The sequence below is a fragment of the Salinimicrobium aquimaris genome, assembly GCF_035607535.1.
Classification (GTDB): domain Bacteria; phylum Bacteroidota; class Bacteroidia; order Flavobacteriales; family Flavobacteriaceae; genus Salinimicrobium.
Genome location: NZ_JAYDZX010000012.1, coordinates 115,343 through 171,209, shown reverse-complemented (window position 1 = coordinate 171,209; position 55,867 = coordinate 115,343). Strand labels below are relative to the sequence as shown.

Annotated in this window: 62 protein-coding genes, 1 tRNA gene and 1 pseudogene (2 of these 64 cut by a window edge); 39 read left to right on the top strand and 25 right to left on the bottom strand. The window is 42.0% G+C overall.

The window, feature by feature from the left end:
* The 5 genes from VR862_RS12440 to VR862_RS12420 all read left to right on the top strand — a co-directional run.
* Window positions 1–1,320 carry the 3' portion of an amidohydrolase family protein gene (locus VR862_RS12440; RefSeq protein WP_324721301.1) on the top strand. Its footprint begins 78 nt before the window's first position, so 1,320 of the gene's 1,398 nt are visible here — the last part of the coding sequence; the start codon falls outside the window, past its left edge; it ends in the stop codon at window positions 1,318–1,320.
* Window positions 1,321–1,433: 113 nt separating this feature from the next.
* A complete protein-coding gene (locus tag VR862_RS12435) occupies window positions 1,434–2,885 on the top strand; it encodes an SDR family oxidoreductase (RefSeq protein WP_324721300.1) in 1,452 nt (483 codons plus the stop codon).
* A 75-nt stretch (window positions 2,886–2,960) separates the two neighbouring features.
* Window positions 2,961–3,401, top strand: coding sequence for a carboxymuconolactone decarboxylase family protein (locus VR862_RS12430; RefSeq protein ID WP_324721299.1), 441 nt, complete (start codon window positions 2,961–2,963; stop codon window positions 3,399–3,401).
* A 111-nt stretch (window positions 3,402–3,512) separates the two neighbouring features.
* On the top strand, window positions 3,513–3,761 hold the full coding sequence (locus VR862_RS12425) for a YgaP family membrane protein (RefSeq protein ID WP_324721298.1): 249 nt from the start codon (window positions 3,513–3,515) through the stop codon (window positions 3,759–3,761).
* 42 nt (window positions 3,762–3,803) lie between these two features.
* The gene (locus VR862_RS12420) at window positions 3,804–4,982 is read left to right on the top strand and encodes an MFS transporter (protein ID WP_324721297.1); all 1,179 of its coding nucleotides are present in this window, start codon (window positions 3,804–3,806) and stop codon (window positions 4,980–4,982) included.
* Window positions 4,983–4,987: 5 nt separating this feature from the next.
* On the opposite strand, the gene VR862_RS12415 is transcribed toward VR862_RS12420, so the two are convergent.
* Entirely contained in the window at window positions 4,988–5,485 is a 498-nt protein-coding gene (locus VR862_RS12415) for a nuclear transport factor 2 family protein (protein WP_324721296.1), read from the bottom strand.
* 258 nt (window positions 5,486–5,743) lie between these two features.
* On the opposite strand from VR862_RS12415, the gene VR862_RS12410 reads away from it, so the two are divergent.
* The 9 genes from VR862_RS12410 (at window position 5,744) to VR862_RS12370 (ending at window position 11,800) form a co-directional block, all read left to right on the top strand.
* Window positions 5,744–7,333, top strand: a complete 1,590-nt coding sequence (locus VR862_RS12410; protein ID WP_324721295.1) for a GMC oxidoreductase — start codon at window positions 5,744–5,746, stop codon at window positions 7,331–7,333.
* 236 nt (window positions 7,334–7,569) lie between these two features.
* Entirely contained in the window at window positions 7,570–7,959 is a 390-nt protein-coding gene (locus tag VR862_RS12405; RefSeq protein ID WP_324721294.1) for a DUF302 domain-containing protein, read from the top strand.
* A gap of 238 nt (window positions 7,960–8,197) precedes the next feature.
* Complete coding sequence (locus tag VR862_RS12400) at window positions 8,198–8,482, top strand: rhodanese-like domain-containing protein (protein WP_324721293.1); 285 nt, start codon at window positions 8,198–8,200, stop codon at window positions 8,480–8,482.
* 2 nt (window positions 8,483–8,484) lie between these two features.
* Window positions 8,485–8,802, top strand: coding sequence for a rhodanese-like domain-containing protein (locus VR862_RS12395; protein ID WP_324721292.1), 318 nt, complete (start codon window positions 8,485–8,487; stop codon window positions 8,800–8,802).
* Window positions 8,799–9,023, top strand: a complete 225-nt coding sequence (locus VR862_RS12390; protein ID WP_324721291.1) for a hypothetical protein — start codon at window positions 8,799–8,801, stop codon at window positions 9,021–9,023. Before VR862_RS12395 ends, VR862_RS12390 begins: the two co-directional genes overlap by 4 nt.
* A gap of 31 nt (window positions 9,024–9,054) precedes the next feature.
* A complete protein-coding gene (locus VR862_RS12385; RefSeq protein ID WP_324721290.1) occupies window positions 9,055–9,504 on the top strand; it encodes an OsmC family protein in 450 nt (149 codons plus the stop codon).
* A 119-nt stretch (window positions 9,505–9,623) separates the two neighbouring features.
* On the top strand, window positions 9,624–10,205 hold the full coding sequence (sigZ, locus tag VR862_RS12380; protein WP_324721289.1) for an RNA polymerase sigma factor SigZ: 582 nt from the start codon (window positions 9,624–9,626) through the stop codon (window positions 10,203–10,205).
* A 62-nt stretch (window positions 10,206–10,267) separates the two neighbouring features.
* Window positions 10,268–10,810 carry a VOC family protein gene (locus VR862_RS12375; RefSeq protein WP_324721288.1) on the top strand — a complete coding sequence of 181 codons (543 nt, stop codon included), beginning with the start codon at window positions 10,268–10,270 and terminating at the stop codon, window positions 10,808–10,810.
* An 84-nt stretch (window positions 10,811–10,894) separates the two neighbouring features.
* On the top strand, window positions 10,895–11,800 hold the full coding sequence (locus tag VR862_RS12370) for an alpha/beta fold hydrolase (protein ID WP_324721287.1): 906 nt from the start codon (window positions 10,895–10,897) through the stop codon (window positions 11,798–11,800).
* A 59-nt stretch (window positions 11,801–11,859) separates the two neighbouring features.
* Here the strand turns inward: VR862_RS12370 and VR862_RS12365 are convergent, their stop codons facing one another.
* A complete protein-coding gene (locus VR862_RS12365; protein WP_324721286.1) occupies window positions 11,860–12,777 on the bottom strand; it encodes a L,D-transpeptidase in 918 nt (305 codons plus the stop codon).
* Window positions 12,778–13,102: 325 nt separating this feature from the next.
* On the opposite strand from VR862_RS12365, the gene VR862_RS12360 reads away from it, so the two are divergent.
* The 3 genes from VR862_RS12360 to VR862_RS12350 all read left to right on the top strand — a co-directional run bounded on the left by VR862_RS12360 (window position 13,103) and on the right by VR862_RS12350 (window position 15,472).
* Window positions 13,103–13,486, top strand: coding sequence for a hypothetical protein (locus tag VR862_RS12360; RefSeq protein ID WP_324721285.1), 384 nt, complete (start codon window positions 13,103–13,105; stop codon window positions 13,484–13,486).
* A 2-nt stretch (window positions 13,487–13,488) separates the two neighbouring features.
* Window positions 13,489–14,061, top strand: a complete 573-nt coding sequence (locus VR862_RS12355; protein WP_324721284.1) for a pentapeptide repeat-containing protein — start codon at window positions 13,489–13,491, stop codon at window positions 14,059–14,061.
* Between the two features lie 205 nt (window positions 14,062–14,266).
* Entirely contained in the window at window positions 14,267–15,472 is a 1,206-nt protein-coding gene (locus tag VR862_RS12350; RefSeq protein ID WP_324721283.1) for a DEAD/DEAH box helicase, read from the top strand.
* A 246-nt stretch (window positions 15,473–15,718) separates the two neighbouring features.
* Here VR862_RS12350 and VR862_RS12345 read toward each other — a convergent pair whose 3' ends face one another.
* Window positions 15,719–16,459, bottom strand: coding sequence for an SDR family NAD(P)-dependent oxidoreductase (locus VR862_RS12345; RefSeq protein WP_324721282.1), 741 nt, complete (start codon window positions 16,457–16,459; stop codon window positions 15,719–15,721).
* A gap of 107 nt (window positions 16,460–16,566) precedes the next feature.
* On the opposite strand from VR862_RS12345, the gene VR862_RS12340 reads away from it, so the two are divergent.
* A complete protein-coding gene (locus VR862_RS12340) occupies window positions 16,567–17,118 on the top strand; it encodes a macro domain-containing protein (RefSeq protein WP_324721281.1) in 552 nt (183 codons plus the stop codon).
* 127 nt (window positions 17,119–17,245) lie between these two features.
* Here the strand turns inward: VR862_RS12340 and VR862_RS12335 are convergent, their stop codons facing one another.
* The 4 genes from VR862_RS12335 to lon form a co-directional block, all read right to left on the bottom strand.
* A complete protein-coding gene (locus VR862_RS12335; protein ID WP_324721280.1) occupies window positions 17,246–18,241 on the bottom strand; it encodes an NADP-dependent oxidoreductase in 996 nt (331 codons plus the stop codon).
* 156 nt (window positions 18,242–18,397) lie between these two features.
* A complete protein-coding gene (rpsA, locus tag VR862_RS12330; protein ID WP_324721279.1) occupies window positions 18,398–20,257 on the bottom strand; it encodes a 30S ribosomal protein S1 in 1,860 nt (619 codons plus the stop codon).
* A gap of 546 nt (window positions 20,258–20,803) precedes the next feature.
* Window positions 20,804–21,496, bottom strand: a complete 693-nt coding sequence (gene cmk, locus VR862_RS12325; RefSeq protein WP_324721320.1) for a (d)CMP kinase — start codon at window positions 21,494–21,496, stop codon at window positions 20,804–20,806.
* A gap of 161 nt (window positions 21,497–21,657) precedes the next feature.
* Window positions 21,658–24,108, bottom strand: coding sequence for an endopeptidase La (gene lon, locus VR862_RS12320; RefSeq protein WP_324721278.1), 2,451 nt, complete (start codon window positions 24,106–24,108; stop codon window positions 21,658–21,660).
* 218 nt (window positions 24,109–24,326) lie between these two features.
* On the opposite strand from lon, the gene VR862_RS12315 reads away from it, so the two are divergent.
* Genes VR862_RS12315 through VR862_RS12300 form a run of 4 tightly spaced genes read left to right on the top strand, consistent with a single transcriptional unit; the run spans window position 24,327 to window position 27,284 of the window.
* Window positions 24,327–24,887: an RNA polymerase sigma factor gene (locus VR862_RS12315; RefSeq protein WP_324721277.1), complete on the top strand. Its 561-nt coding sequence runs from the start codon at window positions 24,327–24,329 to the stop codon at window positions 24,885–24,887.
* A complete protein-coding gene (locus VR862_RS12310; protein ID WP_324721276.1) occupies window positions 24,877–25,440 on the top strand; it encodes a DUF4179 domain-containing protein in 564 nt (187 codons plus the stop codon). The genes VR862_RS12315 and VR862_RS12310 overlap by 11 nt, the downstream gene beginning before the upstream one ends.
* Entirely contained in the window at window positions 25,421–26,515 is a 1,095-nt protein-coding gene (locus VR862_RS12305) for a hypothetical protein (RefSeq protein ID WP_324721275.1), read from the top strand. Before VR862_RS12310 ends, VR862_RS12305 begins: the two co-directional genes overlap by 20 nt.
* 34 nt (window positions 26,516–26,549) lie before the next feature.
* Complete coding sequence (locus tag VR862_RS12300; protein ID WP_324721274.1) at window positions 26,550–27,284, top strand: head GIN domain-containing protein; 735 nt, start codon at window positions 26,550–26,552, stop codon at window positions 27,282–27,284.
* 64 nt (window positions 27,285–27,348) lie between these two features.
* Here VR862_RS12300 and VR862_RS12295 read toward each other — a convergent pair whose 3' ends face one another.
* Together VR862_RS12295 and VR862_RS12290 are read right to left on the bottom strand one after the other, a co-directional pair.
* Entirely contained in the window at window positions 27,349–28,689 is a 1,341-nt protein-coding gene (locus VR862_RS12295) for an MFS transporter (RefSeq protein WP_324721273.1), read from the bottom strand.
* A 65-nt stretch (window positions 28,690–28,754) separates the two neighbouring features.
* On the bottom strand, window positions 28,755–29,579 hold the full coding sequence (locus VR862_RS12290) for a M48 family metallopeptidase (protein ID WP_324721272.1): 825 nt from the start codon (window positions 29,577–29,579) through the stop codon (window positions 28,755–28,757).
* Between the two features lie 150 nt (window positions 29,580–29,729).
* Here VR862_RS12290 and VR862_RS12285 point away from each other — a divergent pair, with 150 nt between their 5' ends.
* The 5 genes from VR862_RS12285 to lpdA all read left to right on the top strand — a co-directional run bounded on the left by VR862_RS12285 (window position 29,730) and on the right by lpdA (window position 33,656).
* Window positions 29,730–30,599 carry an alpha/beta hydrolase gene (locus VR862_RS12285; RefSeq protein WP_324721271.1) on the top strand — a complete coding sequence of 290 codons (870 nt, stop codon included), beginning with the start codon at window positions 29,730–29,732 and terminating at the stop codon, window positions 30,597–30,599.
* 27 nt (window positions 30,600–30,626) lie between these two features.
* Window positions 30,627–31,103: a peptide-methionine (R)-S-oxide reductase MsrB gene (gene msrB / locus VR862_RS12280; RefSeq protein ID WP_324721270.1), complete on the top strand. Its 477-nt coding sequence runs from the start codon at window positions 30,627–30,629 to the stop codon at window positions 31,101–31,103.
* 80 nt (window positions 31,104–31,183) lie between these two features.
* On the top strand, window positions 31,184–31,588 hold the full coding sequence (gene msrB, locus VR862_RS12275; protein ID WP_324721269.1) for a peptide-methionine (R)-S-oxide reductase MsrB: 405 nt from the start codon (window positions 31,184–31,186) through the stop codon (window positions 31,586–31,588).
* 2 nt (window positions 31,589–31,590) lie between these two features.
* The gene (locus VR862_RS12270; protein WP_324721268.1) at window positions 31,591–32,088 is read left to right on the top strand and encodes a collagen-like protein; all 498 of its coding nucleotides are present in this window, start codon (window positions 31,591–31,593) and stop codon (window positions 32,086–32,088) included.
* Between the two features lie 176 nt (window positions 32,089–32,264).
* Entirely contained in the window at window positions 32,265–33,656 is a 1,392-nt protein-coding gene (lpdA, locus tag VR862_RS12265) for a dihydrolipoyl dehydrogenase (RefSeq protein WP_324721267.1), read from the top strand.
* Between the two features lie 390 nt (window positions 33,657–34,046).
* Here the strand turns inward: lpdA and VR862_RS12260 are convergent, their stop codons facing one another.
* The 7 genes from VR862_RS12260 to VR862_RS12230 form a co-directional block, all read right to left on the bottom strand.
* Window positions 34,047–35,522 (bottom strand): AAA family ATPase, encoded by a 1,476-nt coding sequence (locus VR862_RS12260; protein WP_324721266.1) that lies wholly within the window; start codon window positions 35,520–35,522, stop codon window positions 34,047–34,049.
* A 55-nt stretch (window positions 35,523–35,577) separates the two neighbouring features.
* Window positions 35,578–36,696 carry a vWA domain-containing protein gene (locus VR862_RS12255; protein WP_324721265.1) on the bottom strand — a complete coding sequence of 373 codons (1,119 nt, stop codon included), beginning with the start codon at window positions 36,694–36,696 and terminating at the stop codon, window positions 35,578–35,580.
* A gap of 110 nt (window positions 36,697–36,806) precedes the next feature.
* A complete protein-coding gene (locus tag VR862_RS12250) occupies window positions 36,807–37,532 on the bottom strand; it encodes a Dph6-related ATP pyrophosphatase (RefSeq protein WP_324721264.1) in 726 nt (241 codons plus the stop codon).
* A 75-nt stretch (window positions 37,533–37,607) separates the two neighbouring features.
* On the bottom strand, window positions 37,608–37,937 hold the full coding sequence (locus VR862_RS12245) for a hypothetical protein (RefSeq protein WP_324721263.1): 330 nt from the start codon (window positions 37,935–37,937) through the stop codon (window positions 37,608–37,610).
* A 312-nt stretch (window positions 37,938–38,249) separates the two neighbouring features.
* A complete protein-coding gene (aroQ, locus tag VR862_RS12240; RefSeq protein ID WP_324721262.1) occupies window positions 38,250–38,660 on the bottom strand; it encodes a type II 3-dehydroquinate dehydratase in 411 nt (136 codons plus the stop codon).
* Window positions 38,661–38,738: 78 nt separating this feature from the next.
* Window positions 38,739–39,206 carry a hypothetical protein gene (locus VR862_RS12235; protein ID WP_324721261.1) on the bottom strand — a complete coding sequence of 156 codons (468 nt, stop codon included), beginning with the start codon at window positions 39,204–39,206 and terminating at the stop codon, window positions 38,739–38,741.
* A gap of 182 nt (window positions 39,207–39,388) precedes the next feature.
* On the bottom strand, window positions 39,389–39,985 hold the full coding sequence (locus VR862_RS12230; RefSeq protein ID WP_324721260.1) for a porin family protein: 597 nt from the start codon (window positions 39,983–39,985) through the stop codon (window positions 39,389–39,391).
* A 111-nt stretch (window positions 39,986–40,096) separates the two neighbouring features.
* Here VR862_RS12230 and xerD point away from each other — a divergent pair, with 111 nt between their 5' ends.
* The 4 genes from xerD to VR862_RS12210 all read left to right on the top strand — a co-directional run bounded on the left by xerD (window position 40,097) and on the right by VR862_RS12210 (window position 42,985).
* On the top strand, window positions 40,097–40,993 hold the full coding sequence (xerD, locus tag VR862_RS12225; protein ID WP_324721259.1) for a site-specific tyrosine recombinase XerD: 897 nt from the start codon (window positions 40,097–40,099) through the stop codon (window positions 40,991–40,993).
* 174 nt (window positions 40,994–41,167) lie between these two features.
* On the top strand, window positions 41,168–42,115 hold the full coding sequence (locus VR862_RS12220) for an aldo/keto reductase (RefSeq protein WP_324721258.1): 948 nt from the start codon (window positions 41,168–41,170) through the stop codon (window positions 42,113–42,115).
* A complete protein-coding gene (locus VR862_RS12215) occupies window positions 42,105–42,575 on the top strand; it encodes a hypothetical protein (RefSeq protein WP_324721257.1) in 471 nt (156 codons plus the stop codon). The genes VR862_RS12220 and VR862_RS12215 overlap by 11 nt, the downstream gene beginning before the upstream one ends.
* A 110-nt stretch (window positions 42,576–42,685) precedes the next feature.
* Complete coding sequence (locus VR862_RS12210) at window positions 42,686–42,985, top strand: HPF/RaiA family ribosome-associated protein (protein WP_324721256.1); 300 nt, start codon at window positions 42,686–42,688, stop codon at window positions 42,983–42,985.
* A 118-nt stretch (window positions 42,986–43,103) separates the two neighbouring features.
* Here VR862_RS12210 and murA read toward each other — a convergent pair whose 3' ends face one another.
* The 3 genes from murA to VR862_RS12195 form a co-directional block, all read right to left on the bottom strand.
* Entirely contained in the window at window positions 43,104–44,417 is a 1,314-nt protein-coding gene (murA, locus tag VR862_RS12205; RefSeq protein ID WP_324721255.1) for a UDP-N-acetylglucosamine 1-carboxyvinyltransferase, read from the bottom strand.
* Window positions 44,418–44,431: 14 nt separating this feature from the next.
* On the bottom strand, window positions 44,432–45,067 hold the full coding sequence (locus tag VR862_RS12200) for a DUF4290 domain-containing protein (protein ID WP_324721254.1): 636 nt from the start codon (window positions 45,065–45,067) through the stop codon (window positions 44,432–44,434).
* Between the two features lie 103 nt (window positions 45,068–45,170).
* Complete coding sequence (locus VR862_RS12195; RefSeq protein WP_324721253.1) at window positions 45,171–45,464, bottom strand: DUF493 family protein; 294 nt, start codon at window positions 45,462–45,464, stop codon at window positions 45,171–45,173.
* An 82-nt stretch (window positions 45,465–45,546) separates the two neighbouring features.
* On the opposite strand from VR862_RS12195, the gene VR862_RS12190 reads away from it, so the two are divergent.
* The 5 genes and pseudogenes from VR862_RS12190 (at window position 45,547) to VR862_RS12170 (ending at window position 50,074) form a co-directional block, all read left to right on the top strand.
* Complete coding sequence (locus VR862_RS12190; RefSeq protein WP_324721252.1) at window positions 45,547–46,083, top strand: AAA family ATPase; 537 nt, start codon at window positions 45,547–45,549, stop codon at window positions 46,081–46,083.
* A 13-nt stretch (window positions 46,084–46,096) separates the two neighbouring features.
* A complete protein-coding gene (locus tag VR862_RS12185) occupies window positions 46,097–47,980 on the top strand; it encodes a RecQ family ATP-dependent DNA helicase (RefSeq protein ID WP_324721251.1) in 1,884 nt (627 codons plus the stop codon).
* On the top strand, window positions 47,977–48,924 hold the full coding sequence (gene fmt, locus VR862_RS12180) for a methionyl-tRNA formyltransferase (RefSeq protein WP_324721250.1): 948 nt from the start codon (window positions 47,977–47,979) through the stop codon (window positions 48,922–48,924). Before VR862_RS12185 ends, fmt begins: the two co-directional genes overlap by 4 nt.
* 174 nt (window positions 48,925–49,098) lie before the next feature.
* A pseudogene (locus VR862_RS12175) lies at window positions 49,099–49,380 on the top strand (HU family DNA-binding protein); the annotation flags it as partial.
* 133 nt (window positions 49,381–49,513) lie between these two features.
* Window positions 49,514–50,074, top strand: a complete 561-nt coding sequence (locus VR862_RS12170) for a YqgE/AlgH family protein (RefSeq protein WP_324721249.1) — start codon at window positions 49,514–49,516, stop codon at window positions 50,072–50,074.
* Here VR862_RS12170 and VR862_RS12165 read toward each other — a convergent pair.
* Window positions 50,071–50,916, bottom strand: a complete 846-nt coding sequence (locus tag VR862_RS12165) for an aminotransferase class IV (protein WP_324721248.1) — start codon at window positions 50,914–50,916, stop codon at window positions 50,071–50,073. The genes VR862_RS12170 and VR862_RS12165 overlap by 4 nt on opposite strands.
* Window positions 50,917–50,965: 49 nt before the next feature.
* Entirely contained in the window at window positions 50,966–51,352 is a 387-nt protein-coding gene (locus VR862_RS12160) for an START-like domain-containing protein (protein WP_324721247.1), read from the bottom strand.
* A gap of 166 nt (window positions 51,353–51,518) precedes the next feature.
* Between VR862_RS12160 and VR862_RS12155 the strand changes: the two genes are divergently transcribed.
* Window positions 51,519–51,592: transfer RNA gene (locus VR862_RS12155), tRNA-Met, on the top strand.
* Between the two features lie 67 nt (window positions 51,593–51,659).
* Here the strand turns inward: VR862_RS12155 and VR862_RS12150 are convergent.
* The gene (locus tag VR862_RS12150; RefSeq protein WP_324721246.1) at window positions 51,660–52,718 is read right to left on the bottom strand and encodes an AI-2E family transporter; all 1,059 of its coding nucleotides are present in this window, start codon (window positions 52,716–52,718) and stop codon (window positions 51,660–51,662) included.
* Between the two features lie 483 nt (window positions 52,719–53,201).
* Between VR862_RS12150 and VR862_RS12145 the strand changes: the two genes are divergently transcribed.
* Complete coding sequence (locus tag VR862_RS12145) at window positions 53,202–53,588, top strand: hypothetical protein (RefSeq protein WP_324721245.1); 387 nt, start codon at window positions 53,202–53,204, stop codon at window positions 53,586–53,588.
* A 24-nt stretch (window positions 53,589–53,612) separates the two neighbouring features.
* Here the strand turns inward: VR862_RS12145 and VR862_RS12140 are convergent, their stop codons facing one another.
* Entirely contained in the window at window positions 53,613–53,951 is a 339-nt protein-coding gene (locus VR862_RS12140; protein ID WP_324721244.1) for a hypothetical protein, read from the bottom strand.
* A gap of 172 nt (window positions 53,952–54,123) precedes the next feature.
* On the opposite strand from VR862_RS12140, the gene VR862_RS12135 reads away from it, so the two are divergent.
* The gene (locus VR862_RS12135; protein WP_324721243.1) at window positions 54,124–55,059 is read left to right on the top strand and encodes an aldo/keto reductase; all 936 of its coding nucleotides are present in this window, start codon (window positions 54,124–54,126) and stop codon (window positions 55,057–55,059) included.
* A gap of 13 nt (window positions 55,060–55,072) precedes the next feature.
* Here VR862_RS12135 and VR862_RS12130 read toward each other — a convergent pair whose 3' ends face one another.
* Entirely contained in the window at window positions 55,073–55,708 is a 636-nt protein-coding gene (locus VR862_RS12130; RefSeq protein ID WP_324721242.1) for a hypothetical protein, read from the bottom strand.
* A gap of 87 nt (window positions 55,709–55,795) precedes the next feature.
* Window positions 55,796–55,867, bottom strand: partial view of a histidine--tRNA ligase gene (hisS, locus tag VR862_RS12125; RefSeq protein ID WP_324721241.1) — the final stretch only. 1,299 nt of this gene lie beyond the right edge of the window; the window shows 72 of its 1,371 coding nt (coding positions 1,300–1,371); its start codon lies off the right edge, out of view — the gene reads right to left on this strand; the stop codon is at window positions 55,796–55,798.

The window sequence follows — 55,867 nt, the reverse complement described above, 5'->3', positions numbered from 1 at the left end:
CTGCTCATTACCAATGCCACGATCCTGGATGTAGCGTCGGGTGAAGAAATTCCGGGGCAGATGATCGCCATTTCCGGTGATACTATAATGGCAGTGCGGGATATGGAGGAAAGCGATGATTTTTCAGCCTCAAAAACAATAGATGCAGAAAATCAATACGTCATGCCCGGACTTTGGGACATGCATGTACATTTTAGAGGAGGAGATACATTGGTCGCCGAAAACAGGAATTTACTTCCTCTTTTTCTTGCTCATGGAGTTACAACGGTAAGGGATGCCGGAGGGGATATCTCCATAAGTGTACTAGACTGGAGACAAAAAATAGAAGCCGGAGAACTTGAAGGCCCTTCAATTTTCACTTCGGGACCAAAACTGGATGGTCCAGATCCTGCCTGGCCCGGCTCCATTGAAGTTGCCGGACCTGGAGATATCCCAGCTGCACTGGATTCGCTGGAGCAGCTGGAAGTAGACTATGTGAAGATGTATGATGGCAGCCTTTCAAAAGAGGTCTTTTACGGCATCATCGCTGCAGCCGAAGAGCGTGGTTACAAAACTACCGGGCACATGCCAATGTCGGCTGACATTCTTAAAGGTGTAGACCTGGGGCTGGACGGCTCAGAACATCTATACTATGTAATGAAAGCCTGCTCTCCCAGGGCTGACAGTCTTACGAAGGTAAACCCCGGTTACGGTATGATGAACGATATCATTGCGACCTATGATACTGAATTAGCAGAAGAAGTATTTCAAAAGCTCAGTGAGAATCAGGTTTACATTACTCCTACCCTTCATATTGGAAAGACACTTTCAGAAATTCTCGATGTAGACCACAGCAAGGATTCGCTCTTACCCTATATTGGAAGTGGAATAAGGAAGACCTACCGCGGCAGGATTGAAGGCGCAAAAAGAGCCAAAGCTGCAGGGAGTACCATGCGCTCCAAAATGGAACAAAAGAGTATGGAAATGATAAAACCAATGTACGATCATGGAGTGCCACTTTTGGCAGGTTCAGATTGCGGCCCGTTTAATTCCTATGTCTATCCCGGAGGTTCTTTGCATAATGAGCTCGAAAGGTTTGTTTCTGCGGGATTGACTCCTCTTGAAGCCATAAGAACCTCTGTAATAAACGGACCCGCTTTTTTTGACCTGGAGGATTCCTACGGTAGTGTGGAACCGGGTAAAACGGCAGATATTCTCATCCTTCAAAAGAATCCATTTCAAAATATTCAAAACCTTCTTTCTGTCACTTCTGTGCTGGCAAAAGGAAAGGTCTATAGGCAGGAAGATCTCCGGCAGATGATGCAGGCAGTAAAACAGTAGAGCAATTCTCTTTTAGAACCAATTTGAGCAGCGACCATTTCCCAGTGGTTCATAATGATTTATTATCTTAGATAGCTACAGTAAAAAATGCCAGCAGATAATCTAAAAAGATCATGAAAATTCTTCTTACCGGAGCTACGGGTTATATAGGAAAACGATTACTTCCGGTTTTGCTGGATAAGGGACATGAAGTAGTATGTTGTGTACGTGATAAGAACAGGTTTCCTGCGGAAGGTGTTTATTCCAATCCCAGGATATCCTTGCTGGAAGTAGATTTTCTGAAAGACTTACCCTCTTCCGAAGCAATAAAAGATATCGACGCTGCTTATTACCTCATCCACTCCATGAGTGCAGGGACCGGGGACTTTGCTGAAATGGAGGCAGCCTCTGCTGAAAACTTCCTGAAACTTATCGAGCAAACTTCAGCTAAACAGATCATATATCTAACCGGAATCACCAATGAAAAAGAACTGTCAAAGCACCTCTCATCCCGCAAAAACGTCGAAGAGATTCTTGGGAATGGCAAAATTCCTTTAACAGCCCTAAAAGCGGGTATAATAGTGGGCTCCGGAAGTGCCTCTTTTGAAATAATAAGGGATCTCGTTGAAAAACTGCCTGTAATGATCACGCCCAAATGGGTGAATACTAAAAGCCAGCCAATAGCCATTAGGGATGTCCTTCAATTTCTCTCGGGCGTACTTTTAATGGAGGAAACCTATCATAATTCCTATGACATTGCAGGTCCCGATGTACTTACCTATAAAGAAATGATGCTGCAGTTTGCAGAAGTTCGGGGATTCAATCGTAAAATAGTGACCGTACCGGTAATGACACCACGGCTTTCCTCCTATTGGCTTTATTTCGTCACCTCTACCTCTTATAAACTTGCCGTGAACCTGGTAGATAGCATGAAGATAGAGGTAATAGCAAAACCGAATGAACTCGGCAAAAAACTGGGAATAAAGCCCATACCTTATAAACACGCAGTTGAACTGGCTTTTCAGAAAATTGAGCAGAACAGTGTGATCTCGAGCTGGAAGGACTCGCTGGCTTCCAGTTATTCCGATAATTCTCTTTTAGAACATATTAATGTTCCAACAGATGGATGTTTTAGTGACCGGCGGGAAAAGAAGATCACAGGAAATCCAGACGCTGTTTTGAAGAACATTTGGTCCATAGGCGGGAAACGCGGCTGGTATTACGGCAGCTGGTTGTGGAAGATCCGCGGATTTTTAGATAAGATGGCAGGAGGTGTTGGTCTTAGGCGCGGGCGCACCCATCCACACAACATTAATACTGGAGATACACTTGACTTCTGGCGGGTACTTGCCGCCGATAAAAAGAACCGGCGCTTGCTTCTTTATGCCGAAATGAAACTACCCGGAGAAGCCTGGCTGGAATTCAGGATCGCTCATAGAGATGGCGAAGAATTTTTGCAACAAACTGCCACTTTTCGCCCTAAAGGTCTCGCCGGCCGAATGTACTGGTACGCTGTATTACCATTTCACTTCTTTGTTTTTGAAGGAATGGCCGCAAACCTGACGCGGGATTATTCAGAAGCTTAAAATTTTTAAGGGAACGAATAGAAAAATTCTGAATGGACTTTTCTTCTCTGTACTTTTGCTGCCTTTAAACATGATATGAACACAAGAATAGAACTTTCTGAAGTTGGAGCTTCAGCTTTTGAAAAACTGCTGGGACATAATTCGGCGATCCTTGAAAACTGGAATCAGCTTGAAGTTGCGCTTTTCGAAAGTTCCGGGCTCGAAAGTGAATTGTTGGAACAAGTTCGTAGAACGCTGGCTTATGGCAATGCTTGTGAGTATTGTATGGCAAAAGCAGGACCGCCATCCTTTGATGCCCGGGATCAAAGAATATCACTTGCAACTGCCTTTGCCGAGTTGTTTGCCCTTGATCATAAGTCGATCGTGGCGGCTCATTTCTCTGCCTTAAAAGAGGTTTTTGATACCCGGGAGATCTCTGCTCTCTGCGCCTTTATTTCATTTCTTACTGCCTCTCAACGCTTTGGGAGGGTAATGAACCTGACCAGTGATCTGCAGAAAGTCACTCCCCAGGTTTAAAAAGAAAGTAACGCCTCGGGATTACAGTCTCCTGTAAGCTTGAATAAGAGGTTGATTTTTCTTAAATTAAAGGAACCGTACAACGGAATAATTAATTTAAAGAATCGACTAATGAAAGAAAATGTAGGCAAACAGGATCAGCTAATTAGAAGTATTGCAGGCCCCGCTTTAATGGGAGTTGGATATTTTACACTTGGTGGAAATAAGGGAAAACTTGTGGGAATTGCCTCTATAGTTGTGGGGACTCTAATTGCCGAAAGTGCCATCACCCGGGTGTGCCCTGTAAATGAATTCTTTGGAGTTGATACGAGGAAAAAGAAAAAGAGTCCGATCAAAAAGATCAAAGAAGCCCTGGTCTAGAAATTCCGGACTTTTTGTTTCTTAGCCGTAGATATCTTTTTAATGAGTCAATCTCGGCTAATCTTACCGGTCATCGTTTTTGCCCAATTCTGCTGCACCTCCCTCTGGTTTGCGGGGAATGGTGTCATGAACGACCTGATCCAAACCTTCAATTTTAATGTCTCTGCCATTGGCCATCTCACCTCTGCAGTACAATTTGGTTTTATCGCCGGCACGCTCATATTTGCTTTTCTGAATATTGCCGACAGGTTTTCTCCTTCAAAAGTTTTCTTCTATTCTGCCATTTTTGGAGCCTTATTCAATCTCGGAATGATCTGGACCGGTAATACCGCGGGCAGTTTAATTCTGCTAAGGTTCCTTACCGGGTTTAGCCTGGCGGGAATTTATCCTGTGGGAATGAAAATAGCTTCAGATTATTTTCAGAAAAGCTTAGGGACTTCCCTGGGCTTCCTTGTAGGAGCATTGGTCCTGGGGACAGCTTTCCCGCACCTTCTCAAAGCTTTTACAGGAGCCGAAAGCTTGCCCTGGAAGCTTGTTTTAATTATAACTTCCTTACTGGCTGTGGTAGGTGGAGTTCTTATTCTCCTTTTCGTACCCAATGGTCCTTACCGAAAACCGATGCTAAAGCAGGATTTTTCTGCATTTATCCAGGTGTTCAAAGTTCCCGATTTTAAAGCAGCTGCTTTTGGATATTTTGGACATATGTGGGAGCTATATGCTTTCTGGGCTTTTATTCCTGTTATTCTGGCCGGTTACGAATCCCTCCATCCCGGGGCAGAACTACATATTCCATTGCTTTCGTTCTTAATTATCGGTTCGGGTGCTGTCTCCTGTGTAGCGGGCGGATTTATTTCCCGCAGCTTCGGAGTGAGAAAAACAGCGGGTAGTGCGTTGTTTCTTTCCGGCGTATGTTGCCTTCTTTCTCCTCTTGTCTTCTTACAGAATGAAGAAAGCCTATTAGTAATATTTCTGATCGTTTGGGGAATGGCGGTAGTGGCCGATTCCCCTCTTTTTTCGACCCTGGTTGCCAACAACGCACCGGCTGCAGTTAGGGGCACCGGATTAACAATGGTGAACTGCGTAGGCTTTGCCATTACCATTTTAAGCATAGAATTGATCAATTCCCTTACAAACGTTTTGCCACCTGTTTACCTCTTTTTATTCCTGGCTCCGGGACCAATTACAGGCCTGATCCTGCTATTTAGAAAAGGAGAAAAATAAGTTTTTCACAAATCGTCCTCTTCGAGAGACCGCATTTTATGCATATAACCGGATAGCAGCCTACTGGATTCCTGCTGAATCCTGAGTTTCATCGATTTGGTCCACCCCAGAAAAAGTCCTCTAAAGCCCAGCGCCTGCCGGGACCATGACCACAGATCAAAATGATCTGTGTGTTGCAGGATCTTACCATTCTGAATGTAGAAGGTCCCCACCACTTCGTTAACAACTCTGCGCTTCGAAGGGCCATAGTAATACGTAGCAGTCCACCTGGCGCTTCCATTGTAATCATTGGCCTGAATTTCGCCGAAGCTTATCTTCAGCTCTCCCATGCCTTTTTCCAGTAACATATACCACATAGCCCTCACACGGTCCCCTTTTAAATGCCCAAAGACCGGATCATAAAAAACAATGTCTTTATGGTAACAGTCATTCATGGCTTTAGGGTTTCCATTCTGGAAAGCCTGGTAGAAATCCTCGATTATTTTTTCGTTGGGATGCTGCATGGTTTAAAGATACATTAAAAACCTGCGAATGCTGAAGGTTCCATTATAACTAAAGAAACCTGGAGATTCATGACATAATTATTTTCCAACTACCTGACTTTATCATAATAGGTCTACGAAAAAAAGATCCTTTAGCACCCTGCTTCACCTAAGACTCTTTACATGAAGTAAAATTTTTCCACCTGCACTACCTTTTAGCAAAAAAATGGCATAGAAATTTCCTATTTTGAAGCAGCTAATAACGCTACTTCTTGTTCAGTGGATTTTAACTATGACTATATCATTATTGGCAGCGGCTTCGGCGGATCGGTAAGTGCTTTACGCCTTTCAGAAAAGGGTTACAAAGTACTTGTGGTGGAAAAGGGAAAGTGGTTCAAAGCTGAAGATTTTCCAAAGACCAACTGGAACCTTAAAAAGTGGCTTTGGATGCCTGCTTTACGATTCTTCGGAATAATGAAGCTCAGCATCTTTCGGCATGTCGCGGTCATTTCGGGTACCGGGGTTGGCGGTGGTTCATTGGTTTACGCGAACACACTTCCGGTTCCAAAAAAGGCATTTTACACCAGCGGTAGCTGGAAAGAACTGGCCGATTGGGAAACAGAACTCCGGCCATATTATCGAAAAGCCCTGCAAATGTTGGGAGCTACACCAAATCCAAAGCTATTTGATGCAGATCTTGCACTCCAACAAATGGCTGAAAAATTGGATCTAAAGGAACATTTCAATCAGCCTGATGTCGCTGTCTACTTCGGAAAGCCCGGAGAAACCGTTAAAGATCCGTACTTCGATGGCAAAGGCCCGGACAGGACCGGATGCAATTTCTGTGGCGGCTGTATGACGGGATGCCGGTTCAACGCAAAGAACACGCTCGACAAAAATTATCTCTGGCTGGCTCAAAACCTGGATGCAGAAATACTTGCAGAGCATGAGGTGATCGATGTGATACCGTTGGCTTCGGAAGGATATGAACTTAAAATGCGATCCACTACTGCCTACTTCAGCAAGACCAAAAAGCTAAAAAGCAAAGGAGTAATTTTTTCCGGAGGTGTTCTGGGAACAGTGAAGCTGCTGCTAAAGCTGAAACAGAAAAGCCTTCCGGAGTTGTCGGATAAAGTGGGAGATGAAATCCGAACAAATAACGAAACCTTGATCAGCGTATCTACTGCCGATAAATCCAAAGATCTTTCCAAAGGAGTCGCAATTGGAAGCCTTTTACATACAGATAAAGATAGTCATCTTGAAGTAGTTCGCTATGCAGAGGGTTCGGGTTTCTGGAAATTACTGCACTTGCCAATGGCAGCGGGTAAGAATCCCGGGAGCAGAATTCTCAACATTTTTAGTCAATTACTCTCTTCTCCCATCTCCTGGTTCAAAACCTACTTCATCCACAGCTGGTCAAAAAGTACTGCAGTGCTCCTGTTTATGCAAAGCGTGGACAGTACATTGAAACTCAGAAGAAACGTTTTTGGAAGAATGTCGACCGGCGTGAGCAGCGGTGAGAAACCCACAAGTGATATCCCTGCATCAAGAGAATTGACCAGAAGATACAGTGAAGCAATTGATGGCAAGGCAACAAGCTTTGCGCTTGAAAGTTTGGCCGGAATTCCTACCACTGCTCACATCCTGGGAGGTGCGGTGATGGGAAAAGACAAAACTACCGGTGTGATCAACTACAAAAATGAGGTTTTTGGATATAAAAATATGCTCGTAATCGATGGGTCCATGATCTCTGCCAACCCCGGTGTAAACCCCAGCCTTTCCATCACAGCAATAGCAGAACGCGCCATGGATCTCATCCCGGAAAAAGAAAGGGCGCCAAAAATGACATTTTCAGAACCTTCTTTTTAGACTTCTCTAAACGCCCGTCACCGGCTCATAACCGGAACAACCTATTGGATGAAATAGAGAAAAATCCATTCTTTAAATTCCCGGTACCCGAGTAACATCAGGTCAGAAACTTGTGGTATTCACTTCCATCCTACAAGTCCTTGTTTCACCTTTTGTTCTGTAACAAAAGTAACGTTATAGTCCTTCTTAAAATGTCATTTTTGTAGTAACTTATAGTCGGACCAAAAACTAACAAAATGAGCTATTACTTCACTACCACCGTAAATGATGATTTTGAAACTGCGATTCAAAAAGTAACAGAAGAACTTAAAAAAGAAGGCTTTGGAATTCTAACCGAAATAGATGTAAAGGAAACCTTCAGGAAAAAACTGGATGTGGATTTCAGGAAGTACAGAATTCTTGGTGCATGCAATCCGCAAATGGCGCACCAGGCAATTTCTTCAGAAAGTAAAATAGGTACGATGTTACCATGCAATGTCATTGTGCAGGAAACAGAGGATGGTAAAACAGAGATCACTGCAGTTGATCCTGTTGCTTCCATGAAGGCTGTAAAAAATGACACTTTGGGAGGGGTAGCAGCACAGGTAAGAGAGAAATTAAAAAAGGTGATAGACGAGATCAAATAAATTGGTTGTCGCGTTTATTTCGGAATAACCAGAAAGTTTTCAGCTTCAATAATAAGCAGAGGCTGTCAAAAGAAATTATTGCGTCCAGCTGGCCGGAAACTTCGGGAGTTTCAGGTTTAATAAAGGATGGTGTAATTCAGCTTTTTTGACAGCCTTTTTTTACGGCTCTTGTGTAACATAAGTAACTGTGCATTCTTCCTCTCAGCTTTACTTTTGTGCCATATAAAAATGAAATCATATGCAGATTGAAGAAATATTAAGATCCCATCAAGGAACGGTGATCGATGTTCGAACAAGAGGAGAATTCAGTGGCGGGCATGTAGCAGGTTCCATAAATATTCCCTTAACAGAACTTCCAGATCATATGGAGCAGTTAAGGACTATGCAGTCACCATTGATATTGTGCTGCGCATCGGGAATGAGAAGCGCACAGGCAGAACATTACCTCAATAGGGAAGGTCTGGACTGTGTAAACGGAGGTTCCTGGCTGGAAGTAAATTACCTGCAATCTAAAGCTTCGTAAATATGATAGGCACTATAAAAAAGATCCTCGGGTTGGGCCCCAAAATCAACTTCGAACAATTGGTGCAACAAGGAGCCGTGATCATAGATGTGCGGACAAAAGCAGAATTTAATGGCGGACACATCAAAGGTTCTAAAAATATTCCGCTTAACGGTCTTGGCCAGAACTTCAAGAAAATCGGAAAGAAGGATGTGCCGGTGATCACCTGCTGTGCTTCGGGCATGAGAAGTGCTTCGGCTAAGAATATTCTGCTATCAGCAGGCTACACAGAAGTCTACAATGGCGGAGGCTGGAGAAACCTTCAGAATAAAATCAAATGAAAAACAGGATCTTAAATAACTGGTCGTGGTCAAGAGCAGCCTATTTGATCATTGGATTGCTGGTGAGCTTCCAGGCTGCAGATGCGGACCAGTGGTGGGGATTGGCTCTCGGGGCTTATGTCACTGCCATGGGTTTGTTTGGATTTGGATGTGCCGCGGGAAATTGCGCAGGAGGAAATTGCAGCGTACAACCTGATCGAGATCAGAAAATATCTGAATAACCAACTTTAACTTTACCAAATAAACAATAATATGGAAGAGCATATTTATACTGTAGACCTGCATTGGAAACAGGATCGCCGGGGAGAAATTTCCTCACCCGAACTAAACGAGAGCATTGAAGTCGCTACCCCGCCCGAATTTCCTAAAGGAGAAGCCGGCATCTGGTCTCCCGAGCACCTTTACACGGCTGCAGTGAACAGCTGCTTTATGACCACTTTTTTAGCTATTGCTGAAAATTCTAAACTGGAATTTAAAAGCCTTACCTGTCCTGCAAAAGGCAAACTAAGCAAGGAAGAAGGCAAATACGTCATGTCACAGGTCACTCTGGAACCTGTGCTTACTATTTATAAGGAAGAAGATAAAGAAAAGGCTGAAAAGATCCTTATCAAAGCTGAAAGAGCCTGTCTCATTACAAATTCTATAAAAGCTGAAGTTATTTTACATCCACAAATAGAATTGGCAGAATCTTTGGTATCATAATTATAACAGTCCCCTACACTGGAATCCCGTTTAGAAGATCTTTCTTCGGCGGGATTTTTTTATTTAACCTGTGAATTTATTCTCTACATTTAGACTGCTGTTATTTTAATATTTTTCAATTGGCAGAACGTAACCCGAATTGTGATGTCCCGGCATTATGGCTGGAGCATAAAACTGCTCTAAAAAATTACATTTTTAAGAGGGTAAAAGATGAGCAATTAACCAATGATATTCTTCAGGAAGTCTTACTGAAGGTTTACAGTTTTTGCCTTTCCAGATCGGGGGTGAGAAATGTGAGGAGCTGGCTATATCAAATCGCACATAATACAATGTTAGACCACTATAGAAAAGAATCTAAAAACAGAAGCCTCAAGGCTGAAGTGGAGTTCATTGAGGAGGATGAGAACCTGGCCTTTAAAGAAGCTCTCGATTATATTGAACCATTAATTGATTTTTTACCGCCGGAATATGCTGTGCCTCTACGAATGTCTGATCTTGAAGGAATAAAGCAAGCAGATATTGCTGAAAAATTAAATCTCAGCCTCACCGCAACGAAATCCCGCATCCAACGTGCGCGCGATCTTCTCAAAAAGGAATTTGTTACCTGTTGTCATTTTGAAACAGACGCCACCGGAGGCCTTCTTTCATTTTCCATCAAGGATTCCTGTATTCCTCTACAACAGGTTCAGGAAAAAAAATAAATTTTTTCTGCGTCTTTTTGATCCTCTTTACGTCTGGAATGTAAACAGTAAAATTTTTTATCATGAAAACATTTCACGTACACGTAAAAGTAAAAGACCTGGAAGAGAGTATATCCTTCTACAATGCATTATTCAATACTAAACCCACAGTTGTAAAAGCAGATTATGCAAAATGGATGCTGGAAGATCCCCGTATCAACTATGCTATATCAACAGGACATGCTGAGCTTGGAATAGAGCATCTGGGCTTACAGACTTCAAGTGAAACCGAGCTCAAGGAGATCTACTCCAACATGAAAAAAGCAAAAGGAACAGTGAGAGAAGAAGGAAATTCTACCTGTTGTTATTCTAAAAGTCAGAAAAGCTGGATCACAGATCCCCAGGGAGTAGATTGGGAAGCCTTTTACACTTATGGTACTGCCACAGTTTATGGAGAAGGAATTAATGCCAAACCTGCTCCCGAAGTTATGGAGCAATGGACCGGCAATGATGGAAAAGTGGGCGAAAAAGCCGGTCGCTTCAAGGAATCAGAAAAAATTTTGAAAAAAAGTTCCTCTTGTAGTACTTCTGTGTGTAACAAAACACCTTCCCGGGAGTCTCTATAAAAATTTTCTGAGGAGGAAGAAAGATGTAATTCATCGACCCAAGATCGGCCGTGTTCCATCTTAAATATTTAAACTAAAAAAGAAATGAAAAATATCCTGATCTTATTCGCACTTGTTACTTTTAATTTAAAGGTCTCTGCCCAGGAAAAGATCATCACCACGTCTGATGGTGTGGATCTTTACGTAAAAGTAGCAGGACAGGGTACTCCGCTTTTATACATTCATGGCGGTCCCGGCTCGGGGAGTTACTGGTTCGAGAAGTTAGTGGGTTCTTTTATGGAACAAAATTTTACAGTCGTGTATCTGGATCAGAGAGGGGTGGGAAGATCTACCAGTGCGTCCAATCAGGATTATTCTCTCGACCGGTTAACGCTTGACTTTGAAGAAGTGAGAAAGGCCTTAGGTTTTGAGAATTGGCTTACCCTCGGGCATTCTTTTGGAGGGATCCTTCAAATGGGTTATGCAGAAAAATTTCCTGCAGCTCAAAAAGGAATGATCATGCTCAACTGCACCATCAATTTACCCGAATCGGCCTGTGAAAGCTGGATCCCAAAAGCAGCCGAATTCGTTGGGGAAGAATATACCTGCGAAGGAGATACTGTTGCCATGCCGCAACGAATGGGTGAGTTTGGCGGAAAGCTTAGAGAGAAGGACATTTTTTGGAAAATGGGCTCCCGCAATCCGGGAACCTTTGCAAGGCTCGATGAGATTTCAGCTGAAATTGAAAATTTCAACTATGATTATAGTCGTTATGCCCTTAATTATTCGGAATACTGGGAAAACTTCAAACCTTTTGCCTCAGATATGAAGATGCCTGTTCTATACTTTTACGGAACCACAGATTTCATGGTGGGACCGGATCACTACCAGGGCTTACAATTTCCGAATTTAATGTTGTGGGAGAATAAAGGCGGACATGTACCGTTCATTGAAGACAAAGAAGATCTTAAAAAAGCCATCCTGGCCTATACAAAGAAATATAATTTTTAAAGATAATTGTTTGAGGGAACAGGTTGTCGGGAAATCATTTTCCGGCAACCTTTCTTATTTCATTGAATGGTCTCCAAGCCCTCCTTTGGTGGACCGGGGAGTTCATCAGCAGGAAAGAACATGGGATCAAAATTTCGTTTATCCTTTTTGTACTGTAGTACATAATCCTTAAGAATTGCCATTTCTGTAGCTTTCAGGAAGTTGGAATGAGGATTTTCTGCCAGGGCCAACCAGGGAACGGGACTGTCAAAGTCATAATCTCCATAGACCATAACCGGAGTTCCATTCCTCTCTACAATTTGTCTGGAAGCATCCAGTTTCCATTGATCGGCCCAATTATAGATAAATACTGCATCATCATGGCGCAATCTAACACAGGCATGACTGGCAGGATAACCGGGCATTGAATATTGATGTACCCCTACTCCTTCAAAGTTCATAAAATTGAAATAATATGGCATGATCCAATCCTGGTTCACAGTACTAACTTTGCTCCTTGCCTTATAGTTCGCATAAAAAAGACCTGCAGGAGTAGGCGTGGATTTTTTTCCCGAACTCACCGGACCCCACCTTATCAAATTTCCATGTTCATACAGGGCAAAGGCTTGCACCCGTCTTGAAATGAGTAAAGCTTTGGGTATAGAATCCAACATTTCAAATTCTAAGGGAAAAGGAGAATAATCTAAAAAATTGGTGGTGAGAGTATCCGGAATAACCAATTTGTCTCCGGCGTTTAGCCGGTACGCATCCATTCGGTTTATAGCAAAAATATACTCCTGCTCCAGTTCAGAAAATTGGGTCTTAAAACTGTCGATCTCAGCCGCAGTTTCAATACTGTCAAGATGGTAAGTAAAAATCACCGGAATTTCCTGCACTTCCTTACCTGGTTCTATAAGTCCTGAAGAAGGACCTTTGGGAGCATCGATTTGGGGGTGTTGTGCACCAGCAGTACGTTCACAGGATATCAGAGCGGTCATGGACAGCGAACAGACCAGAAATACCAACGAAATTTGTCTCAATACACTTTTCAAAACACTACAATTAAATGAAAAACTTCTAGCATCCAGAAAAATGCCAATAATGCACAAAATAAGCAGTTAATGCTTCCCCAAACCTTATCTAAATTTCCCCAATTTTTGACTTAAATCCTATCAAAATATGAAAATATATACCGCACAAAAAATGCCATTTTTGAAGGTATAGTTTGACCTTTTAAGAAGGAAAGTACTTCTAAAAAATGTCTTAAATTTTTTAAGATAATTAGCAGGAAATTAATATCTTGTATCCCTCAAAAAAATTGAAATGAAAGCTTTTATCGTATTTTTCTTCATGTTGGCAGGTACCGGGGTTTTTGCCCAGGAAGCGCCTGTAACCTTTGAGAGCAAAGGAGTTTTCTTCTCTGGGGATCAAAGTGTACAACGGCAGGATAACCAAATTGTGGAATTCACCGGCAACGTTCACTTTTCCACTTCTATAGTTGAGATAGATAAAGCTGAAAAGATCGTTTACGATAAGAAGAGTAAAACCTTTACTATTAGTGGTTTCAGTGAATTGGTCTTGAACGGAAAAAAACGTAAGGCTTCAGATTTTGGGTCCACCACTCTAAAAGTGGATCTTGGCGGAAGCATAGCGTATCTTGTGGCCGAGTCAAAGAATTGCAAAGACGGCAAGGGTAAAGGCTGTTAAAAATGGCTGATGCTTTTTTCCGGGACCAGATCTTTTCTTCCAAAGATTTTCCTGCAGGCACTCTTCCTTTTGGAGAGTATGAAAACTGCAAATTTACCGGGCTTAACCTGAGTGAAGCCGATCTGTCAAAAATGATATTTTCAGAATGTATTTTTGATGCCTGTGATCTGAGCAATGCGAATCTAAAAAACACAACCCTTAGAGAAGTAAATTTCACTCACTGTAAATTAATAGGTCTTTCCTTTGATCACTGCAATTCCTTTTTACTATCATTCAGGTTTAAAAATTGTCTCCTCAATTTTTCCTCATTCTTCAAGCTGAAGATAAAAAGTACATGTTTTGCAGGATGTAAGTTGGTACATGCAGATTTTTCTGATGCTGATCTTTCTTCAGCTGAATTTGCAAACTGCGACCTTAGCGGCGCAATTTTCTTCAACACCCGACTTGAAAATACAGACTTCAGTACTTCAGAAAATTTCAGCATTGATCCTGAAAACAATGTCATTACAGGGGCTAAGTTTTCTTCAGCTAATTTGCAGGGCCTACTGGAAAAGTACAAGATCAAGATCCTGTGACTTTTTAGGCTTCAGGTCAAAATATAGAAGTCCCAAAAGCGGTCCGATTGTTGCCAATGTTATACGGGCAGATAAAAAGCTTATCTTTGCCCTCTTCTTTACATGAAAGCACGGCAGGTTGTAAGCCGGTGGAGAATGAAAAAAAATTAGCAGCTGCTTCAAGAATATGCAACGTCTTTTCCAGCATTTCACATAAATACATTTAATGTCTTTTAAAAATTTAAATTTAGATGAGGTCTTACTAAAGGCGCTCGACCCCCAGGGATACTCTAATCCTACCCCAATCCAAAAACAAGCAATACCGGTAGTTCTCGAAGGAAAAGATCTACTTGGAGTAGCCCAGACGGGAACCGGAAAAACAGCCGCTTTTGGTCTACCTATTCTTCAATTGTTGAATGAAAAGAGGTTCTCAAATAAGGGAATAAAGGCTTTGATCCTTACTCCCACCCGCGAACTGGCAATCCAGATCGATGAGAGTCTGGCAGCCTATGGAAAACACACAAGGTTAAGTCACTCCGTCATTTTTGGTGGAGTTTCACAACACAGCCAGGTCCAAAAACTTAAACGTGGTGTGGATATTCTTGTCGCCACCCCGGGAAGATTACTGGACCTGATGAACCAGGGGTTTATCAACCTGAGGACCCTCGAGATATTTGTGCTTGACGAGGCCGACAGGATGCTCGACATGGGCTTTATTCACGATGTAAAAAAAGTGATCAAAAGCCTTCCCGAAAAGAGGCAGACATTGTTCTTTTCGGCCACGATGCCCGAAGAGATTCAAAGTTTAGCCAATATGATGCTGAAGCATCCTGTGAAGGTCGAAGTTACTCCTCCTTCTTCAACAGTAGACAAGATACAGCAGCGGGTATATTTCACCAATAAACCCGATAAGAAGAAGTTACTGCTTCACCTCCTGGAATCAAATGGAATCAATACTGCTCTTGTTTTTACCCGAACAAAACACGGCGCTGATAAAGTTGCAAGATTCCTGGATAAGGCAAAAATAAGTTCGGCTGCTATCCACGGAAATAAAAGTCAAAATGCAAGACAGAATGCCCTAAAGAATTTTAAGAGCGGAAATCTGAACGTACTGGTTGCTACCGATATAGCTGCCCGAGGGATTGATATTGATGAGTTAGGTCACGTCTTCAACTTTGACCTCCCCAATGTCCCTGAAACTTACGTGCACCGAATTGGCCGTACCGGCCGTGCAGGTAACGAAGGAATGGCTATATCTTTTTGTGCTGCAGATGAACGCAAGGAATTAAAGGATATTGAAAAACTTGCTTCAATTAAGATCCCGGTGATCGAGGAACATCCTTTCCCTATGGATCTCAATGCACAGCCGGCCGCTGTAGCAACTGCCCAAAACCGAAACAGGAATAACAACGGGAATAGAAGAAGAAGGTAAGTTAAGTGATCAGTGGTCAGTTGGCAGTTGGCAGAAATTATAAAGAGTCTATTCCACGGGAATAGACTCTTTTTTAAATCCTGATTTCACATTATATATTCTCATTTTTGAAAATTCCACCTGTCGTTTAAAGCACAGCTTTTGCAGAGCGAAGAATCCATTTAGATCTCAAGTTCTCTCTGTTTTCCTATTATCATTTTGATCTCAAATTGAACCCTAAATACTTTAGATTTCGTACTTCTAAATTTACCTCGCCAGGTAACCTCCATCTATAGGGTAATACGCTCCGGTTGCAAAAGAAGATTTGTCGCTGCCCAGCCACAGGATCAATTCGGCTACTTCCTGGCTTCGGCCCAGCCTGCCAATAGGATGCAGGGAAATTAGCTGCTTTTTTATGTCATCATCGATCTGGTCCAGAAGGGGTGTATCAATAAAAGCAGGTCCAACTGCATTGATCCTGATGTTCTGCGAAGAATATTCCAGAGCCGCATTTCGGGTCATACCAATTGCTGCGTGCTTTGCAGCCACATAGCCTACAGATCCTTCGAAACCTACACTTCCCAGAATAGAAGATATATTGACTATACTTCCCTGGCCTGTTTTAAGCATGGCCTCTATTTGATATTTCATGCCGTAGAAGATACTATGAAGATTGACATCAATAACTCTATGCCAGCCCTCCAGGCTCATATCCACGATCTTATTGGCCTCTCCTCCTATTCCGGCATTGTTGACCGCTACATCTAGTCGGCCGTAGGTTTTGATAGCAAAATCGACCAGCGACTTATTCTCGGCTGCCGAAGCAACATCAGCTTTAAAGAAGCTTGCGGTTCCGCCCGACTTCTCGATCCGGTTAACAACCTCTTTCCCGGCTTCAATATTGATATCGGAGACTACAACCTTTGCACCTTCCTTTCCAAAAAGTAAGGCAGTGGCCTCTCCTATTCCCGAGGCAGCACCTGTAATAATGACTACTTTTCCTTCCATGACTTAAAACGTTTTGCAGCGTTAATTTAAGAAATTCAGAACGCAGAAAGAATGATAGAAATCATTAGGATTGGAAGAACCTCAAAATTTCACTATTTTAGAGAGGTATGAAAAAGGAAATTTCAGGTGTTACCATAGAACTACGACAGGGAGATATAGCCAATCAGGCAGATTGTGAGGCTGTCGTGAATGCGGCTAATGGACAGCTGGAAACAGGTGGCGGAGTAGCCGGAGCTATCCACCGGGCTGCAGGACCCGGACTGGCAAAAGAGGCAAGACCATTAGGTCCCATAAAACCGGGAGAAGCCGTTATTACAGGTGCGCATGGTCTTCCAAACAAATATGTCATTCATTGCCTCGGTCCTGTTTACGGAAAAGACAAACCGGAAGAAAAATTACTAGCCAATTGTTACTCCAATGCTTTGCAGCTTGCAGAAAAAAAGAAAGTAACTTCTATTGCTTTTCCTGCCATCTCGACCGGAATTTTTGGATATCCTGTTGAAGAAGCTGCAAAAATTGCTTTTACTACTATTATAGAAAGAATCTCCAGCCTGAAGTCTATAAGCAATGTAGTCTTTGTGCTTTACAGCATTCAGGATCTTGAGGTGCATGAAAGGATTCTTGAACAAATCATGCAGGGCAAAGAATATTTGGGTTGATCCTGTTGCGGTTGCCGGTTGGCCTGTTGTCGAGTTACAGGTAATGAGTAACAGTTTGCCGGTTCAATTTGGAGAACGGGTTTAAAAGTTACTCCTTAAAGCTTAATCCTCTAACCCATGTTCCCTCCTAGACCTTTACTACCATTTTCCCCACGTTTCTTCCTTCAAAAAGTCCGATAAAAGCTTCGGGAAGCTTTTCAAAACCTTCTACCATGGTTTCCTCATAAATAAGGCTGCCATCCTGTAACCAGGCTCCAAGCTGTCTTAAGGCTCTTCCAAAGTCTTTTGCGTGATCTCTAATGAGGAAACCCTGCATCAATGCTGTTTTTTTGATCAGTATTCCTTCTGGACGGGGACCCGTAGGAAGTTCGGTTTCATTATAAAGGGAAATTGCACCACAATTGATGATACGGGCATCTTTATTAATGTTTTGCAATACAGCATCGAGCATTTCCCCACCAACATTGTCAAAGTAGACATCCACACCATCGGTACAAATTCTGCGCAATGCATTGGCCATATCTTCTTCTTTATTGTAGTTCAAGCCTCTGTCGAGGCCAAAATCTTCTTCAATTTTCTGCACTTTTTCATCACTGCCTGCAATGCCCGCAACCATACACCCCTGTATCTTTCCTATTTGTGCGGCAATACTTCCCACAGCACCGGCGGCACCGGAAACAACCAGGGTCTCTCCGGGTTTTAACTTTCCTATCTTATCAAGAGCGAGATAAGCTGTCAAACCGGTAAGCCCCAATACTCCCAGAAATGCAGGCAAGGGTGCCAGTGCCCTGTCTACCCTATTCAGTCCTGTGCCCGAAGAAACCTGCAATTCCTTCCATTTCAGCATTCCGGAAACAAATTCCCCGGACTGAAAATTCGGATTGTTTGATTCCACCACTTCAGCAACTACCATAGATTCTATGGGCTCATTCAGCTTAAAAGGCGGAATATAAGATTCTTCATTCCGCATTCTTCCGCGGAGATATGGATCTACAGAAATGTAATGTGACTTTAAAAGGACCTCCCCTTCTCCCGGACCTGGATCTTCTTCATGTACAAGTTCAAAGTCGGACCTGGAAGGTTTACCTGCGGGGCGGTTCTTAAATATTATTGTTTTACTCATGTTGGTTGGTTTGTCTATGAAGATAGTTTTTATTGAGTTTTCCTGCAAGCAGGGGAGGCCAATTCATGAAGTAAGTATTTACCATTTAAGAAGCGGGTATAAAAAAACCTCCCTGGTTGCCCAGGGAGGTTCTTATTATCTAAAAAACTTCAGGAATTACTTCTTCCCTTCCATTTTATCTTTCAACGCTTGAAGTTCTGCGTTCACATCACCCATTGTGGTGTTGTTCTGGGCTTGTTGCTGAGCAGCTTTTTTCTGAGCCTGCTTAACGATCTGAGCCTCTTCTTCCTTGTGAATAGCGGTGTGAGACGCTACCACTCTCTTGAATTCCTTATTGAATTCAATGATCTGGAATTCTGCAGTTTCTCCCTGCTTCAATTTGCTTCCGTCCTCTTTTTCAAGGTGACGTTGCGGTACGAATGCAGTGATATCTTCATTAAAGTCAACAGTAGCACCTTTGTCTACGATCTCGGTAACTGCAGCTGTGTGAGTAGTTCCTACAGCAAATTCAGTTTCGTATTTATCCCAAGGGTTAGACTCAGTTTGCTTATGACCAAGGCTTAATTTACGTCCTTCTACATCAAGCTCAAGAACTACAACGTCAAGTTTATCACCTACGTTAGTAAATTCTGATGGGTGCTTGATCTTCTTAGTCCATGAAAGGTCTGAGATATAGATAAGTCCGTCAATTCCTTCTTCAAGTTCTACGAACACTCCGAAGTTAGTGAAGTTACGAACGATACCTGTGTGTCTTGAACCTACAGGGTACTTAGAAGTGATGTCTGTCCATGGATCTGGAGTCAATTGCTTGATACCAAGAGACATTTTTCTGTCTTCACGATCTAAAGTAAGGATCTGTGCTTCTACCTCATCCCCAACGTTCACGAAATCCTGAGCAGATCTCAAGTGAGTGCTCCAAGACATTTCAGAAACGTGGATAAGACCTTCAACACCTTCAGCAACTTCGATAAACGCACCGTAATCTGCGATCACAACTACTTTACCTTTTACTTTGTCACCAACTTTAAGGTTCTCGTCAAGAGCTTCCCATGGGTGTTTGCTAAGTTGCTTAAGACCTAACTGAATTCTTGTTTTAGCCTCATCAAAATCAAGAATTACAACGTTCAGTTTTTGATCAAGCTCAACGATCTCATTTGGATGGTTGATTCTAGACCAGCTAAGATCGGTGATGTGGATAAGTCCGTCAACACCTCCAAGGTCAACGAATACACCGTAAGAAGTGATGTTCTTAACAGTACCTTCAAGTACCTGACCTTTTTCAAGCTGCCCGATAATTTCTTTTTTCTGCTCTTCGATATCGGCTTCGATAAGCGCTTTGTGAGAAACAACAACGTTCTTGAATTCGTGGTTGATCTTCACCACTTTGAATTCCATTGTTTTTCCAACGTATGCATCGTAATCCCTGATTGGCTTCACATCAATCTGTGAACCAGGAAGGAAAGCTTCAATACCAAATACGTCTACGATCATACCACCTTTTGTGCGGCACTTCACGTATCCATTCACGATAAGACCTTCGTCGTGAGCTTTGTTCACACGATCCCATGCTTTGATCACACGAGCCTTACGGTGAGAAAGGATCAACTGTCCTGTAGCATCTTCACGAACATCGATCAATACCTCAACTTCATCTCCAACTTTAAGATCCGGGTTATAACGGAACTCGTTAAGAGAAATTACACCTTCACTTTTTGCATTGATGTCGATGATCGCATCACGATCTGTAATGTTGATCACTTTTCCGGTAACAACTTCATCGTGTAAAGTGTCAACGAAATTTTCTGCTACAAGCTTCTCAAATTCTTCCAGCTTTTGATCGTCGATAGGATCAATTCCTTCTTCGTAGTTGTGCCAGTTGAATTCCTTTAAGAATTGCTCAGGATCTTGTTGCTGAACTTGTGCATCAGGTTGAGATTGTGCATCCATACCTGCTACAGGTTGAATCTCAGCGTTTTCAGAACCCTGAACTTCTTGATTTTTTGTTTCTTCAGCCATTGCTGATAATAATTTGTATCCTGTATTCTTCGGAAGATGTTTGCAATAAAGAACACAGAAGTGTTTATAATATTGATTTTCAACCCTTTTTATTCTTCCTGAATATTGCTAAAAAGGAGCGCAAAAATACAATTATTTATTTCAATTTACAATCATCCATTAACAATTATCAGAGAGATGTGAGACAGGAGATTTGAGATTTGAGATTTGAGACAGGATTTCTTTTTTGCCACAGATCCACGGATATTTTCTATAACATCTTCGTTACAACACCTTTTTTCTTTATGACATCTTTCGTCCCTACGGGACTAATTGTCGGTACGATAATTCTTCTACCAACATGTTTTCCCTACGGGACAAATTGGGGATGGGCGATATTTTTTTTACCTGTGTATCCTCGCTACGGGACAAAAGAAGGGAGTTGCATTCCGCATTTTCAAATTTTCAAATCATCAAATCTTCAAATCTTCAAATCTTCAAATCTTCGAATTTACAATCCTGCAATTTGGTGCTTGGAACTTGGTGCTTATTAATAATTCCTAATTGCTAATTGTCAATTGTATCATTGTACAACTCAAGAATCTTTTCAAATTGTCCTGCTAAGGTAAGATGGGAATTGTCTATTTCTTTAGCGTCTTCGGCTTTTACTAAAGGAGAGTCTTTTCGTGTGGTGTCTAAAAGGTCTCTTTCCTGTACATTTTCCAGAACCTCTTTATAGGTCACCTCTTCTCCTCTTTCACACAATTCTTTATACCGGCGCTGTGCACGTTCTTCGGCCGATGCTGTCATGAAGATCTTGAGTTCGGCATCGGGAAATACCACCGTACCAATGTCGCGGCCGTCCATAACAATCCCTTTCTCCCTGCCCATTTCCTGCTGTTGAGCCACCAGCATTTCCCTTACTTCTGGCACCGCAGCAACTTTACTTACATATTGAGAAACCTCCATCTGCCTGATCTCCTTTTCTACTCTCTCATTGTTAAGGTACATCTCTCCGTAGCCTACCTCAGGATTAAAGATAAACTTCAGCTTAATAACAGGAAGATCGTTTATCAAAGCCGCAGTGTCAAAATTTGCTTCAGAAATAAACTTTTTCCGCAGAGCATAAAGCGTTACCGCACGATACATTGCGCCGGTATCCACATACACGTAACCGAGTTCCCTCGCGAGCTGTTTAGCTACTGTGCTTTTACCTGTTGATGAAAATCCGTCAATCGCAATGGTGATCTTTTTTGTCATAGAGTGTGCTTCTTCGGCCAAGGCAGCCGGAAATAAAGGTGTCAAAAATGCCATTTTTGGCACTCCTGCAAAATTAAGCATTTAAAGCAGGTTTGAAAGGAAAACCTGCTCAAACGAAAAAAGCTCCGGAAATTCCGAAGCTTTTTTACAATGTTCTGATTTTATAATTCTTTCGGGTTCTTCACCTTTTCCTTTAAAATAGCCAGATCGAGCACCTGTGACATCTCTTTTACGTAGTGGAAGGTAAGACCTTTTAAATATTCGTCCTTAATTTCCTCTACATCTCTCCGATTCTCTTCACAAAGTATGATCTCCTTGATATGCGCTCTTTTTGCCGCAAGGATCTTCTCTTTGATCCCGCCTACCGGCAGCACTTTTCCACGTAAAGTGATCTCACCTGTCATGGCTATACTCTTCTTCACTTTGCGCTGGGTGAAAAGAGAAACCAGAGAGGTAAGCATGGTTATACCCGCACTTGGCCCGTCCTTTGGAGTAGCTCCTTCGGGCACGTGAATGTGCACGTTGTATTTTTCCATGACTTCGGGATTGATCCCCAGTTCTTCGGCATTACCTTTAATATATTCCAAAGCTATGGTAGCCGATTCCTTCATCACCTTACCAAGATTTCCGGTAATATTTAAGGCTCCTTTTCCTTTTGAAAGTATAGATTCAATAAAAAGGATATCTCCTCCAACCTGTGTCCATGCAAGACCTGTGACTACCCCGGCAGTATTGTTGTCTTCGTATTTATCACGCTCCAGTTTAGGACTGCCTAAAACATCAAGAATATCTGATTCTTTGATCTTTATATTGTATTCCTCTTCCATGGCAATATTCTTGGCTGCATGCCGCACCATCTTAGCGATCTGCTTCTCAAGGCTCCGCACTCCCGATTCACGGGTGTAACCTTCAACTATTTTTTCGAGTTGCTTCTTGCCAATCTTCAGGTTGTCTTTTGTAAGACCATGTTCTTTTAACTGCTTCGGAAGCAAATGCTGTCGTGCGATCTCTACCTTTTCTTCAATAGTGTAACCTGTAACATTGATAATCTCCATCCTGTCCCTCAAAGCAGGTTGAATAGGCCCGAGATTATTTGCGGTAGCAATGAACATTACCTTTGACAGGTCAAAAGGCATCTCAAGGAAATTGTCATGAAATTCACTGTTCTGTTCAGGATCCAGCACTTCCAGTAAGGCTGATGAAGGGTCTCCGCTATGCCCAATGCTTAGCTTGTCAATCTCATCAAGAACAAAAACAGGATTACTTGTACCTGCCTTTTTAAGAGACTGAATGATTCGTCCCGGCATGGCACCTATATATGTTTTTCTATGTCCTCTAATTTCAGCTTCATCCCGAAGTCCGCCAAGGGAAATACGTACATATTCTCTTCCCAGCGCCTCTGCAATAGATCGTCCAAGGCTGGTCTTACCAACTCCCGGAGGTCCGTAAAGACAAAGGATAGGAGACTTCATGTCATTCCTTATCTTAAGAACAGCAAGATATTCGATGATCCTTTCTTTTACATCTTCCAGGCCGTAATGATCGCGGTCGAGAATTCGCTGCGCTCTCTTAAGATCAAATTTATCCTTGCTGAACTCTTCCCACGGAAGGTCCAGAAAAAGATCAAGATAATTACGCTGAATTGAATATTCTGCCACCTGCGGATTCATCCGCTGCATCTTGGAAAGCTCCTTATTGAAGTGCTCCTTAATATTTTCCGGCCACTTCTTCTTTTTGGCACGGGCCCGCATCTCTTCCACTTCCCCTTCATGAGAAACACCACCCAGTTCTTCCTGAATGGTCTTCATTTGCTGATGCAGAAAGTACTCCCGCTGCTGCTGACTCATATCACTCTGCACCTTGCTCTGAATGTCATTTCTAAGCTCCAGTTTATGGTACTCGACATTCATAAACTTCAGCGTAGAAAGTGCACGTTCTTTCAGGTCATTGGTTTCAAGTAATTTCTGCTTTTCCTCGACAGAAAGATTCATGTTTGAAGACACGAAATTGACCAGGAATGACGGACTTTCGATATTCTGAATGGCAAATGAAGCTTCCGAAGGAATATTCGGGCTGTTCTTTATGATCTGTAAAGCAAGATCTTTGATAGAATCTATAATTGCTCCAAACTCCTCATTATCCTGTGCAGGACGTGCTTCGGGAACTTCGATGATCCTGGCCTTCAAAAATGGCCTTTCCTCGATGACTTCATCAACCTCAAACCGCTTTTTACCCTGAATAATCACAGTAGTATTACCATCGGGCATTTTGAGCACCCTTAGGATCCTGGCTACTACTCCAATCTTATTGATATCCTTGGCTGTAGGGTTCTCTACTTTCTCATCGATCTGAGAAACCACCCCTATGACCTTGGTATCGTTATTAGCTTCATTGATCAATTTTATTGAAGCATCCCTACCGGCGGTAATAGGTATTACTACCCCCGGGAATAAAACCGTATTTCTTAATGGTAAAATGGGTAATACTTCCGGGAGGTCTTCTTTATTTATTTCTTCTTCATCTTCGGGGGTCATCAAGGGAATTAATTCTGCATCCTCATCTATTCCCTGTAATGACAGACTGTCAAGATTTGTAAATTTTGTTCTGCCCATATCTATTTTTAAGTCAAACTGTCACTGCAGTTATTAATTCTTTATCTTCTAAGTTACTTTATTACCTTTACTTAGCCTGTTAAACAGAAGGTTAAAGTGTTTTTGTGTAGCATTATTTCAATTGTTATGCCAACGTACAGAAAAATTTTTAAAAGAAATTTCTGCTAAACTGTAACAATCTCTCTTCCATTCTATCTTTATTGTAAAGCTTTAAGATTTTGACACTAACCACCACACATATTGATGAGCTTTTGGAGAAATGTCGTCTCGGAGACGAGCGGGCCCAAATGAAAATCTATAAAAAATACAGCAAGGCCATGTATAATATCGCCTGGCGTATTGTGAAAGATTCAGCAGAAGCTGAGGATATCATTCAGGAGTGTTTTTTAAAAGCTTTTGACAAGCTGGATACTTTTGAAGGCACCTCAACCTTTGGAGCATGGCTAAAAAGGATCGTAGTGAACCACAGCATTGCAGTCTATAACAAAAAAACCAGATACAGTGAAGTTCAGTATGATGATCAATTTAAACATGCAACTGATGATTCCCAGGGAATGGCTATTGAGGAGGAAGATCAAAATCCTAAAGTTAAAATGATCCTGAAAACCATGGAAAAACTAAAAGAGAATTACCGGGTTGCCCTAACGCTTCATTTAATTGAAGGTTACGATTATGAGGAGATCTGTGAAATTCTCAATATAACCTATGCTAACTGTAGAACAACCATTTCACGGGCTAAAGAAAGCCTGCGCACCAAACTCCTGAGCTATGAAAGCTGATAAAGACATAGAAAAATTATTCGAGGGACTGGATTTTGACATTGCCGAACCAGCGCTCCAGCATGAAGATCGCTTTAGAGAAAAACTAAGACAGCGGCATCAAAAGCAGAAAACCCGGCACAACGGGATAATTTCCCTGTGGGGACCGGTAATGGGAATAGCTGCTACCTTTCTCGTAGCATTCCTGCTCATACAGGGGGGAATTGCCAATCCTTTTTCAACAGAACAGGAATTGGCAAATGTCTCACCAGAGATGAGACAAACCCAGGAATTCTACTCTTCGGTAATTAGGGCAGAGCTGGCTTCTCTACAGGAACAAAAGACTCCCGAGACCGAAGCAGTAATAGAAGATGCCCTGGCTCAACTGGAAATCCTGGAAAGCGATTATGAGAATCTAAAAAAGGACCTGGGAAAAAGCGGACAGGATAAAAGAGTTATCTACGCCATGATCACCAATTTTCAGAAAAGGATCGACCTACTAAAAACTGTACTTGACAAAGTAAATGACATTAACACCCTAAAAAACACCAATCATGAAGACAATATTATATAAAGCTTTGATCGTATTCTTTCTCGTCCCGGCTGCAGCCTGTGCAGAAGGTGATTTCAAAGGTAAATACACTAAACAGAAACGTGTAAAGAAGGAATTTAAAGTTTCTGCAAACGATATGCTCAAGATCACCAACAGTTATGGAAATATAGATATCGTGACCTGGGATGAAAATCGTGTAGAAATAGAAGTACTCGTACGCACTAATGGAAATGATGAAGAGAAAGTAGAAAAGCGTCTTCGCGAAATAGACGTGGCATTTAACCAAACCAGCGGACAGGTAACTGCAAGAACGCTACTGGAAAAAGACAACAACAATTCTTTCTGGTCAAGTCTCTTTGGCAGCAGCAGCAATGTTAACATGGAAATAAATTACCGGGTGAAAGCACCTGTTACCAACAGGGTCGATCTTTCTAATGATTATGGTCATATCAACCTGGATAAATTGCGCGGTGATGCCGAGATCTCCTGTGACTATGGTAGATTGATGATAGGGGAACTGCATGGAGACAATAACAAACTTACCTTTGATTACACCCGCAACAGCAGCATTGGGTACGTAAAGAGGGCAAAGATCAATGCAGATTACTCGGAGTTCACCATTGATGAAGCAGGAACTTTGGACTTAAGCGCAGATTATACAGACTCCAACATTCTAAAAGTTGAAAATCTCAGTTTTAACAACGACTATGGATCCCTAAAGGTGGAGAGATTAAAGAACATGAAAGGACAAGGGGATTATCTAGGGATTAAACTGGGGCTTGTTTACGGTACTGTACAGGTAAGTATGGACTATGGTTCTTTGATGATCCAAAAGGTAATGCCAAGTTTTAGGGAAATCGACATCAATAGTGATTACACCGGTGTGAAAATTGGTTATGACCGGGAGGCACCTTTCAGTTTTGAGGTCAATACTTCATATGGAGGAGTAAATGGTATCGACAATAGTACCTTTACCATCAATAAACGGAACCAGAGCGGAAGCGAAAATTACTACGCAGGATACTACCGTAATGGTAATACAGGTGGAAAGATCAAGGTGAATTCCAGTTATGGTAGCGTATCTTTTACAGATTAAATAACAGAAACATCAATCAATTTAAAACATCATTATGAAAAAATTCATTGCAACGTTATTCATTGGTCTCTTATGTATCACGACGACACAGGCACAATGGTGGCAGGGAACAAAAAAAGTGGACGGTAATAGCAAAATGGTGACCAACACAAGATCAGTTTCAGATTATAATTCGGTTGCTCTTACCGGTTCCATGGATGTGATCCTGGTAAAGGGCAGGGAAGGCAATTTAAAAGTTGAAGCTGAAGAAAATCTACAGCAACATATAATTACTGAAGTTAATGGCGGAAGCCTTAAAATTTCGGTTGAAAAAGGTTATTCTTTAAACCCATCCCGCAATCACGACATTACTATCACGGTTCCTTTCACCGATATTGAAGGAGTAAGTTTGACAGGATCTGGTGATATAAGATCGTCTGACGTGGTAAAAGCTGAAAACTTCAGAATTAACATCACAGGTTCAGGAAATGTAAGGCTTCCGCTCGAAGCCAGAAATACTTCAGCAAGCATCACAGGATCGGGAGACCTTGATCTTTCCGGAAGTTCTGTAGATTTTGATTGCAAAGTTACAGGTTCGGGGGATATAAGTGCATTCGACTTCAGGTGCAAGAATGTTTCAGCTATGGTTACCGGCTCTGGTGACATTCAGGTGCATGCATCTGAATCTCTTAAGGCAAGCACTCCGGGTTCCGGAGACATTGAATACCGCGGTAATCCCAAAAAAGAAGATTTCAGGACTATGGGATCCGGCTCCATTACTAAGAACTAAGAAGAACCAGATTACAGGCAGCGGCTTAAGGACCTCTCCCGAAAGGGTGTCAAAAATGAGGTTTTTAAGCCGCTTCTTTTTTCTGAAGTTTTCCGGTTCGGGGAACCTTCAGCAGGAGAAATACACCGATCATAAAGAAGGCCGTGAGAAATAAAACCGAGAACCTGATACTGCCAAAAACCTGGGTGACCATTCCGTATAAGACCATCCCTATCACAATACCTATCTTTTCTGAAACGTCATAAAAGCTGAAGTAGCTCGTGGTATCAAGAGTGCCTTCAGGAAGCATTTTTGAATAGGTAGAACGGGATAAAGTTTGGATCCCTCCCATCACCAGGCCAACAAACCCTGCGGCAATGTAGAACTGCATCGGCGTTTTGACAAAAAAGGCATAGATACAGATACCGATCCAAAGGATATTTACCAGGATAAGCGTCTGGATATTTCCAATTTTTGCTGAAAGTCTTGAAGTGATGGTCGCACCTGCCACGGCCACCAGCTGGATCAAAAGAATGCTCACTATTAAACCTGTAGTGGCATCCTGCCCGGTCCAGTTCACTTCTTCAATGCCAAAGTAAGTCGCGATGAGCATCACCGTCTGCACGGCCATACTATAAACAAAAAAGGCTGTGAGGTATTTCTTCAATTGTGGATTGTGTTTCAAGGAATTCCAGATAGTCTTTAGCTCCCGAAAACCATTAAAGAGAACGTTACGGGTGAGCTTTTCCTTTTTGTTACCCTTTGGGAGATAATAATAGGTGATCTGGCTAAAACCAATCCACCAGACTCCCGTGAGAATAAATGAAATTCTTGTAGGCATACCTTCATTTTCAAACCCAAACCATTCATAGTTGAGGATCATGAGAAGACATAAAACAAGCAGGATCACACTGCCAATATAGCCAAGAGAGAAGCCCTTTGCACTTACCTTGTCCTGTTGGTCGGGAAAGGCAATATCTGGCAAATAGGAATTGTAAAACACAAGACTTGCCCAGAACCCAACAAGAGCCAGGAAATAGCAGCCCAACCCAAACCAAAGATCCTCCAGGGAAAACCAGTAGAGCCCTATACAGGATAGGGCTCCCAGGTAACAAAAGAATTTGAGGAAGTTCTTTTTATTCCCCACATAATCTGCAATTCCCGATAGGAACGGACTCATTACTGCTACGGTTAAAAAGGCCAGGGCGGTCACATAGCTTATGAGGGAGTCATTATTAAAATCGATACCTAACAGCCGCACCGTGTCCTGCACTACCTCTCCTTCATCATTTTTCACTACCGTTAGGGCAGCGTAGAAGATTGGAAAGATAGTCGAGGCAATCACAAGACTGTAAACGGAGTTTGCCCAATCATAAAAGGCCCAGGCGGTGAGTAGTTTTTTACTTCCCTTTGGGAGTTGTTGCATACAGCAGAAAATTAAAGGAGCTGCCAAAATTGGCAGCTCCTAAAATACTGTTTTTTTGATACTATTTATTGAAAGGAAGTTACTCCATATTTACGTGCCTCGGCTTTTGCTTCGGGAGCCCATTTTTCAATGTTGTTGATCCTTGTCTGTGGATTTGGGTGAGTACTAAGAAATTCCGGTGGGGCCTGCCCTCCGCTTTCCTGTTGCATTCTTCTCCAAAGGTTTGCTGCCTCGGCTGGATCATAACCTGCCAATGCCATAAGGGTCAACCCAATCCTGTCGGCTTCACTTTCATGGCTTCGGCTAAATGGCAACATACCTCCCACAGTAGTTCCCAAACCATAAGCCTGTGCTATGATCTGTTGAGTGCTTTCACTGCGGCCGCCCACAGCAGCTCCAACCACTGCTCCACCAACCTGTTGTAACTGGGCAGCACTCATACGCTGTGCACCGTGATCGGCCACGGCATGCGCCACCTCATGGGCCATAATAGCTGCAACCCCGGTCTCGTTTTTAGCAATTGGCATTATACCTGTGTAAAAAGCAATTTTTCCACCCGGCATTGCCCATGCATTCACCTGGTCATCGTCTTTAATAAGTGAAAATTCCCATTCGTAACCTTCGAGGTAACCTTGATAACCGTTGGCATCCAGGAATCGTTCAGCTGCGACAGCTATCTTTCTTCCTACATTTTCGATCATTCTTGCTTCTGAAGTATTCCTAACCACTTCATTTTGAGCCAGGATCTCATCATACTGTTGAAAAGCAGCGGGAAAGATCTGGGAATTAGAAACAAAATTTAAGTTTCTTTCTCCGGTAAAAGGGTTGGTTTTACATCCTGCCATAAGGAGTAAAAAACTAACCACTATAGTAATTTGTCTAAGTTTCATAATAAACGATTTTTGTTAAAGTTACTAAATCGGCCCCGCTCCACTTGAAGCTTTAAATTAGGTTTAACAAAATACCTGCCACTTTTTAAAAGAGCCCAAAAGCTTCGTCCTAAAAGGATCTAGATTCGTAACTTGCGCCCTTTAACATCTATGACAAAACAAAAAAAAGACCAAACTCCGGTACAGCGATTACTGGTTCCTTCCTACATTCTTGCCATCGGAAAATTACTCACTGCCATTTCCCCGTTTTTGGCAAGCAGGTTTGCAGCCAAATTCTTTCTTACTCCGTTTTCCTATAAGCTTCCAAAGCGGGAGGAGAGAATGGATAAAGAGAGTAGGCAGGAGAAACTAATCCTTCCTCATTACCAGCGGGAAATTGTGGTTTACCATTACGGTAATTCTCCAAAAAAGATACTATTGGTCCATGGTTGGAGTGGCCGTGGTACCCAGTTGGCTGTTATGGCCGAAGAACTTCTCAAGGCCGGTTTAAGCGTCATAAGTTTTGATGCCCCTGCCCACGGAAAAGCTGCAGGAAAAATGAGCATGATGCCCCATTTTATAGAAGCCATTGAAGTAATTGAAAAAAGATACGGCCCGTTTGAAGCTGTTATTGGCCATTCCCTTGGCGGAATGTCATCCTTAAAAGCAGTTTCTGACGGACTCCCCGTAAAGAAACTGGTGATCATAGGCACAGCAAACAGCGTCACCCGAATCACCAGGGAATTTGCCCAGAATATGAAGATGAATGATAAGGTGGCGGCAAAGATGAAGGCATATTTCGACAAGAAATTTGGTGTAGACATGGATAGCCTCTCGGGTGCAGTCTCTGCTGAAGGGGTGAAGATCCCTACGCTGGTGGTACATGATGAGCATGATGTGGACGTGCATATAAGTTCGGCTTACGAGATTCATGAAAAGCTGGAAAATTCTGAACTTTTCATTACAGAAGGTCTTGGTCATCGACGTATTTTAGGGAATTCAAAAGTAATTAGTAAAATCATTGAATTCCTTTCGGTATAGTTCTTGATTCTCCTGTAAAAAAGAATCATGAAAAGACTTTTCCTATTATTTTTTCCTCTTCTCCTGCTTAGTTGTAACAGCTCTGCGCAGGATTCAAAAAAGGCAAAAATTTACCCTGTTTCTAAATCGGAAACCGAGTGGAAAGCTGCACTGAGTCCGGCCGATTTCCAGGTACTTCGCAAAAAAGGAACAGAAAGGGCGTATTCCAGTAAATTGAATCGGGTCGATCAACCCGGAACTTTTGTTTGTGCTGCCTGTGGAAACGAATTATACAGAACGGGGAATAAATTTGAAAGTGGAACCGGGTGGCCAAGTTTTGATCGTCCCATCGACGAAGCAAATGTCGATTACAAACCCGATGGTTATGCTGCATTAGAAGTGCTTTGCGCAAATTGCGGCGGACATTTAGGACACCGGTTCAACGACGGACCCCGTAATACCACCGGAAAAAGACATTGTATAAATGGAGTTGCTTTAGATTTTATACCGGCAGATGCAGAGTAGACAGGCTGTTCTAGTAAAGTTTACCAATAGTTTAAGACAACCTGCAAAGCCTATTTTCTATATTTAAAAAAAGAGCAAAAATGGTTAAGAAATATCCAGTAGAACGTTCAGAATCTGATTGGCGCAAGCAATTATCTGATGAACAATATCGCATCCTCCGGGAAAAAGGTACTGAAGCACCGCATTCGGGAAAGTATAATATGCACTTCCAGGAAGGAGAATATCACTGCGCTGCCTGTGGGGCCAAGATCTTTGAAAGTGACCATAAATTCAGAAGCAATTGTGGATGGCCAAGTTTTGATAACGCCATAGAAGGAGCTGTGGAATATGTGCAGGACAGGAGCTTTGGTATGATACGCACCGAGATCCTATGTTCAAACTGCGGTGGCCACCTTGGCCATGTTTTCGACGACGGTCCCACCGAAACCGGTCAGCGGTATTGCGTAAATTCGGCAAGTATAGAATTTGAATCTAAATCCCAATAATTATGAAAAAGATATCCTTATTATTCGCGTTTATAGCCTTTAGCCTTACCTCCTGCTCCAGTGATGAGCCGGGACCACAGGGACCTCCGGGAGAGCCGGGAATAAACATAGTCGGACAAACCTTTGAATTTGAAGACGTAGATTTTCAATATTTTGCCGATGGTAACTTTTATGCTACAGTTGTAGATATTCCTGCCGAGATTGAAATACTGGAATCAGATGCTGTGCTGGTATATCGTCGTGAAGTTATTAACGATACCGAAACCTGGAGTATGATCCCTCAAAACTACTTTTTGGAGGAGGGAATTATTCAGTATGTCTTTAATCATACCGCCGATGATATTGAGCTGCTTATAGATGGGAATTTCGATCTCTCCACTTTAGATGTTGCCTTTACACAAGACCAGTTCTTTAGGTTCGTTGTAGTTCCTTCAGATTTTGCAGTTGATACCGGAATAGATGTTTCAAATTATGAAGCAGTAATGCAGGCGATAGACTGAAATTTGTTTGGAATTAACAGAAAATTCCTTTTTCCGCTATGGAGAAAGGAATTTTTATTTTTAAACCTCTTAAAAAGTTGAATTCCCGCTGGATTTCCTGATTTCAATTCCTTTCTGTTTAAGGTTAATTTGCGTAAATTCGCTGTCTTAAATTCAGTTACATAAAATTCCGAATAATGAGTAAATACGACGTTATAGTTTTAGGAAGTGGTCCCGGAGGCTACGTGACTGCCATTCGTGCATCACAATTAGGTTTTAAGACCGCTGTTATAGAAAAAGAAAGCCTTGGTGGTGTATGTCTTAACTGGGGTTGTATCCCCACAAAGGCCCTTCTTAAAAGTGCGCAGGTTTTCGAATACCTCAACCATGCCGCTGACTATGGTTTAAAAGTGGATAAAGCTGAAAAAGATTTTGGCGCAGTGATCAAACGAAGCCGAAATGTTGCTGAAGGTATGAGCAAGGGAGTACAATTCCTTATGAAGAAGAACAAGATCGACGTGATCTATGGATTTGGAAAACTGAAGCAGGGAAAGAAAATTGAAGTTACAGATAAAGATAACAAGAAATCTGAATATTCTGCAGATCATATCATCATCGCTACAGGAGCCCGCTCAAGAGAGCTGCCAAACCTGCCACAGGACGGCAAGAAAGTAATTGGTTACCGCCAGGCGATGAGCCTTGAGAAGCAGCCCAAATCTATGATCGTAGTTGGATCGGGTGCTATTGGGGTGGAGTTTGCACACTTTTACAAAACAATGGGAACAGATGTTACTATTGTGGAATTTCTTCCAAACCTGGTGCCTCTTGAGGACGAAGAGATTTCGAAACAATTTGAACGCAGCTTTAAGAAAGCAGGGATCAAGGTGATGACCAGCTCCTCTGTAGAGAGTGTTGATACTTCCGGAGATGTTGTTAAAGCCAAAGTCAAGACGAAGAAAGGAGAAGAAACCCTGGAGGCTGAAGTTGTACTTTCGGCTGTTGGTATCAAATCCAATCTTGAGAACATCGGGCTTGAGGAATTGGGCATCAAAACCGATAAAGATAAGATCGTGGTGAGCCAGTACTACGAAACAAATGTGAAGGGGATCTATGCGATTGGAGATGTGGTTGCAGGACCTGCACTTGCCCACGTTGCTTCTGCGGAAGGGATCACCTGTGTAGAGAAGATCAAAGGAATGCATGTTGAGCCAATCGACTACGGCAATATTCCCGGATGTACCTATGCTACTCCTGAAATAGCTTCTGTTGGAATGACTGAAAAGCAAGCCAAAGAAGCAGGATATGAACTGAAGATCGGAAAGTTCCCGTTCTCAGCTTCCGGAAAAGCAAAAGCTGCCGGTACCCCTGACGGATTTGTAAAAGTGATCTTTGACGCAAAATACGGCGAATGGCTTGGCTGCCACATGATTGGTGCCGGCGTTACCGATATGATCGCTGAAGCTGTTCTTGGTCGTAAACTGGAAACCACAGGACATGAAGTGCTAAAAGCTATCCACCCTCACCCAACAATGAGTGAAGCCGTGATGGAAGCTGTAGCCGATGCCTACGGGGAGGTGATACACCTCTAATAGTATATTGTATATTGTATATTGTATATTCTATATTGTATATAGTCTATTGTATTTTGTAAGTCTCCATTTGGGGTCTGACAAAAACTCAAAAACCTCCGGAAATTTCCAGAGGTTTTTTTGATTTTTGGAATGTCCTTCCTGAAATTTGATTTTTCAAACTAATACTTTCTTATTCCCTTTGTTCCCAATATAACTGATCGCATACCTAATTTTTGCTATTCGGTATTTGGTATTTGGTATTTGGTGCTTGCGGCCTGGTGCTTGGTGCCTAATGCTTGGCGCTTGGCGCTTGGCGCCTGGTGCTTGGTGCTTGGTGCCTGGTCTTGGCGTTTGGCGCTTGGTGCTTGGTTTTTGGTGCTTGAATAAAAAATATTAAATCAATAGACCTTAATCATTATTCCTTAATCCTTCTATATAGCTTCCATACATATCCTTGAACTGCATACCTTCCGCAAACCTGAATTTGTTCAGCCTCTTGTATTCCACGAGTCCCCAAAGGATAAATTCCTTTAGAAAATAGCGGTCTTCTTTTGGCACTTTTGGCTGATATTTGGCGATAAGATTGTCAAGAGCAGGTATAGATTCCAATGCTTCCCGGTATTCTTTATCGCTTGTCTCATCCATTAATTCAAAACCGCTTTCGGCAAAGAACCATTCCACAATTTCAGCGTAAGGATCTTCGGCATCAGGCTTGGACAGTTTTTCAATCTTAGGGAACATGGTGGGGAAAAGTGTTTTCACAGCTTCCCCAATTAACTCCATAGCCACTGCCGCACTACCCTCCTGCTCTCCTTCGTATACGAGTTCAATTTTTCCGGTAATTGAAGGGATCACTCCAAGAAAATCTCCCAGCCTAAGAAGCGTCTTGTTTTCGCCATTTTTGACACCTCTCCTTTCAGCTGTACTCAACAGGTTTTCATAAGCAGTAATACTCAACCTGGCACTTATTCCGCTTCGGGAATCGATGTACTCATGATCTCGGGCTTCAAAACTTATTTGTTCCAGAAGATCTTTCGCCAGTTCGGGCACGTGGATCATCTCCTTTTGAACCGGGTCTAGTTTGGCTTCCTGCTGGGTAATTGTTCTCGCAGTTTTCACGGTCATAGGATAATGAGTCAAGATTTGTGAGCCTATCCGGTCTTTAAGCGGGGTGACTATGCTTCCCCGGTTGGTATAGTCTTCGGGATTGGCTGTAAATATGAACTGCATATCCAACGGAAGTCGCAGTTTGAATCCGCGGATCTGGATGTCTCCTTCCTGCAGAATATTGAACAGCGCCACCTGGATCCGTGCCTGTAGATCGGGCAACTCATTGATCACAAAAATACTCCTGTTGGCTCGCGGGATCATTCCGTAGTGAATTACCCTATCATCGGCATAACTCAGCTTTAGGTTTGCTGCTTTGATAGGATCCACGTCCCCTATAATATCGGCCACAGTAACATCTGGAGTCGCCAGCTTTTCAAAAAACCGATCGTTTCTATGCACCCAGGAAATAGGAGTGTCATCCCCTTTTTCTTGTAAAAGTTCTTTAGCATAGCGCGAAATGGGATGAAACGGATCATCATTAATCTCAGAACCTTCCACTACCGGGATCCACTCGTCGAGCAGGTTCACCATCATCCTTGCCAGCCTCGTCTTTGCCTGGCCGCGCAGCCCCAGGAAATTGATATTGTGCTTTGAAAGAATTGCCCGCTCCAATTCCGGGATCACGGTATTATCATATCCATGAATACCTTCAAAAGCAGATTCCTCATTCCTGATCTTCTTCAAAAGATTTTGACGCAATTCGTCCTTTATACTTTTACTTTTATAGCCAGATTCCTTTAGTGATCCAAAGGTAGTAAGCTCCTGAATTTCCATGTTTTTCCTTAAATTATTCGGTTCCAAAAAAAGGCTTTTTTGAGCCTCCTTTATTTTATCCTTTTATTCTTTTCTTCCTGTTGGTCTCATAGTCTTCAAAGATCATCTCTCCCAGACCTTTGAGGCCGGTGAAGAATGCTTTTCCCTGATTTGCCTGTGTAAATTCCCGTACAAATCGCTCCAAATATGGATCCTGGGCGATCATAAAGGTTGTAATGGGAATGTGAAGCTTTCGGGCCTGGCTGGCAGCATTGTAACATTTTTCAACTATATAAGGGTCCAGTCCTACACTGTTCTGATAATAATTGCCGTCGCGCTCCCTAATGCAACTCGGTTTCCCGTCGGTAATCATAAAGATCTGCTTATTGGTATTCCGTTTGCGGCGCAGCAGGTCCATCGCCAGCTCAAGACCTGCAACTGTATTGGTGTGATAAGGCCCTACCTGCAGGTACGGAAGGTCTCCAATAGAGATCCTCCACGCATCATTTCCAAAGACCAGGATGTCCAGAGTATCTTTTGGGTAACGGGTAGTGATAAGCTCTGCGAGGGCCATAGCTACCTTTTTCGCCGGGGTGATCCTGTCTTCCCCATACAAGATCATACTGTGGCTTATATCCATCATAAGCACCGTACTCATCTGGCTCTTGTGGTGTGTTTCTTCAACAACCAGATCATCTTCTGTCATCCGAAAATCATCGGCTCCATGCTGTATCTGGGCATTGCGAAGAGATTCTGTCATCGAGATCTTGTCGAGGGAATCCCCAAAATTATAACTTCGGAATTCTCCTGTATGCTCATCTCCCAAACCAATCTGTTTAGTGCTGTGGTTTCCGGAGCGGCTCTTGCGCAATTTTCCGAAGATCTGATTCAGCGCCTGCTGCCTTATCGCTCTTTCGGTCTTGGCGGTAATTGCAATCCCGCCACCACCTTCTATTTCTTCCCTTATGTAACCCTTTTTCCTGAGATCTTCTATAAAGTCATCAATTGTGTAGTCTTCATCGGTAAGCTTGTATTCCTGGTCCAGTTGCCGCAACCAGTCAATAGCCTCGTCAAAATCCCCTGAAGTATGGGTGATCAATTCCTTGAAGATCTCAAAGAGTTTGTCAAAAGGCGGAATATTTTCAGCCTCAAATCTTTTAAATACAAAACCTTTTCTCACATTATGCCTTTCCATGTTCCAATTTAGCTGTTAGGAATGAGATTGTGCAAGGGAGGGAAATAAAATTATGTTAATTAGAAATAGATTTTAGATATGAGATAGATATTCTAGGAATAATTGGAAGTCTAAAGTGGCAGCAGATCACAGTAGTAAAATCGGGTGTCCCAGCTCCCGGGTTCTTCTTTAAAACAATTGTCGTTCTGATCTGGAACGGATTCAAAAAATCGCTCTACAATTTCCCCTTTTTGGAAGGTAATGGGTTTAGAAAAAATAGGACCATCAAATACGAAGCTGTGAAATTCTCCATTTTCCCCTGCAGGATCAACATCTGCCGGAAGATCTTTGAGGAATTGGGTGTCAATTTCCCTTCCGCAGAAGGACTTGCTAAGCACTTTAGCATTTACACTCACAGTTATTGCTTTAAAACCGGCTACAAGAAAATCTTCCATTAACTTCCCTGTATGCATTTTCCAAAGCGGAAACAACGCTTGTAAACCGGCTTTTTGAAGCTGCTGCTCCCGATATTCCCTTAGATCCTCAAGAAAGATATCGCCGAAGATACTATGGCTAAAACCTTCAGCTTTGAGTTTGCCGGTCTCCTTTTCCATGATCTCATTATACTTGGACATGGAAACATTGCCATCCAAATTGATCTTTCGTATTGGAATATCTAAATTTTCTGCCTGTTGTTCGAGAAGCCGGGTCCTTAACCCGTGCATGAAAACCCGGTCTATTTTAGAATTGATCGTGGTGACCAGAGAATGCACTTCATACTCCTTCTGCTGTTGCAAAAGATGTAATGCATAGGCAGCATCCTTACCTGAACTCCAGTTTAAAAAAGATTTTTTCATCTTCCGAAGGTAACTAAAAAGCAAAAAAAAAGCGGAAACCAATGTTCCCGCCTAATTACATATTCCAAAAATTGCTTAAAGTCCAAATTCGACACCTGCATTCACAGAAGAAACTGTTCCTCCATCCATGCTGAAGCCTTCGTAAGATCCAACTATTCCTATTCCAAGAAAGTCAAACCCAAGTTTAGGACGGTAAAAAAACCCACCATCGTTACCATCATTTACTCCTATCCCGTAACCAAGATCCAATCCTACGAAGACAGCGTCACCCAATGATGCACGCCCTGTAACGGCTACTGGCAAGAATTGAGCATCATCTATATCTACTTCGATTCCCATCGACTCCATGGATTCTCCAAAGTAATGAGAGTAACCAACTAATCCTCCAAATTGAAATACCCCCATAGTATTGAACATATAAGACACATCCGCTCCTATATCAAAATTATGACTGTCTGAGACATCCCCCACTGGAACACCTGCATGTACACCAAATACAAAGTTTTGGGCATTAGAGGTTGTGAGACCCATTGAAATTAAAACCACAGAAACAATTAGTAATTTTTTCATAATCAAAAGTTTAGGTTGTTAATAAACTAAAGTTAAAGAAATTATTTTACTAAAATTAACATTGGCGGATTAATCGGATAAATATATCCGTATTAACGGTAAACTGCATATAAACTTTTGAAAAAGAGGAAAAAAAGTACTTCGGAATTAAAAGCTTTTGATTGCCAGCTCATAACCCCGCAACCCGAATCCTATGATAATTCCCTTTGCATAAGGTGCGATAAAAGAGTTGTGCCGAAATTCTTCCCGGGCGGTCACATTGGAGATATGGACCTCTACAACAGGTGTAGCAATCGCTTTAACAGCATCCCCTATTCCTACAGAAGTGTGAGTGTAAGCAGCTGCATTGAGTACAATTCCGTCAAAGGCCTCTTCTGCAGCCTGCAGCCGGTCAATAATTTCACCTTCAATGTTGGACTGGTAATACTCCAGTTCTACCTCCGGGAACTTTTCTTGGAGCTGATCGAAATAGCTTTCAAAGTTTTGGCTGCCATAAGTTCCCGGTTCCCTTTTCCCGAGCAGATTGAGATTAGGGCCGTTAATGATCAATATTTTCATGAAGTAAATGTAAAAAATAAAAAAACGGAAACCGAAGTTTCCGTTCTACACATCTTTATTCTTCTCAGGGAATTCGTATCAAAGCCTGAATTCAAGGCCGAGATTCACTGAAGAAAGGCTGTCACCGTCATTACTGAATCCTGTATAAGAGCCAATTAAGCCGAGACCGAAAAGACTGAATCCTACCTTTGGGCGATAATAGAATCCACCATCAAGATCATCAGAAATTCCTAATCCGTAGCCAAGATCGAGGCCCAATTCAAGTCCGGCCAGGCCGAAGCGTGCAGTAGCCGCAATAGGAAGAAACTGAAAATCATCGACACCCTCTTCCCCAAAGAAATGACTATATCCTACCATGGGGCCGACCTGGAAGATATCTCCAAAGCCCATAAGATATGCGACATCGGCACCGGCATTGAAGCTGGAATAATCTGCAGCATCTCCTACAGGAACACCTGCGTTAATGCCCAGTCTAAGATCTCCCTGTGCGTAAGTAGAAGTTACTCCGCCGACCAGGAAAATAATTAAGAGTAGTAATTTTTTCATGATTGAGTTGTTTTAGTGTTATCTATCACTAAATTAGACATTTACATAGTACGGTTGTCGGGAACCGGAAACTTTATTGTAGTCTAAATTTTACATACATTAGTTTATTCAGCTCAATTTTGAAAAATTGAAGCAAAAAAAAAGAGCAGTAAAAACTGCCCTTTTTAAATGTTTAGTATGACCTAAAATAATAATCCTACCCCTGCTTGAATTACCGAGTTCTTCGCGTCAATCTCGAACGCGTCGGTTTCATAAATATCGGTCATGCCGGCATTATATCTTCCATAGATGAAGAACTTGTTGAATTTGAACGATGCTCCCAATCCTAAACTCAGGTCAAAATTGTTGTAGTTATCATCATCCAGGGTGATGCTTCCGTCTCCACTGTCAATTTCGTTCTTGACTAGAAATCCGAATTGAGGTCCAGCCTCAAGACTAAATCCATTCACCACATAAAACTTAGCTAAAACCGGAACAGTCACATAATCCAGTTGGAATTCTATATCCTCTGCGTTATCTAATTCGGTGATATCATAACCCTGTGCAGAATAAAGAACTTCCGGCTGAAGAGAAAACCTGTCAGACAGTGGGATTTCAGCCAATAACCCCAGGTGGTATGCTGTACGGGCTTTAGATTCTTCATCAAAATCTGAGAATCCGTCTCCCGAAAAAGTGGAGAAGTTCAAACCTCCTTTAGCTCCAAAATAAACGTATTCCTGTGCAGCTACAAAAGTGGTACTCATGATCATTGCTGCGATAAATAAAATTGACTTTTTCATAATGCTATGTTTTAAAAGTTGCGACAAATGTAGGAGGCATAGTGTTAAGAAAATTCTCACATTGTATTAAATTAGTGGTAAAACCTGCCGTTATCCTGCTATCTTTAGGCTGTGAACTGGAAGAATTCTATAAAAGATTACAGGGATTACCTCAAGATCGAAAGAGGATTGGCGGCCAACACCATAGAGAATTATTCTCTTGATGTGGAGAAGCTGGCAAATTGGCTGGAGACCAACGAAATCAAGGCCTCCCCTCTTTCCATTTCTGAAGAGGAAGTTCAACAATTCATCTACGATCTCGCAAAGAAAGTCAATGCGCGCTCCCAGTCACGGATCATTTCGGGATTACGCGGATTCTTCAACTACCTGGTTTTTGAAGATTACCGAAAGACAAATCCGTTGGAGCTCATTGATTCTCCAAAAATTGGCCGAAAACTTCCTGATACTCTTTCTACTTCTGAAATTGATGCGCTCATTGGGGCAATAGACCTCAGTAAACCTGAAGGAGAAAGGAACCGGGCAATTCTTGAGACGCTGTACAGCTGTGGATTGCGCGTATCGGAATTGGTAGACTTGAGACTTAGTGATCTTTTCTTCCAGGAAGGATTTATAAAAGTAACAGGAAAGGGAAGCAAGTCGAGATTTGTACCCATTGCCGATACAACTCAAAAATATATTGAACTTTACAAAGAACATGTAAGGATACATCAGGATATTCAAAAAGGGCACGAGGATACGCTCTTTTTAAACAGGAGAGGTAAAAAACTTACCCGAGCCATGATCTTTACAATCATCAGGCAACTGGCGGCCGCCATAGGGTTGAAGAAAAAGATAAGTCCGCATACCTTCAGGCATTCATTTGCCACGCACCTGCTGGAAAATGGTGCCGACCTTCGGGCGATCCAGCAAATGCTCGGCCATGAAAGTATTACCACCACAGAAATCTATGTTCACCTCGATCGCTCCCACCTTAGAAAGGTAATGGAAGATTTCCACCCGAGACGTTGAATTAATTCAAGATTCAAAATTCAGGATTCGAAATTTAAACATAAGTATTGCCGGAAATTGGCATCTCAAATATCGTGCTTGAAATTGTGATATTAAAGTTCTGCTAAAGCTTCTCTATTGCTTTGGGAACCGTTTATTAGTGCGTAATTTAAGATTACAAATTCTAATCTAATTATGGAAACTTTAAAATTCAAGAACGGAGATAAAATGCCGGCCATAGGCCTGGGAACCTGGAAATCGGGCAAAGGAGAAGTCGGAGAAGCTGTGAAGATCGCCCTTAACAATGGCTATCGCCATGTAGATTGTGCATCTACTTATGGCAACGAAGCAGAAATCGGAGAAGCGTTCTCTGCTGTCTTTTCAGAAGGAAAGGTAAAAAGAGAAGATGTATGGGTGACTTCCAAATTGTGGAACGACTCTCACGAAAAGGAACATGTCCTTCCGGCCCTGAAACAGACGCTTAAAGATCTCCAGCTGGATTACCTGGACCTTTACCTTATCCACTGGCCTGTTGCTTTTAAACACGGAGTTTCCTTTCCATCAAATGATGACGACTACTTGTCGCTTGAGGAAGTACCGATCATAGAAACATGGAATGTTATGGTCGAAGCAAAAAAACAGGGCCTTGTAAGGCATATCGGAGTATCGAACTTCAGCAGTAAAAAACTGAATGACCTAATGTCCAAGACCAGCGAAATACCCGAAATGAATCAGGTAGAACTGCATCCTTTCCTACCGCAACCCGAGCTACTTCAATTCTGTAAAGAGAACGATATTCATTGTACAGCATATTCGCCGTTGGGAAGTGGTGATCGAAGTGCGCAAATGAAAGCAGATGACGAGCCTTCCTTAATGGAAGAACCCGCTATAAAGGAAATTGCCGAAAAACATGATGCATCCCCTGCACAAGTGCTCATAAAGTGGGCAGTTGCTCGAGGTACTGCGGTCATTCCTAAATCAACCACAAAGGAACATATCATCTCTAACCTGGAAAGCGAAAAACTCCCTCTGGACGAGGAGGATCTTAAGAAGATCGCGAACATTGAAAGGGAGTACAGATATGTGACAGGAGAATTCTTTGTTACCCCCGGTAATCCATATAACAACATTTATGACCTCTAGAATACACTTTCCAAAAATGCCATTTTTGGGGCTCCTTCTCATAGCAACTTTTGGTTGCCAAAACGAGCAGCGGGAATTACAGGAGATGGAAGCTGTAGTGGATTCATTAACCGGAATTGTGGAAGTACAACAACGGCGGAATGACTCCCTGGAACAGATCTCTCAAAACATTGCTTCACCCGGTTTCCCTGTCTACTTCAAAAAAGAATTTGACACTATTAATGATCCTAAGGCGTACATCATAAATGCACTGCAACAGCAAAGGGAAAAGATCCCTATCGATGCTGTGCTGGGCGGTAACATGGAATACAGACAGATAGAGATCCTTACGGAAGATTGGGTAATGGCAGTCTATGATGACGGGCATATTCAGGGAAAAAGTATTTATGAATATGAACTTCAGCCAAACGGCGAGGTGATCTTTACTGAAGTTGTTTCCAGGTTACCAGAGGACAGGTAGAACCGTGGAAAAATGGCATTAGGAACAACGTTATAGTTTTGATAAACTAAGGGAAATCCGCAGCAAATTTGGTATATTCCGGTAGAATAAATGATAAAATTTAGATGACTATGAAGACAAACGTTCAATTTGTACACACAGATTCAAAAATGTCGGCTGAGCAGCTAGTTCAAAGGAAGTTAGACAAACTTGAAAATAAATATGACTGGATCATTTCTGCAGATGTAATGTTCAGGGAAGAGAAATCTACAAATGGAAATGGAAAGACCTGCGCGATCGAACTAAGCCTGCCAGGCCCAAAGATCCACGCTTCCTCTAATTCAGACAGCTTTGAAGCCGCCGCTGCCGAAACTGTGAAAGATATTGAGAAACAATTAAAGAAACGTAAGGCCGAAATGCAAAGCCACTAATAAGGACTAAGGTCTAAGGAATAAGTATTAAAGAAAAGGGCTGTCGAAAAAAATTTTCGGCAGCCCTTTTTAATTAGTGACTATTCTTGGCTCTTGATTCTTGGCTCTTGATTCTTTTTTACGCTACTCTCGTAATTTTCGCTCCTATAGCACGTAAACGTTCATCAATGTTCTCGTATCCCCGATCAATTTGCTCGATGTTGTGGATCACAGAAGTTCCCTTAGCCGAGAGTGCGGCGATCAATAGTGAAATTCCCGCTCTAATATCGGGAGAAACCATTGTGGTTGCCTTAAGTTGAGAAGTAAAATTATGACCTATAACAGTCGCCCGGTGCGGATCACACAAAATGATCTTTGCTCCCATGTCTATTAATTTATCCACAAAGAATAACCGGCTTTCAAACATCTTCTGGTGGATGAGCACATCTCCCTTTGCCTGGGTTGCTACTACCAGCATGATGCTCAAAAGATCTGGCGTGAATCCCGGCCAGGGGGCATCGCTTATGCTCATGATAGAACCATCAATAAAGCTTTGCACCTCATATCCATTGATATGGGCAGGAATGTAAATATCATCTCCCCTTTTCTCCAGCTGAATTCCCAATTTCTTGAAGGTGGCAGGGATCAAACCTAAATGTTCCCAACCTACATTTTTAATTGTGATCTCACTCTTGGTCATGGCAGCAAGGCCTATCCAGGAGCCAATCTCAATCATATCGGGAAGAACAGTGTGAGTACAACCTCCCAGGGAATCCACACCTTCGATCTCGAGAAGGTTCGATCCTACCCCGCTTATCTTTGCACCCATGCTGTTAAGCATGTTACACAACTGCTGCAGGTAAGGTTCACAGGCTGCGTTGTAGATAGTGGTCTTACCTTTAGCCAGTACAGCGGCCATTACAATATTTGCAGTTCCCGTCACCGAAGCTTCCTCAAGCAGCATGTATGTCCCCTTAAGGCCATTTGGTGCCTCCACTCCATAGAAGCGCTCTTCTTTGTTGTAACGAAAGTCTGCACCCAGTTTAATGAATCCTTCAAAGTGGGTATCTAATCTCCTTCGGCCTATCTTGTCACCGCCGGGCCTTGGGATATAACCATGACCAAATCTTGCAAGCATTGGTCCCACGATCATGATCGATCCCCGCAGGCCACTGCCCTCTTCCTTGAATTTTTCACTTTTAAGATAGTTCAGGTCAAGGTTATCGGCTTGAAAAATGTAAGTGCCTTTTTTAATTTTTTCCACCTTTACTCCTAATTGCTTGAGCAGGTGAATAAGCTTATTGACATCGAGGATGTCTGGAATATTGTGAATAGTAACTTTTTCGGGAGTCAATAAAACGGCGCAAAGAATCTGCAGGGCTTCATTTTTTGCTCCCTGGGGTTGGATCTCCCCTTTTAAAGCATGCCCTCCCTCAATTTGAAAAGTTCCCATAAAGTGATTTAAATTTAGTGACGTTTACGGCTGCGAGGCCTGTTCTTTTTTGTAGGCTTTTTGGAAGCAAATTTCTTGTTGCTCCTCAAGAGGTCTGAAGCTTCGCTTAGATCTTCATCTGTATGCTTCAGGTTGATCTTTCCGCCACTTAATTCTCTTAAGTGTTCGAAGATCACTTTATCATCTACAGAATCCTTGTTCCAGCTTAGGTAAGACTTCTTCATGTGATTGGCTATCGTGAAAACAAGGCCTTCCTTTTCGGGACCTTCCTCATATTTATTAGCCTCATCGATCATGCGCTTTATATTATTTCCGTAGAAACGATACTTCGGAAAGTTCTGAGGATAGGTCATACGCTCCGGTCTTTCCTCCAGCATTTCCCGGGACGGCTTAGGAAAAGGACTTTCCACATCCAGTTTGAAATCACTAATGATGAACAATTGATCCCAAAGTTTATGCTGAAAATCGGGCACATCTCTCAGGTGTGGATTGAGATTTCCCATAACTGAAATAATGGCCTTAGCCACGCGGTTGCGTTCATTATCATCCTCAATCTCAACGGCGTGTTCCACCATTTTCTGAATATGTCTTCCATATTCTGGAATGATAAGTTTACTCCTTTCGGAGTTATATTCTAATTCGTTTGTCAAAATGATAATATTAGATGATAATTTACTGCAGAAGTTTATCGACTGCAAATTAAAAAAATAAATTCAGGAAAAAAGGAGAACTATCAATTTATGAGGCAAACCTTTACAGGGAGATAACACCATCAATTTTTTGTCCCACTTCTTTATATTTTTCTATCACCTCATCTGGATCTTGCATCCGTACGTTCACCGAAACACTTGTATAATTTCCCTTTTTTGACTGCTTTGTATTTATCACAGCACCAAGGTTGTCAAAAATGAGTTCAATGCCTTTGATCTTTTCAGGATCTGTAGGAACTATAAATTTGAAGAGGTAAATAGCAGGCCAGCTGGTAGTATCCAGCAATTGTGATTTTAATTTGCGATAGAATTCTTCGGGATCTTTTGCTTCGCTCATAATGATCTTACTTCATAATTCCTGCAAAGATACATTTTAGAATCCATTTTTTAAATCGGAAGCAAATCCCGAAATTTGCCGGGTGAAAACCAGGAAGATCGTTATTACGGGTGGGCCGGGCACCGGGAAGACCTCTGTTATTGAGGCTTTAGAACATCATGGCTATTTTTGTTTCCATGAGGTTTCCCGGGAGATCATTAGAGAAGCGCAAAAAAAAGGAATTGACCAGTTGTTCTTAAAAGACCCTCTGCTCTTTAGCGAAATGTTACTTGAAGGCAGGATAAGGCAGCATAAGGATGCCGAAAAAATGACTACCGACCTTGTTTTTCTGGACCGCGGAGTGCCCGATGTAGTTGCCTATATGAACTACTTTGGCAATGACTATCCTCCTGTTTTTAATAGGGTATGCCGCGAATACCTGTATGAAAAGGTATTTATCCTACCTCCCTGGAAACAGATCTATACCGAAGATAATGAACGCTATGAAAGCTATGAGCAAGCCGTGGAGATCCACGATGAACTTGCCCGCAGCTATGCTTTCCATGGATACGACGCTATTGAAGTCCCGCAGGGCACTGTAGCCGAACGTACCTCCTTTATCCTGGACCACCTTGGCTAGCCCGGAAGAAATATTGAAGCAGTACTGGGGCTATGACACCTTTAGGCCACTGCAAAAAGATATCATCAAAAGCTTACTGGAGAAGAAAGATGTGATCGCCCTGTTGCCAACAGGTGGTGGAAAATCATTGTGCTTTCAGGTGCCTTCGCTCATGCAGCCGGGCATCTGTATTGTAATTTCTCCCCTGGTGGCCCTGATGGAAGACCAGGTAAAGGCATTGCAGGCAAAAAGCATCAAAGCCATGGCCCTGACCGGCGGAATTCCTTTTAGGGAGGTAGACACCATGCTGGACAATTGCATCTATGGCAACTACAAGTTCCTCTATCTTTCACCAGAAAGGCTTCAGCAGGAACTGGTACAGGAGCGTATAAAACAAATGCAGGTGAACCTCATCGCCGTAGATGAAGCTCACTGTATTTCCCAGTGGGGACATGACTTCAGGCCGGCCTACAGGGACATCTCCCTTTTGAGACAGCTCAAACCTGAAGCTAATATAGTAGGACTTACTGCGACTGCAACACTTCCGGTAGTAAAAGACATAGTGCAGCAACTGGAGTTAAGGGAAGCAAAAGTACTTCAGAAATCCTTCCGCAGAGAAAACCTTGCTTATTTAGTGCGGCAGGCGGAAGACAAGAATTATTATTTGGAGCAACTGCTCAAAGAACACGAGGAAGCTGCCATTATTTACGTACGTACCCGAAAGGCCACTATTGAACTGGAGCAATTCCTTGTCAAAAAAGGCATTTCTGCCACCTCTTTTCACGGCGGACTCACCAAAGCTGAAAAGTCCTCGAGGCTGGACAAATGGCTCAAGGAAGAAAAGCGGGTCATGGTAGCGACAAGTGCTTTTGGAATGGGAATAGATAAGGCAAATGTTCGTGCAGTAATTCACATGAACCTGCCGGAAAGCCTTGAAAGCTATTTTCAGGAAGCCGGAAGGGCGGGCAGGGATGGAAAACCTGCAAAGGCTGTAGTGCTTACCAACAAAAGTGATATTCCGCTACTAAAAAATCAATTTTTAGCGACTCTTCCCGGAGTAGATATGGTGCGGCTCGTGTACCGTAAGCTCAATACCTACTTCAGGATCGCTTATGGGGAAGGACAGGGTGAAGAAGAACACTTCAACTTCAACCAGTTCTGTCAAAAGTACGAGCTTAATCCTTTATTGGCTTACAATACCATGTTGTTGCTTGACAGAGCCAGCGTTCTCAATTTGTCGGAACAGTTTCAAAAGAAGACCCGCATCCAGTTTTTATCTTCGGGGAAACAGGTCAATTGGTACCTGGAGGCAAATCCTCAGTTCGACCCTGTGGTAAAAGCCATTTTACGCACCTATGGCGGGGCCTTTGATGGCATGGTCGAGATAAATCCCGAGATTATTGCAGCTAAAGCCGGAACTACATCCCGGGAGGCTGTACGGCTTTTACAGCAGTTGCAAAAGGAAGGTATTGTGGAATTTGAACACGATCAACACGATACCAGGATTACATTTTTAGTTCCCAGGGAGGATGACATTACAATAAATCCTTTGGTTCCTTATATTAAGCTTCAGGAGAAAATTAAAAGGGAAAAAATCGAGCAGGTCCTGGCTTATGTTGAAAATGACCGCCAATGTAAAAGTGAGCAATTGTTGCGTTATTTCGGAGAAAAGGAAACAGAACCCTGCGGGGTTTGTTCTGTTTGCCAATCTTCGGTCACGAGACTGGACCGGGAGGGAATGAAAAAAATATACTATGCAATAATAGCATTGCTGGAGGAACGGGAATTCACTTCCAGGGAAATGACCCAAGAATTACCTTTTCCGGAAGACCATATCCTAAAGGTACTGGATTTACTTGTCGAAAAAGGAGCTTTGGCCACCACTTCTGCTAACAGATATAAATTGAAACATTTATGAGAGATCTTAGAATAGTATTTATGGGAACGCCCGATTTTGCGGTGGAAACATTAAAAATCATCGTGGAAGCCGGTTATAAGGTTGTGGGAGTCATCACTGCGCCGGACAGGCCTGCAGGCAGGGGCAGAAAATTACAGCAGTCTGCTGTAAAGCAGTATGCAATAAAAAAGGGCCTCAAGGTCCTACAGCCCGTAAATCTAAAAGCCGAAGATTTTTTGGAAGAGCTAAGATCTTTGGAAGCAAACCTGCAGGTAGTTGTTGCCTTCAGGATGTTACCGAGAGTGGTGTGGGAAATGCCGCAATATGGCACCTTTAACCTTCACGCTTCACTCCTGCCCCAGTACCGGGGAGCAGCACCTATAAACTGGGCTATTATTAACGGAGAAACGCAAACAGGAGTTTCGACCTTTTTTATCGACGATAAAATTGACACCGGAGAAATGATCATGCAGGAAAAGGTGAGTATTTCAGAAACAGAAAGCGCAGGAGAACTGCATGACAAACTTATGACTACAGGTGCCAACCTTGTGCTAAAAACAATTGAGGCTCTTCAAAAGGGGCCGGTACCAACCACTTCTCAAAAAGATGCAGCCCACTTACGCTTTGCTTATAAACTTACGCGTGAAAATACCAGGATTGATTGGAATCAACCTTTAGAGAATATTTTTAATCTCGTACGCGGCCTTAGCCCCTATCCTGCCGCCTGGACAACTTTGAAGAATGGCAATGATGAAGTAATGCTGAAGGTCTACAAAAGTGAACCTGAAAAGGCAGAACACTCCTACCCTATTGGAGAAATTGTGCAGGAGGGGAAGAAAGTTAAAGTGGCAGTTAAAAACGGATTTTTGGAGCTGAAGGAAATTCAATTACCCGGAAAGAGAAAAATGAGTATGAAAGATCTTTTGAACGGCTACGAATTCTTTCCAAACGCAAAAGTTGCCTGAAGCCTTATGAATGCTGATATGAGCGCATTTTCATAAAAATCAACAAAGGTTATCAACAATTTGTCGAAGTTATTAACAATATCCCGCTTTTCCCTTGATATTACTTGCATGGGAAAGATTTCCATATAAATTTGTAGAGCAAATTAATAAAAGTTTAACCAACAACTATTTAAAACTCGAATTATGAACAAAACAGATTTAATCGATGCAATGGCAGAAAATGCCGGAATTTCAAAAGCAGCTGCTAAAAAGGCTTTAGAATCTTTTCTTGAGAATGTAGAAAAATCTCTTAAAAAAGGTGATCGTGTTTCTTTAGTAGGATTTGGTTCCTGGTCAGTTTCTAAAAGAGCTGCAAGAGAAGGAAGAAACCCACAAACAGGAAAAACTATCAAGATTGGAGCTAAGAATGTTGTAAAATTCAAAGCTGGTGCAGATCTTCAGAAAGCTGTGAACTAATTCTCACAAAAGCTAACAAAATACTAAACTCTCCCAATTGGGAGAGTTTTTTTGTTAAATATGTTCCAGCCACATTTGAAGCTGTTCATTATTTTTTTAGATTTAAAAGAAAGATCGTAGAAACTATTGAAGCATGACTACATTGAAACCCGCCAAAGGATTACTTCTCATTGCAGAGCCCACATTAACAGGGGATCTTTCTTTTAACCGATCGGTTGTTCTTATTGCAGACCATACCAAAAATGGCTCTGTCGGCTTTATTCTTAATAAACAGCTGGATTTCACCTTGAAGGATCTCCTGCCCGATATAAAAGGGAATTTCAAAGTGCACAACGGCGGACCTGTGGAGCAGGATAATCTCTACTTCATCCATAAAGTGCCCGATCTAATACCCGACAGTATCGAAATTGCAAGTGGGATCTACTGGGGTGGTAATTTTGAAGTAGTAAAGGGTCTTATTAATGAAGACCTGATAACAGAGAATGAGATCAAGTTCTTCCTGGGTTATTCGGGATGGGAATACGATCAACTTAACGAAGAATTAAATGCCCACTCCTGGATAGTAGCCGAAAATCCAGATCACAAGGATATCCTCAACAAGAAACCCAGAACTTTTTGGAAAGATAAAATGATGCAACTCGGCGGGAATTACGTCATCTGGTCTAACGCACCCGAAAATCCTTCTTATAACTAAGCTAAGCGGGCTAAGGTATTGAGTCTGCCGAGCAATGTCTTCGTTACTTCTGTAGTATATTCCTTTTTCCGGTATTTGCTTACCGGTTGAATTCCACTTATGACATTTGAAATAAACATCTCATCTGCCTTTTGCAGCTCAAAAGGAGAGACAGATGCTTCTTCCAGTTTATAATCTGGTAATTTCCTGATGATGTCGATCAACTTTCCCCGGGTAATACCTTTTAGACAACCATCGGTAAGGGGCGGTGTTTTGATCACATTGTCCTTAACAAGAAAGATATTGCCATTTAAAGCTTCCACTACGCTTTTTTGTTCGTTGAGAAGCAAACAATTCTGATAATCATTTTCGCTGGCATATATCCCGGCGAGCACATTTACTGCACGATTATTTGTCTTAAGGGTTGAAAGTAATCCGGCTGTGACATAATGATCTTTAAAAAGTTCCACCTCATAAAAATCTTCGTTTAATAAATAGAAGGACTCGGGTAAGGCTTCAGCAGTAACGAAATAATCAATTTCGTTAGTTTTTGGAGTATAATATCCACCTTCCTTACGGGACACAGAAAATTTCACGCGCGCCTGACTTTCAAAAAGGTCGTTTTCCCGAACAATTTCCAATATTTCAGCTTCAAGAAATTCAGGAGAGAAGCTTTGAGGAATTTGCATTCGCATGATCCTCATAGAAGCCATCAACCTAAAGTAGTGGTCTTCCCAGAAAATGATCCTGCCATCGATGACCCTCAGGGTCTCAAAAACAGCATCTCCATAGGCAAATCCGCGATTGGTAAGGTTAATCTTTGCCTCTTCTTTTGTAAATAATTTCCCGTTAATATTGATCATAAAAAAACCCGTTTAAGAACGGGCAAAGGTAAGATTTATAAAAGGTTTTTTAAACGGAACCCAGCACTTGTTTAAGGTCTGAGATCATATTTTCCCACAACATCTTTCCTTCATCTATTTCGTCTTCTTCGGCAAAATCGGTCACCATGATAGAAACATCTTTGGTAATCTCATCAACCTGAATTCGAAGTTCAAAAAAATATGGAGTATCCTCATCTGCCACCCAGCGAAATTTCACTCTTTCACCAGATTTTTTACTCAGAAGCTTTGCTTTTTCTTCACTGCCATTCCAGATGAAGGTAAACATTTCTCCACGGGAATTGACATTATCTGCGTACCATTCACTTAGTCCAGAAGGAGTTGCAATATAGTTGTAAAGCAAGGAAGGAGAAGCCTGGATTGGAAATTCCATTTCATACTTGATCTTATCGTCCATTCTTCGGTTTTGTTAGTTTCGGGCAATATAAATATTAATTATAAACCTAAAAAGAAATCAAAATAAATAATTCCCAAAAGATAGTTTGTCACAAGTCAAATTGTTTTTATATTTGCACCCGCTAAAAGGAAGCACAGGCCCTACAGGCTCTCTTCTTAAAGCAAATGGCGAGGTAGCTCAGTTGGTTAGAGCGTCGGATTCATAACCCGGAGGTCACGAGTTCAAATCTCGTTCTCGCTACAAAAAAAAGCCGGGAATTTTTTCCGGCTTTTTTTATTCTCCTTTTAGAATTTCCGGCTGATGTAATCTAATCTGAATTCTTACTGAAAAGAAATCCATAAGGCTTAAGAGGTTCTACATTTTGAAAGATCACAGTAGCCATGGCCATGACCGGAATTGCCAGCACCATTCCCGCCAGTCCCCAAACCGCTCCTCCCAGGATCACGAACAGGATCACAAAGAATGGGTGCAAGCCTACCTTATCCCCTACAATGTAAGGCTGAAGCACATAGCTTTCTAAGAATTGGGAAACTGTAAAAGTGATCACTATTCCCCACAAGACATTAATGTCACCAGAAGTGAGATACCCAAAGACCATTGCCATAGCAAAACCAATGATATTTCCTATCCATGGTATTATGGTAAGAAGGGATGCGATGACCGCCACCAGAATAAAATTTTCTACTCCCGAAAAACCCAGTCCAATGGAATACAGCACTGCAAGAATAGCCATCAGGATCAATCTTCCTACCAAGTAATCCTGCACCCTTCCTGCCGATTCCTCAAGAACTTTCCCTACTTCCTCTTTTCTTTTAGATTCAAAGAAGGAAAGCAGGAACTTCCTGAAGTGACTCCGATAGAAAAGCAGAAAAAAGGTATAGATAAATGTGAGAAGATATGCTCCCATAAGGTTCATGGAGGATCTCAAAAAAGTGAGGGCTTTTGCGGCTTCATTCACTTCATCCCCAAAGAAAGGAATAGACCCGGCCGGATAATACTCCTGCAGGGATTCCTTATTAAGAGGAGTGTGTTCAAATAAAAAGGCTTTAAAATCTTCAATTTCGGGCGCCATTGCCTCTTTAATTGCAGGCCAGTCATTAAAGAAATTCTGAATTTGCATTGAGCAGAGACTGAGAAAAAGAAGGGAGAAAATGAAAAGAAGTAAGGTGCTCAAAAAGGAGGAAAAGCCTCTACTGCTAATAAATTGCTCCATTTTTCTTGCGGCCGGTAGCACCAGCAGAGCTAATACCACAGCGAAAGCCAGGGGCGCTAAAAAAGATTTTGAAGATGACAAGCCACTAAAGAGGAAATAGGTGCCAACAATTAGAAGAAAAACTTTTACAGATAATTTAAATCCGCCGGTCATAGAGGTTGGTTTTATATTGAAATTTCGGTCACTTGCTGGTTTAATATAGCTCTTTTAATTAAACAGACGCTTCATCATTACTGCTCGTTCCCTTCAAGTCACTGCTGGTCAGCATTCCTCAGAAACATAGGTCTACGATAATTACTTGTATAAAATCTGTGCTTCAGGACAATTTCGTGAAGATGCTACCATTAATTATAGCTTATTTTAAAGCTCCAACCTGTTAAGTGAATATTATTTTCAGCCTAAGACTTTCTTAAACTCCTTGCTATCTGCCAATCTTGCCGGTAACTTTAAAAAAATTGATCTTTTTTAAGATGAAAGTGGGCCCGGGCAGAAACCATTTTTGGACGGAGAATTAACGGCAAACAAATTCTTCTCCCTGCTTCCGAAAAACGGGTAAAAAAAGTTTCAATTCAGAAAAAAAGGTGGCAGCTGTATAGTTGTTTCCTCCAATATTAATAACCAATAAAGAATAACATCATGAAGAAGACGAGGATATATCAATTTACATTAGGCATTGTACTTACCTTATTTTTTACAATGGAAAGTTCTGCCCAGAGTATTATTCAGGATGATGCGAGCAGACAGGTAGAAATGGCTGCGAAAGAAAGAGCTGAAAAATGGAATGATGAGCTGGCATTAAGAGCTAAACAAATGATCCTCCTGGAAAAGAAATTCATTGAATTTGATCTAAAAAGATTAAAAGTAATGGATGCAAATATTTCTCCGGAAGAAAAAGTGGAAAGATTGAAAAACCTGAAGATACTTGAAACAAAAGATATCCGCGACATACTCACTCAGCCACAATATGACAGATACTTACTGTTGCTGGAGAAAGAAGCTGAAGAACCCAACGCAGGACAGTAACTATCAATCGATCCTGATTTGAGCTTATAAGGAGAGTAGAAAATTTACGTAGAACAGTAGTGCTGAAAGAATAAGCACCAATGCAGATAAGAGCCTTATGAACCTGATATCCCTTTGTCGTTTTTCAGAGTTCCAGGCACCAATCTTCGTTTCGTAATTTTCAAGCTTCAGGTATTTTTGTACGCCAATCTTTTTTGCCGCCTGTCCTTTTTCTGTAAGAAAGACTCTCCCGCCTTCTATGTTGATCAAGCTGTTTTCCTGAAGGCTTTCAACATAACTTAAAGATGAATTACGGGTTACTTCCTCTACGGTCGTTCCATCTCTTAATAAACTGAAAGAATAAACATCATGATTTAAGATCATTAGCATTGAAATTTATGACGATACAAATTAGAATAATTAATTTTATCTGCAAAATCTGCTTTTCATCGAAAAAGTCACAGAAAAAGAAGATAAAATTCCTACAATAAATAAAGCTAAAAAAGAATACGAGCTTCTATTATTTATTCATTGAACTTTAAAATCAAAACACCTTATGCAAAAGAAAATATTAGGAACAACAGGGCTAACGATATCCCCCATAGTTTTTGGCGGGAATGTATTTGGCTGGACGCTTGACGAAAAAGATTCCTTTGAGATGTTAGATAAAGTCTTTGAAAGAGGATTTACTACACTTGACACAGCAGACTCTTACTCCCACTGGGCTCCCGGAAATAGCGGAGGGGAAAGCGAAACCATCATTGGAAACTGGCTGAAGAAAAGAGGAAATAGAAAAGAAATCACCATAGCCACCAAAGTGGGTTCAAACCCGGGAAAAGAAGGTAGAGATGTATCTAAAAAATATATTATAAAAGCTGCCGAAGATTCTCTGCGGCGATTACAAACAGATCACATTGATCTTTATTTCACGCACTGGGACAATGAAAATACCCCTGTAGAAGAAACTCTGGAGGCATACAGGCAACTTATGGAGCAGGGAAAAGTGCTTCATATTGGAGCTTCCAATCTCACCCCCGAAAGAATAAAAGCCTCCTTAAAAGCTGCAGAAAATTGTGACCTGCCAGCTTATGAAGTATTGCAACCGGAATACAGCCTGGTGGAGAAAGAGAAATTTGAGACGCAATACCGGCCTATAGCGAAAGAAAACAGTATGGGCGTACTCACCTACTTCTCCCTGGCAAGTGGCTTTCTCACCGGCAAATATCGAGAGCCTAAAGATATTAAGGGAGCACGCGAAGAAATGATCAGGAAATATTTCAATGAGGAAGGGTTAAGAGTACTTCAAATTCTGGACGACATTTCAGAAAAACACGAAGTCTCAAATGCAGCCGTTGCGCTGCGGTGGCTAATGCAACGCCCCGAAGTCTCCGCCCCTATCGCAAGTGCTACGAAAGAAGAACATCTTCAAGCTTTTGAAGACGCTGTCAACATGAAGCTCTCGCAGGAAGAGATGGAAAGCCTGAACCGCTAGAGCCCACTTACCTTCAGCTGATCTTTACCAGCCCATTAATGAGCTGCTGACTGGCTTCTTTATATTCCTCAACCAGATTCTGGGCTGTAAAGGTGATAAACTGTACAGTCCCTGAGGCGTCGGAGTAAAAGTATCCCGAATAAGATATCTTCATCCCGTCCATTGTGCCGTCAAGTCGCAGGTAAAGTACTTTTTGGTTATTCACCGTACGATACTCCTGTTCAACAATGCGAATATCGGGTGCTATTTGTCGGGCATTTTCTACTGCGATATTTTTCAGGGTTTCCAGTGGCACCTCAATCTTTTCGGTAATGATCACCCCATAAAGATCTTCGCCCTTTAGAACTACCTCGTATTCCGCATCTGGGTTTTCCCTGGATTCGCCGAAGGACCAAAGTTTAGGATCAAGATAAAACCCCATATCCATACGTTTACTCTTCAGGAGAAAAGATGCATTTTCGCTTCTTGTAAATTTCTCAGGATTGGTGGGTATGGTCACTGCCTCAGCATCTTCGGCGTTGACATAAGCATAAGTTCCATCACTGTATAGTAGAACTTCCTGCCCTGTATCTGTGACTGCGTGCGTCTGGGCCGTAAGAGCATAACAAAAGCCGAGACATAAAGCGGCAAAAGAAAAAAGAGTTTTCATAGTAGGTGGTTAGTTAGACCCACTAATTTAACATAAATTTAAAGCTTTGCAACAGAAAATTAAGGTTTTTCAGAGGCATGGAAAATCTTATAAGAGCTCATTCATAAGCTGCTCTATTGACACAGAAGATTGCTCCCCGCTCTTCATATTCTTCAGCGT

Coding starts and splice junctions, on each gene's coding strand:
- VR862_RS12390 (WP_324721291.1), top strand. CDS start 8,799: ATGAAAAACAGGATCTTAAATAACTGGTCGTGGTCAAGAGCAGCCTAT.
- VR862_RS12255 (WP_324721265.1), bottom strand. CDS start 36,696: ATGGAAAGGCATAATGTGAGAAAAGGTTTTGTATTTAAAAGATTTGAG.
- VR862_RS12235 (WP_324721261.1), bottom strand. CDS start 39,206: ATGAAAAAATTACTACTCTTAATTATTTTCCTGGTCGGCGGAGTAACT.
- VR862_RS12300 (WP_324721274.1), top strand. CDS start 26,550: ATGAAAAAATTCATTGCAACGTTATTCATTGGTCTCTTATGTATCACG.
- lon (WP_324721278.1), bottom strand. CDS start 24,108: ATGGGCAGAACAAAATTTACAAATCTTGACAGTCTGTCATTACAGGGA.
- VR862_RS12435 (WP_324721300.1), top strand. CDS start 1,434: ATGAAAATTCTTCTTACCGGAGCTACGGGTTATATAGGAAAACGATTA.
- VR862_RS12310 (WP_324721276.1), top strand. CDS start 24,877: ATGAAAGCTGATAAAGACATAGAAAAATTATTCGAGGGACTGGATTTT.
- VR862_RS12285 (WP_324721271.1), top strand. CDS start 29,730: ATGACAAAACAAAAAAAAGACCAAACTCCGGTACAGCGATTACTGGTT.
- cmk (WP_324721320.1), bottom strand. CDS start 21,496: ATGACAAAAAAGATCACCATTGCGATTGACGGATTTTCATCAACAGGT.
- VR862_RS12415 (WP_324721296.1), bottom strand. CDS start 5,485: ATGCAGCATCCCAACGAAAAAATAATCGAGGATTTCTACCAGGCTTTC.
- VR862_RS12395 (WP_324721292.1), top strand. CDS start 8,485: ATGATAGGCACTATAAAAAAGATCCTCGGGTTGGGCCCCAAAATCAAC.
- VR862_RS12245 (WP_324721263.1), bottom strand. CDS start 37,937: ATGGGGGTATTTCAATTTGGAGGATTAGTTGGTTACTCTCATTACTTT.
- VR862_RS12345 (WP_324721282.1), bottom strand. CDS start 16,459: ATGGAAGGAAAAGTAGTCATTATTACAGGTGCTGCCTCGGGAATAGGA.
- VR862_RS12295 (WP_324721273.1), bottom strand. CDS start 28,689: ATGCAACAACTCCCAAAGGGAAGTAAAAAACTACTCACCGCCTGGGCC.
- VR862_RS12135 (WP_324721243.1), top strand. CDS start 54,124: ATGCAAAAGAAAATATTAGGAACAACAGGGCTAACGATATCCCCCATA.
- VR862_RS12215 (WP_324721257.1), top strand. CDS start 42,105: ATGACCTCTAGAATACACTTTCCAAAAATGCCATTTTTGGGGCTCCTT.
- VR862_RS12305 (WP_324721275.1), top strand. CDS start 25,421: ATGAAGACAATATTATATAAAGCTTTGATCGTATTCTTTCTCGTCCCG.
- lpdA (WP_324721267.1), top strand. CDS start 32,265: ATGAGTAAATACGACGTTATAGTTTTAGGAAGTGGTCCCGGAGGCTAC.
- VR862_RS12335 (WP_324721280.1), bottom strand. CDS start 18,241: ATGAGTAAAACAATAATATTTAAGAACCGCCCCGCAGGTAAACCTTCC.
- msrB (WP_324721269.1), top strand. CDS start 31,184: ATGGTTAAGAAATATCCAGTAGAACGTTCAGAATCTGATTGGCGCAAG.
- VR862_RS12160 (WP_324721247.1), bottom strand. CDS start 51,352: ATGGACGATAAGATCAAGTATGAAATGGAATTTCCAATCCAGGCTTCT.
- fmt (WP_324721250.1), top strand. CDS start 47,977: ATGAGAGATCTTAGAATAGTATTTATGGGAACGCCCGATTTTGCGGTG.
- VR862_RS12340 (WP_324721281.1), top strand. CDS start 16,567: ATGAAAAAGGAAATTTCAGGTGTTACCATAGAACTACGACAGGGAGAT.
- murA (WP_324721255.1), bottom strand. CDS start 44,417: ATGGGAACTTTTCAAATTGAGGGAGGGCATGCTTTAAAAGGGGAGATC.
- VR862_RS12420 (WP_324721297.1), top strand. CDS start 3,804: ATGAGTCAATCTCGGCTAATCTTACCGGTCATCGTTTTTGCCCAATTC.
- VR862_RS12145 (WP_324721245.1), top strand. CDS start 53,202: ATGAAGAAGACGAGGATATATCAATTTACATTAGGCATTGTACTTACC.
- VR862_RS12165 (WP_324721248.1), bottom strand. CDS start 50,916: ATGATCAATATTAACGGGAAATTATTTACAAAAGAAGAGGCAAAGATT.
- VR862_RS12405 (WP_324721294.1), top strand. CDS start 7,570: ATGAGCTATTACTTCACTACCACCGTAAATGATGATTTTGAAACTGCG.
- aroQ (WP_324721262.1), bottom strand. CDS start 38,660: ATGAAAATATTGATCATTAACGGCCCTAATCTCAATCTGCTCGGGAAA.
- VR862_RS12400 (WP_324721293.1), top strand. CDS start 8,198: ATGCAGATTGAAGAAATATTAAGATCCCATCAAGGAACGGTGATCGAT.
- VR862_RS12150 (WP_324721246.1), bottom strand. CDS start 52,718: ATGACCGGCGGATTTAAATTATCTGTAAAAGTTTTTCTTCTAATTGTT.
- VR862_RS12375 (WP_324721288.1), top strand. CDS start 10,268: ATGAAAACATTTCACGTACACGTAAAAGTAAAAGACCTGGAAGAGAGT.
- VR862_RS12210 (WP_324721256.1), top strand. CDS start 42,686: ATGAAGACAAACGTTCAATTTGTACACACAGATTCAAAAATGTCGGCT.
- VR862_RS12350 (WP_324721283.1), top strand. CDS start 14,267: ATGTCTTTTAAAAATTTAAATTTAGATGAGGTCTTACTAAAGGCGCTC.
- rpsA (WP_324721279.1), bottom strand. CDS start 20,257: ATGGCTGAAGAAACAAAAAATCAAGAAGTTCAGGGTTCTGAAAACGCT.
- VR862_RS12360 (WP_324721285.1), top strand. CDS start 13,103: ATGAAAGCTTTTATCGTATTTTTCTTCATGTTGGCAGGTACCGGGGTT.
- VR862_RS12270 (WP_324721268.1), top strand. CDS start 31,591: ATGAAAAAGATATCCTTATTATTCGCGTTTATAGCCTTTAGCCTTACC.
- VR862_RS12250 (WP_324721264.1), bottom strand. CDS start 37,532: ATGAAAAAATCTTTTTTAAACTGGAGTTCAGGTAAGGATGCTGCCTAT.
- VR862_RS12365 (WP_324721286.1), bottom strand. CDS start 12,777: ATGACCGCTCTGATATCCTGTGAACGTACTGCTGGTGCACAACACCCC.
- VR862_RS12220 (WP_324721258.1), top strand. CDS start 41,168: ATGGAAACTTTAAAATTCAAGAACGGAGATAAAATGCCGGCCATAGGC.
- VR862_RS12290 (WP_324721272.1), bottom strand. CDS start 29,579: ATGAAACTTAGACAAATTACTATAGTGGTTAGTTTTTTACTCCTTATG.
- VR862_RS12130 (WP_324721242.1), bottom strand. CDS start 55,708: ATGAAAACTCTTTTTTCTTTTGCCGCTTTATGTCTCGGCTTTTGTTAT.
- VR862_RS12370 (WP_324721287.1), top strand. CDS start 10,895: ATGAAAAATATCCTGATCTTATTCGCACTTGTTACTTTTAATTTAAAG.
- VR862_RS12195 (WP_324721253.1), bottom strand. CDS start 45,464: ATGAGCGAAGCAAAAGATCCCGAAGAATTCTATCGCAAATTAAAATCA.
- VR862_RS12430 (WP_324721299.1), top strand. CDS start 2,961: ATGAACACAAGAATAGAACTTTCTGAAGTTGGAGCTTCAGCTTTTGAA.
- VR862_RS12385 (WP_324721290.1), top strand. CDS start 9,055: ATGGAAGAGCATATTTATACTGTAGACCTGCATTGGAAACAGGATCGC.
- VR862_RS12425 (WP_324721298.1), top strand. CDS start 3,513: ATGAAAGAAAATGTAGGCAAACAGGATCAGCTAATTAGAAGTATTGCA.
- VR862_RS12170 (WP_324721249.1), top strand. CDS start 49,514: ATGACTACATTGAAACCCGCCAAAGGATTACTTCTCATTGCAGAGCCC.
- VR862_RS12230 (WP_324721260.1), bottom strand. CDS start 39,985: ATGAAAAAGTCAATTTTATTTATCGCAGCAATGATCATGAGTACCACT.
- VR862_RS12355 (WP_324721284.1), top strand. CDS start 13,489: ATGGCTGATGCTTTTTTCCGGGACCAGATCTTTTCTTCCAAAGATTTT.
- VR862_RS12260 (WP_324721266.1), bottom strand. CDS start 35,522: ATGGAAATTCAGGAGCTTACTACCTTTGGATCACTAAAGGAATCTGGC.
- VR862_RS12140 (WP_324721244.1), bottom strand. CDS start 53,951: ATGATCTTAAATCATGATGTTTATTCTTTCAGTTTATTAAGAGATGGA.
- msrB (WP_324721270.1), top strand. CDS start 30,627: ATGAAAAGACTTTTCCTATTATTTTTTCCTCTTCTCCTGCTTAGTTGT.